52 protein-coding genes and 1 pseudogene (2 of these 53 only partly in view) are annotated in these 56,509 nt (G+C 68.7%); 18 read left to right on the forward strand and 35 right to left on the reverse strand.

The window, feature by feature from the left end; genetic code table 11:
* The 5 genes in view from M5J20_RS07045 to M5J20_RS07065 are tightly spaced (at most 19 nt apart) and all read right to left on the reverse strand, a layout consistent with a single transcriptional unit that may run on beyond the window.
* Positions 1 to 184 carry the beginning of an ATP-dependent helicase gene (locus M5J20_RS07045; RefSeq protein ID WP_253578041.1) on the reverse strand. It extends 3,134 nt beyond the left edge of the window, so 184 of the gene's 3,318 nt are visible here — the first part of the coding sequence; its start codon is at positions 182 to 184; its stop codon lies off the left edge, out of view.
* A 4-nt stretch (positions 185 to 188) separates the two neighbouring features.
* The gene (locus M5J20_RS07050) at positions 189 to 3,254 is read right to left on the reverse strand and encodes an ATP-dependent DNA helicase (RefSeq protein WP_253577930.1); all 3,066 of its coding nucleotides are present in this window, start codon (positions 3,252 to 3,254) and stop codon (positions 189 to 191) included.
* A 19-nt stretch (positions 3,255 to 3,273) separates the two neighbouring features.
* A complete protein-coding gene (locus M5J20_RS07055) occupies positions 3,274 to 3,990 on the reverse strand; it encodes a hypothetical protein (RefSeq protein ID WP_253577932.1) in 717 nt (238 codons plus the stop codon).
* Positions 3,991 to 4,965, reverse strand: a complete 975-nt coding sequence (locus M5J20_RS07060; RefSeq protein WP_253577934.1) for a DUF3152 domain-containing protein — start codon at positions 4,963 to 4,965, stop codon at positions 3,991 to 3,993. It abuts the gene before it with no gap.
* An 11-nt stretch (positions 4,966 to 4,976) separates the two neighbouring features.
* Positions 4,977 to 5,201, reverse strand: coding sequence for a DUF3107 domain-containing protein (locus tag M5J20_RS07065; protein WP_253577936.1), 225 nt, complete (start codon positions 5,199 to 5,201; stop codon positions 4,977 to 4,979).
* Between the two features lie 110 nt (positions 5,202 to 5,311).
* Here M5J20_RS07065 and M5J20_RS07070 point away from each other — a divergent pair, with 110 nt between their 5' ends.
* Both M5J20_RS07070 and M5J20_RS07075 read left to right on the forward strand, forming a co-directional pair.
* Positions 5,312 to 6,667 carry a DEAD/DEAH box helicase gene (locus tag M5J20_RS07070; RefSeq protein ID WP_253577938.1) on the forward strand — a complete coding sequence of 452 codons (1,356 nt, stop codon included), beginning with the start codon at positions 5,312 to 5,314 and terminating at the stop codon, positions 6,665 to 6,667.
* A complete protein-coding gene (locus tag M5J20_RS07075) occupies positions 6,664 to 7,869 on the forward strand; it encodes an Rv3212 family protein (protein ID WP_253577940.1) in 1,206 nt (401 codons plus the stop codon). The genes M5J20_RS07070 and M5J20_RS07075 overlap by 4 nt, the downstream gene beginning before the upstream one ends.
* Positions 7,870 to 7,873: 4 nt before the next feature.
* Here the strand turns inward: M5J20_RS07075 and M5J20_RS07080 are convergent, their stop codons facing one another.
* Positions 7,874 to 8,362: a hypothetical protein gene (locus M5J20_RS07080; RefSeq protein ID WP_253577941.1), complete on the reverse strand. Its 489-nt coding sequence runs from the start codon at positions 8,360 to 8,362 to the stop codon at positions 7,874 to 7,876.
* 460 nt (positions 8,363 to 8,822) lie between these two features.
* Here M5J20_RS07080 and M5J20_RS07085 point away from each other — a divergent pair, with 460 nt between their 5' ends.
* Positions 8,823 to 9,086, forward strand: a complete 264-nt coding sequence (locus M5J20_RS07085; RefSeq protein ID WP_253577943.1) for a WhiB family transcriptional regulator — start codon at positions 8,823 to 8,825, stop codon at positions 9,084 to 9,086.
* 109 nt (positions 9,087 to 9,195) lie between these two features.
* The gene (locus tag M5J20_RS11545) at positions 9,196 to 9,270 is read left to right on the forward strand and encodes a 50S ribosomal protein bL37 (protein ID WP_370513275.1); all 75 of its coding nucleotides are present in this window, start codon (positions 9,196 to 9,198) and stop codon (positions 9,268 to 9,270) included.
* 100 nt (positions 9,271 to 9,370) lie between these two features.
* On the opposite strand, the gene M5J20_RS07090 is transcribed toward M5J20_RS11545, so the two are convergent.
* A complete protein-coding gene (locus tag M5J20_RS07090) occupies positions 9,371 to 9,649 on the reverse strand; it encodes a mycothiol system anti-sigma-R factor (protein ID WP_253577945.1) in 279 nt (92 codons plus the stop codon).
* Entirely contained in the window at positions 9,649 to 10,233 is a 585-nt protein-coding gene (locus M5J20_RS07095) for a sigma-70 family RNA polymerase sigma factor (protein ID WP_253577947.1), read from the reverse strand. The genes M5J20_RS07090 and M5J20_RS07095 overlap by 1 nt, the downstream gene beginning before the upstream one ends.
* A 40-nt stretch (positions 10,234 to 10,273) precedes the next feature.
* Between M5J20_RS07095 and M5J20_RS07100 the strand changes: the two genes are divergently transcribed.
* Positions 10,274 to 10,747: an aminoacyl-tRNA deacylase gene (locus M5J20_RS07100; protein ID WP_253577949.1), complete on the forward strand. Its 474-nt coding sequence runs from the start codon at positions 10,274 to 10,276 to the stop codon at positions 10,745 to 10,747.
* Here the strand turns inward: M5J20_RS07100 and M5J20_RS07105 are convergent.
* Positions 10,720 to 11,382 carry an SOS response-associated peptidase gene (locus M5J20_RS07105; RefSeq protein ID WP_253577951.1) on the reverse strand — a complete coding sequence of 221 codons (663 nt, stop codon included), beginning with the start codon at positions 11,380 to 11,382 and terminating at the stop codon, positions 10,720 to 10,722. The genes M5J20_RS07100 and M5J20_RS07105 overlap by 28 nt on opposite strands.
* 21 nt (positions 11,383 to 11,403) lie before the next feature.
* Between M5J20_RS07105 and aroA the strand changes: the two genes are divergently transcribed.
* The gene (aroA, locus tag M5J20_RS07110) at positions 11,404 to 12,675 is read left to right on the forward strand and encodes a 3-phosphoshikimate 1-carboxyvinyltransferase (RefSeq protein WP_437177630.1); all 1,272 of its coding nucleotides are present in this window, start codon (positions 11,404 to 11,406) and stop codon (positions 12,673 to 12,675) included.
* Entirely contained in the window at positions 12,675 to 13,700 is a 1,026-nt protein-coding gene (gene rsgA / locus M5J20_RS07115) for a ribosome small subunit-dependent GTPase A (protein WP_253577955.1), read from the forward strand. The genes aroA and rsgA overlap by 1 nt, the downstream gene beginning before the upstream one ends.
* On the opposite strand, the gene M5J20_RS07120 is transcribed toward rsgA, so the two are convergent.
* Positions 13,674 to 14,168, reverse strand: coding sequence for a DUF6912 family protein (locus M5J20_RS07120; protein ID WP_253577957.1), 495 nt, complete (start codon positions 14,166 to 14,168; stop codon positions 13,674 to 13,676). The genes rsgA and M5J20_RS07120 overlap by 27 nt on opposite strands.
* Positions 14,168 to 14,581 carry an HAD-IA family hydrolase gene (locus M5J20_RS07125; protein WP_253578043.1) on the reverse strand — a complete coding sequence of 138 codons (414 nt, stop codon included), beginning with the start codon at positions 14,579 to 14,581 and terminating at the stop codon, positions 14,168 to 14,170. Before M5J20_RS07125 ends, M5J20_RS07120 begins: the two co-directional genes overlap by 1 nt.
* Before the next feature lie 162 nt (positions 14,582 to 14,743).
* Here M5J20_RS07125 and M5J20_RS07130 point away from each other — a divergent pair, with 162 nt between their 5' ends.
* Positions 14,744 to 15,118 carry a hypothetical protein gene (locus M5J20_RS07130; protein ID WP_253577958.1) on the forward strand — a complete coding sequence of 125 codons (375 nt, stop codon included), beginning with the start codon at positions 14,744 to 14,746 and terminating at the stop codon, positions 15,116 to 15,118.
* 6 nt (positions 15,119 to 15,124) lie between these two features.
* Here the strand turns inward: M5J20_RS07130 and secA are convergent, their stop codons facing one another.
* The 9 genes and pseudogenes from secA to M5J20_RS07175 all read right to left on the reverse strand — a co-directional run bounded on the left by secA (position 15,125) and on the right by M5J20_RS07175 (position 25,811).
* A complete protein-coding gene (secA, locus tag M5J20_RS07135; RefSeq protein ID WP_253577960.1) occupies positions 15,125 to 17,659 on the reverse strand; it encodes a preprotein translocase subunit SecA in 2,535 nt (844 codons plus the stop codon).
* A 161-nt stretch (positions 17,660 to 17,820) separates the two neighbouring features.
* Positions 17,821 to 18,525 carry a ribosome hibernation-promoting factor, HPF/YfiA family gene (gene hpf / locus M5J20_RS07140; RefSeq protein WP_253577962.1) on the reverse strand — a complete coding sequence of 235 codons (705 nt, stop codon included), beginning with the start codon at positions 18,523 to 18,525 and terminating at the stop codon, positions 17,821 to 17,823.
* Positions 18,526 to 18,622: 97 nt separating this feature from the next.
* The gene (locus M5J20_RS07145) at positions 18,623 to 19,102 is read right to left on the reverse strand and encodes a ComF family protein (protein ID WP_253577964.1); all 480 of its coding nucleotides are present in this window, start codon (positions 19,100 to 19,102) and stop codon (positions 18,623 to 18,625) included.
* Between the two features lie 142 nt (positions 19,103 to 19,244).
* A complete protein-coding gene (gene lpqB, locus M5J20_RS07150) occupies positions 19,245 to 20,960 on the reverse strand; it encodes an MtrAB system accessory lipoprotein LpqB (protein ID WP_253577966.1) in 1,716 nt (571 codons plus the stop codon).
* Positions 20,950 to 22,599, reverse strand: a complete 1,650-nt coding sequence (gene mtrB, locus M5J20_RS07155) for an MtrAB system histidine kinase MtrB (protein WP_437177631.1) — start codon at positions 22,597 to 22,599, stop codon at positions 20,950 to 20,952. Before mtrB ends, lpqB begins: the two co-directional genes overlap by 11 nt.
* 17 nt (positions 22,600 to 22,616) lie before the next feature.
* A pseudogene (gene mtrA, locus M5J20_RS07160) lies at positions 22,617 to 23,299 on the reverse strand (MtrAB system response regulator MtrA).
* Between the two features lie 9 nt (positions 23,300 to 23,308).
* A complete protein-coding gene (locus M5J20_RS07165) occupies positions 23,309 to 23,926 on the reverse strand; it encodes a dTMP kinase (protein ID WP_253577968.1) in 618 nt (205 codons plus the stop codon).
* A 10-nt stretch (positions 23,927 to 23,936) separates the two neighbouring features.
* Positions 23,937 to 25,367, reverse strand: a complete 1,431-nt coding sequence (gene ahcY, locus M5J20_RS07170) for an adenosylhomocysteinase (RefSeq protein ID WP_253577970.1) — start codon at positions 25,365 to 25,367, stop codon at positions 23,937 to 23,939.
* Positions 25,368 to 25,454: 87 nt separating this feature from the next.
* Positions 25,455 to 25,811: a DUF4259 domain-containing protein gene (locus M5J20_RS07175; RefSeq protein WP_253577973.1), complete on the reverse strand. Its 357-nt coding sequence runs from the start codon at positions 25,809 to 25,811 to the stop codon at positions 25,455 to 25,457.
* A gap of 202 nt (positions 25,812 to 26,013) precedes the next feature.
* Here M5J20_RS07175 and M5J20_RS07180 point away from each other — a divergent pair, with 202 nt between their 5' ends.
* Complete coding sequence (locus M5J20_RS07180) at positions 26,014 to 26,751, forward strand: hypothetical protein (protein ID WP_253577975.1); 738 nt, start codon at positions 26,014 to 26,016, stop codon at positions 26,749 to 26,751.
* Here M5J20_RS07180 and manA read toward each other — a convergent pair whose 3' ends face one another.
* The 4 genes from manA to M5J20_RS07200 are packed head-to-tail and all read right to left on the reverse strand — an operon-like array spanning position 26,752 to position 30,837.
* Entirely contained in the window at positions 26,752 to 27,933 is a 1,182-nt protein-coding gene (manA, locus tag M5J20_RS07185) for a mannose-6-phosphate isomerase, class I (protein WP_253577977.1), read from the reverse strand.
* Between the two features lie 29 nt (positions 27,934 to 27,962).
* On the reverse strand, positions 27,963 to 28,967 hold the full coding sequence (locus tag M5J20_RS07190; RefSeq protein ID WP_253577979.1) for a hypothetical protein: 1,005 nt from the start codon (positions 28,965 to 28,967) through the stop codon (positions 27,963 to 27,965).
* 9 nt (positions 28,968 to 28,976) lie between these two features.
* On the reverse strand, positions 28,977 to 30,341 hold the full coding sequence (locus tag M5J20_RS07195; RefSeq protein WP_253577981.1) for a phosphomannomutase/phosphoglucomutase: 1,365 nt from the start codon (positions 30,339 to 30,341) through the stop codon (positions 28,977 to 28,979).
* A 10-nt stretch (positions 30,342 to 30,351) separates the two neighbouring features.
* Positions 30,352 to 30,837 carry a DUF3499 domain-containing protein gene (locus M5J20_RS07200; protein ID WP_253577984.1) on the reverse strand — a complete coding sequence of 162 codons (486 nt, stop codon included), beginning with the start codon at positions 30,835 to 30,837 and terminating at the stop codon, positions 30,352 to 30,354.
* Positions 30,838 to 30,932: 95 nt separating this feature from the next.
* Here M5J20_RS07200 and M5J20_RS07205 point away from each other — a divergent pair, with 95 nt between their 5' ends.
* Positions 30,933 to 31,418, forward strand: a complete 486-nt coding sequence (locus M5J20_RS07205; protein ID WP_253577986.1) for a metallopeptidase family protein — start codon at positions 30,933 to 30,935, stop codon at positions 31,416 to 31,418.
* Between the two features lie 3 nt (positions 31,419 to 31,421).
* Here the strand turns inward: M5J20_RS07205 and M5J20_RS07210 are convergent, their stop codons facing one another.
* From M5J20_RS07210 to M5J20_RS07220, 3 genes are all read right to left on the reverse strand, one after another.
* Positions 31,422 to 31,712, reverse strand: a complete 291-nt coding sequence (locus M5J20_RS07210) for a WhiB family transcriptional regulator (RefSeq protein ID WP_437177632.1) — start codon at positions 31,710 to 31,712, stop codon at positions 31,422 to 31,424.
* 272 nt (positions 31,713 to 31,984) lie between these two features.
* A complete protein-coding gene (manB, locus tag M5J20_RS07215) occupies positions 31,985 to 33,091 on the reverse strand; it encodes a mannose-1-phosphate guanylyltransferase (RefSeq protein ID WP_253577988.1) in 1,107 nt (368 codons plus the stop codon).
* Positions 33,092 to 33,101: 10 nt separating this feature from the next.
* Complete coding sequence (locus M5J20_RS07220; RefSeq protein ID WP_253577990.1) at positions 33,102 to 33,998, reverse strand: glycosyltransferase; 897 nt, start codon at positions 33,996 to 33,998, stop codon at positions 33,102 to 33,104.
* Positions 33,999 to 34,096: 98 nt separating this feature from the next.
* Between M5J20_RS07220 and M5J20_RS07225 the strand changes: the two genes are divergently transcribed.
* The 5 genes from M5J20_RS07225 to M5J20_RS07245 all read left to right on the forward strand — a co-directional run bounded on the left by M5J20_RS07225 (position 34,097) and on the right by M5J20_RS07245 (position 39,740).
* Complete coding sequence (locus tag M5J20_RS07225; protein ID WP_253577992.1) at positions 34,097 to 35,689, forward strand: LCP family protein; 1,593 nt, start codon at positions 34,097 to 34,099, stop codon at positions 35,687 to 35,689.
* Positions 35,690 to 35,707: 18 nt separating this feature from the next.
* Positions 35,708 to 36,367: a TIGR03089 family protein gene (locus tag M5J20_RS07230; protein ID WP_253577994.1), complete on the forward strand. Its 660-nt coding sequence runs from the start codon at positions 35,708 to 35,710 to the stop codon at positions 36,365 to 36,367.
* A 126-nt stretch (positions 36,368 to 36,493) separates the two neighbouring features.
* Positions 36,494 to 37,783: an ABC transporter substrate-binding protein gene (locus M5J20_RS07235; protein WP_253577996.1), complete on the forward strand. Its 1,290-nt coding sequence runs from the start codon at positions 36,494 to 36,496 to the stop codon at positions 37,781 to 37,783.
* Positions 37,784 to 37,869: 86 nt separating this feature from the next.
* The gene (locus M5J20_RS07240) at positions 37,870 to 38,922 is read left to right on the forward strand and encodes a carbohydrate ABC transporter permease (protein ID WP_253577997.1); all 1,053 of its coding nucleotides are present in this window, start codon (positions 37,870 to 37,872) and stop codon (positions 38,920 to 38,922) included.
* Positions 38,919 to 39,740 (forward strand): carbohydrate ABC transporter permease, encoded by an 822-nt coding sequence (locus M5J20_RS07245; RefSeq protein ID WP_253577999.1) that lies wholly within the window; start codon positions 38,919 to 38,921, stop codon positions 39,738 to 39,740. The genes M5J20_RS07240 and M5J20_RS07245 overlap by 4 nt, the downstream gene beginning before the upstream one ends.
* Here the strand turns inward: M5J20_RS07245 and M5J20_RS07250 are convergent.
* From M5J20_RS07250 to M5J20_RS07265, 4 genes are all read right to left on the reverse strand, one after another.
* The gene (locus M5J20_RS07250; protein WP_253578001.1) at positions 39,737 to 40,825 is read right to left on the reverse strand and encodes an HNH endonuclease signature motif containing protein; all 1,089 of its coding nucleotides are present in this window, start codon (positions 40,823 to 40,825) and stop codon (positions 39,737 to 39,739) included. The genes M5J20_RS07245 and M5J20_RS07250 overlap by 4 nt on opposite strands.
* 82 nt (positions 40,826 to 40,907) lie before the next feature.
* The gene (locus M5J20_RS07255) at positions 40,908 to 41,396 is read right to left on the reverse strand and encodes a YdcF family protein (RefSeq protein WP_367614918.1); all 489 of its coding nucleotides are present in this window, start codon (positions 41,394 to 41,396) and stop codon (positions 40,908 to 40,910) included.
* Positions 41,389 to 41,889 carry a 5-(carboxyamino)imidazole ribonucleotide mutase gene (purE, locus tag M5J20_RS07260; protein ID WP_253578005.1) on the reverse strand — a complete coding sequence of 167 codons (501 nt, stop codon included), beginning with the start codon at positions 41,887 to 41,889 and terminating at the stop codon, positions 41,389 to 41,391. Before purE ends, M5J20_RS07255 begins: the two co-directional genes overlap by 8 nt.
* Positions 41,890 to 41,892: 3 nt before the next feature.
* Entirely contained in the window at positions 41,893 to 43,077 is a 1,185-nt protein-coding gene (locus tag M5J20_RS07265; RefSeq protein WP_367614919.1) for a 5-(carboxyamino)imidazole ribonucleotide synthase, read from the reverse strand.
* 31 nt (positions 43,078 to 43,108) lie between these two features.
* Here M5J20_RS07265 and budA point away from each other — a divergent pair, with 31 nt between their 5' ends.
* Positions 43,109 to 43,837, forward strand: a complete 729-nt coding sequence (budA, locus tag M5J20_RS07270) for an acetolactate decarboxylase (protein WP_253578007.1) — start codon at positions 43,109 to 43,111, stop codon at positions 43,835 to 43,837.
* On the opposite strand, the gene M5J20_RS07275 is transcribed toward budA, so the two are convergent.
* The 3 genes from M5J20_RS07275 to acpS all read right to left on the reverse strand — a co-directional run bounded on the left by M5J20_RS07275 (position 43,834) and on the right by acpS (position 45,590).
* Entirely contained in the window at positions 43,834 to 44,295 is a 462-nt protein-coding gene (locus M5J20_RS07275) for a hypothetical protein (protein WP_253578009.1), read from the reverse strand. The two genes, budA and M5J20_RS07275, sit on opposite strands and share 4 nt — an antisense overlap.
* Positions 44,296 to 44,299: 4 nt before the next feature.
* Positions 44,300 to 45,022 (reverse strand): biotin--[acetyl-CoA-carboxylase] ligase, encoded by a 723-nt coding sequence (locus tag M5J20_RS07280; protein ID WP_253578011.1) that lies wholly within the window; start codon positions 45,020 to 45,022, stop codon positions 44,300 to 44,302.
* A 190-nt stretch (positions 45,023 to 45,212) separates the two neighbouring features.
* Positions 45,213 to 45,590, reverse strand: coding sequence for a holo-ACP synthase AcpS (gene acpS / locus M5J20_RS07285; protein WP_253578013.1), 378 nt, complete (start codon positions 45,588 to 45,590; stop codon positions 45,213 to 45,215).
* A 137-nt stretch (positions 45,591 to 45,727) separates the two neighbouring features.
* On the opposite strand from acpS, the gene M5J20_RS07290 reads away from it, so the two are divergent.
* Together M5J20_RS07290 and M5J20_RS07295 are read left to right on the forward strand one after the other, a co-directional pair.
* Entirely contained in the window at positions 45,728 to 47,335 is a 1,608-nt protein-coding gene (locus M5J20_RS07290; RefSeq protein ID WP_253578015.1) for an acyl-CoA carboxylase subunit beta, read from the forward strand.
* A 19-nt stretch (positions 47,336 to 47,354) separates the two neighbouring features.
* A complete protein-coding gene (locus M5J20_RS07295) occupies positions 47,355 to 56,291 on the forward strand; it encodes a type I polyketide synthase (RefSeq protein WP_253578017.1) in 8,937 nt (2,978 codons plus the stop codon).
* 26 nt (positions 56,292 to 56,317) lie between these two features.
* On the opposite strand, the gene M5J20_RS07300 is transcribed toward M5J20_RS07295, so the two are convergent.
* A protein-coding gene (locus M5J20_RS07300; RefSeq protein WP_253578019.1) for a hypothetical protein crosses the window boundary here: on the reverse strand, positions 56,318 to 56,509 show its 3' end. It continues 756 nt past the right edge of the window; only the last 192 of its 948 coding nucleotides appear in the window; its start codon lies off the right edge, out of view; the stop codon is at positions 56,318 to 56,320.

The following is a 56,509-nucleotide window of genomic DNA, read 5'->3' on the forward strand; positions in this document are numbered from 1 at the left end:
CCTCCGGGCGGGCATAACCGTTGGCAACCAGCCACACCACGCGCGCCGCCATCGTCTCCGTCTTGCCGGCGCCGGCACCCGCGACGACGAGCAGCGGGCCGGGCTCGGCGCCGATGACGGCAGCCTGCTGATCCGTCGGCGGGAATTTCTGCCCCAGCGCGCTCGACAGCGCCTTCGGTCCCATCACGTTAACCACGGGTAACAACCTGCCCTTCCGGTTGTGCCGGGCACAGTGCGCGCACCCGGCAATAATCGCAATGCTTGCCCGTCTGGGCGATGAGTTCCGGCCCGGCCATCTGCTGCGGCAGCGGGCGCAACTGGTCCGCGAACTCGGCGAGCTCCTCCGCCGACTTCGGGTTCTGCTCGCGCGTTGTCACCTTCACGGTGGTCCCTTGCGGGTACACGAGCATCGCACCGCCGACGACGAGTGCGTCGTCCGGGGCCGCGGCGGTGGTAACTGCGCCGTCGGCAAGCGAGCCCCTGCTCAAGGCGAGCTGGTACGTCGCAAGCTGGGGGTTCGCCTCCGTCTCCGCCTTCGTCGGCACGTTGGTGCCGGTTTTGAGGTCCACGATCAACGCCTCGCCGGCCGGGTCGCGCTCGAGGCGGTCCAGGCGGCCGGCGATGCGCAGCGTCTCATCCACCGCCACATCGACGCGGGCCTCCACCGCGACCTGCTCGAACGCGGCGCGCGTAGCCAGCCACGTGTCGATGCGGCCCAGCATCACCTCAAAATCGGCGATGTCGCGCTCCGCCTTCCATGCCGGCCCGTGCTGCGCCGCCCGGCGCGCCTCCATCACGGCGGTGCGCGCGACCTCGGGGTCCACGCCGCGCCCCAGCGCCTCGAGGTACGCGTGCGCCATGGAGCCGAAAATCATCGACGTAGTCTCGTCGATCTGCACCATCTTCTCCAGCACCGCGCGCATCGGGCACTGCAGCAGCGCCTCGATTCGGCTCGGGGACAGCGTGCGGGGCAGGGGCAGGGCTTCGCTTGTCGACGCCTGCGTTACCGACCACCACGCTTCTGGCGCAGCGCCCGGGACCCCGGCCTCGGCAAGGCGCGCGAGCTGGCGCGCCGCCTGGGCGCGCGTGGCTTCGTTCGCGTCCGGGTCGGTGAGAGCGCGGCGCAGCTCAGCGATGACATCGTCCTTGGCCAGCACGCGTATGGGCAGGGCATCGGTGCCGCAGGTCAGCGCCGCCGAGGCGGTCCCAGCGACGGCGACCTGTGCCGGCTCGATGCTGTGCGCCGCGCAGAATTCCTCCACGAAGCGCGAGGGGCTGATGGTTTCCTCGCACTGGTCGTTGTCCACCGCGGTAACGATGAGCGAGTCGGTGGCCCTGCTGGTGGCGACGTGGAACAGGCGGCGCTCCTCCACCAGCCGCTCCGCGATGTGGGAGACGGGCACGGCGGGGTCCACGTCGTTGTCGATGAGATCCACTAGGTCTTCCTGGCGGAAGATGGTGCCGGTTTCCCCCAAGCTCGGCCAGCTGGATTCCTGCACCCCGGCGACGATGACGCGCTGGAACTCGCGCCCCGTCGCACCGTGCGCCGTGAGCAAGGAGACCGCGTCGGGCACGGCGGTGCGGCGATCGCGCACACCTGTGGGCAGCTCCTGCTGCGTGATGTAGTCGACGAACAGGTCGATGCTGGCGCTGGGGCGGCGCTCCGTGAAGTCGCCCGCGGCGTCGAAGAGCGCCATGGCGGCATCCAGGTCCCGGTCTGCCTGGGAACCGGTCGCGCCGCCGCGCAGTGCCGCCGCGAGCAGCCGGTCCGCGAGGCCCGTGGTTGACCACAGCGCCCACAGCACCTCCTCCACGCTGCCGCCGTCCGCGAGAGCCGTGCGGCCCGCCTCAAGCACATCGCGGACGCGGGTGAGAATGGCCAGCTCACGATCGGTGAGCACGGTGCCGAAGTCCGGCAACGGCGCATCCGCGACTAGGAGCTCCCGCAGGGTTTCCTCGGCCCGGGACTCGGGAGCGTACCGACGCAGTCCCCGCAGCAAGCGGCGCAGCGTCACCGGGTCCGCCCCGCCCACAGGGCCGAGCAGCAGGTCGCGCCATTCTGAGGCGCTGAGCTCATGATTCAGGGCGCGCAACCCCAGCATGAGCGCCACAACGATGCGCTGCTCCGCCAGCACCACATCCGTCGGGTCCAGCGTCACCGGCACACCTGCGTGGAGGAGCGCGCGGCGGTGCGGCTCAATCATCGGGGTTGAGCGCACCACCACCGCCATGTCCCGGAACGCGACGCCGTCTTCGAAGTGCGCGCGGCGGATCGCGTCCACCACGGCGGCGTGGTGCGTCTGCTCGTCCGGCGCGAGTAGCACTGCGCGTTGTGGGTTCCGGCGAGTGGCGCCGAGGTCGATGACCTCGTGCTCGAGCCCGCCGAGCGTGGTGAAGAACGCAGGCGTCGCCCCGCGGAAGCGGAATACGGACTGCTCGGCATCGCCGCCCACAACACCCAGACGGGCATGTTGCAGCAGGCGGCGCACCAACTCGCCGGATGCTGGTGCGAGATGTTGCGCATCGTCCACCAGCACCACGTCCCAGGTGTGCGGGAGCTCATCATCCAACACATTCGAGACCAACTCGGAGGCGGAGAGGCGCACGGCACCGGTCAGCGCCATGACCTGCTCGTACTCGTGGAGGAAATCGCCTGCCGCGGTCCAGATCGCAATGTTGTGGGCACTACCCAGCCTCCGCAGATCATCCGCACCCAGGCCGCGCTCAAGAGCGCGCAGCAGGAAGTCGCGCAACTGGCGGGCAAAACCCACCATGGTGAGCGCCGGGCGCAGCTCCTCCGGCCACGAGCCGCGCCCCTCCTCCGCATGCCCCATGAGCAGCTGGCGGATCACCGCGTCCTGCTCGGCACCGGAAATGAGCCGGATTTCTTCCTCCGTGCGCTGCCGCAGCAGCGCGAACGCCACGGAGTGCACGGAGCGCACTACCGGCGCATCGGCGACGAAACCGCTCGCGGCAAGCGCGTCCGAGAGCGCCGCGCGCAGCACCGCGCCCGATTCTTTCGACGAGGTGATGAGCAGCACCCCGCCGCGCGCGGCGCGCTCAGGGTCCGCCGCGATCGCTTGAGCGGCGGTGTCCACGAGGAAGCTGGACACGCCGGCGCCAGCCTCGCCGGTGATCTTCCACAAACCCTGCGCGGGTAGCTCAACGGGCCACTCGCGGTGCAGCACACGGCGCTTCCGGGGGACCAGGAAGGCCTTGGGTGTCACGGCGGGCGGCAGCGAAACGGAACTCATAGCTCCTTATCGTTGCACGCTAGGCCGGCAGAATCTCCGCCACCCGGCGAAAATCTGCACGCTTGTTCGAATCCGTGCGACTCCACCCCAGCTCACGCACCTTGAGGGCAAGGCGGCAAAGCTCCGGAAGACGGGGGATGTGCGCCCAGCGCTGCACCACTCGCGGGTCCACCGCATGCGCCAACAGCCCGTCCACAATCACCAGCGCCGCGGTATACCCGCGCGGGCGGAGCTCCAGCGACGGAGCGATGCCGATGAGGCTGGGCGGCGCAGACCCGTCGAACAGACAGGAGCTCAAGAAATCGAGGTGGGCCACCACGTGGTCGTCGGCGTGGCGCAACCCGCTGAAAATGTCCCGGTCGGCGTCCACCCACGGGGAAGCCGACTCCCCTTCCAGGTTGGGCGGTGCCTCGACGCCGTGCAAAGCGCCGTCGAAAAGCAGTGTTCCCGCGATAACCTCGTCGATGCGCGCGGCGGGTGAGCCCGGAACGAACTCAGTCGCGGTGAGCCCGCCGACCACGAGCCTGCCGTCAGTCGCGCGCACCGGCCGGGAGACGCGCAGCCCCGGGGTAAGGCCGGTGATGCGCTCGCGGACCTTGCCGGACCACGCGGCGTGCTCCGGCGCGGGAGCGATAACCATCCGGCCGAAACGCTGCGCCGGACCCCACGCGGCGGCGACAGGCTCGCCCGCGCCTTCAGCCTGGAAGGCGGCGAGGACGTGAGCGGGGATCTGCACCTACTGCACCGCCGGGCGCGGGTACGGCCAAGGGTTGGAACGGCACGTGGAGTTGTTGTCCGGGTAGACCTCGTTCGGGTCGAAGGAGTACAACTCAGCGTTGTTCAGGCTCAGCGTCTGCTGCATCATGATCGGTGCCAGCGCACCGTCTTCCTCGCAGGGGACGTGCTCCGAGAAGCCGACGGCGTGGCCCACCTCGTGGTTGATCACGTACTGGCGGTACCGGCCGAGATCGCCCTCGAAAGGTGCGGCGCCGCGCACCCAGCGCGACTCGTTGATCACCACGGTATCCTCGCCGGTAATGCGAGTGCGGCAGCTCGTTTCCAAACCGAGGTCGGCGCCGCACAGCTCGCGCGTCGTGCCGACGGAGGTCAACCGGATGCGCAACGACGGGTCGTCGGCTGCAGAAACATGCTCGAAGCGGAAGCGCGGATCATTGGTCCAGCTGCGGGGGTCGAGCAAGGTCGCATCCACCATTGCGGAGAACGCATCGCCCCCGCCGTACGCAGTGGTGTCCACGCCGTGCTCTACCTCGACGACGTAGCGGACAACAATCTCGTCGCCCACGCCGCCGTTCGCGCCCGGAACGCCCACTTCGTAGAACGTGCCCTCACCGTGTTCGGTGAACGGCCCGCCCGGAGGCAGCTCCGTCGACGCGGTGACCCCCTCCGGCAGCACCGCCGGCTCGAGCTGCTCGCCCTCGCCCTTGGCATCGTCGGACTGCTCTTCGGCCACGTTCGTTTCCAGCTCCGCGGCGCCGACCACCGGCTCATCCGGGTGCTGGAACATGTTGATCACCACAAACAGGGTCACCACAGCGAGCACTGGAATGGCGTAGGCGCGCCAGCCGTACTCGCGCGCGAACTCCACGAGGCGGCCATCCCCGTCGTGCCTATCATCCGGGACACCGAATTCCCGGTCCCACGAGTCCCCCGCCTGCTCGTGGGTGCGTTCGCGCTGGTTCCTGGTGGTCATGGGTAGGTAACTTAGCGCATGAAGCCGACGGAACGCGCCGTCGACGAGCTCTGCTCGACGTAGGCAATACGGTCAGTACGGATCAGGAACTCGCGGCCCTTCTCATCCGCCAGCTTCAGCGTCGGCGCGCCGCCCGCAATCGCTTCCTCGACCACGGAGAACACGTTCTCCTGCCCCTCCGGCAAGCGGATGGACAGCTCGCGCTGGGTGTCTGCCAGACCAATCTTGATTTCCATGTGGGTCTAATCACTCATCCTTCGCGGAAATTACATCGGTGTACGCCGACCATTGTAATGGCCTTCCCGCACAAGGACTGCAGCACGCAGCGGCGGGCTAAGATAACCGTGTGCCGACTACCGCCGATAGCAACCGCCAGCTCCCCACCTTCGCCGAGCTCGGGGTCGCCGCCGAGCTCATCGACGCACTCGCGGAGCGGGGCATCACCCACTCCTTCTCTATTCAGGAGCTGGCCATCCCCATCGCCCTCGACGGGCGCGATCTGATCGGCCAAGCCCGCACCGGCATGGGCAAGACCTACGCCTTCGGCATCCCGGTGCTGGACCGCGTCTTCGACGACGCGGCGCTGCGCGAACTCGACGGCACGCCGCGCGCGCTCATCGTGGTTCCCACGCGCGAGCTGGCGGTGCAGGTCGGCGAGGACTTGGAGCGCGCGGCGAAGCACACCCCGCTCTCCGTAGCGACGATTTACGGCGGCCGCCCGTACGAGGAACAGATCGACGCACTGCACGCCGGCGTGGACGTGGTGGTGGGCACCCCGGGCCGCTTGATCGACCTCTACGATCGCGGCGAGCTCATCCTCTCCGGCGTGGCCATCCTGGTGCTGGATGAGGCGGACGAGATGCTCGACATGGGCTTTCTGCCGGACATCGAGCGGATCTGGGAGGCGCTGCCGCAGGCACCGGAGCCGCTGCAGACGATGCTGTTCTCCGCCACCATGCCCGGGCCGATCCTCACCCTTGCGCGCTCGAAGATGCGCGCCCCGATTCACATCCGCGCCGAATCCCCGGATGCCCCGACCACGCACGCGACGACCAAGCAGATCGTGTTCACCTCCCACCGCATGGACAAGCCCGAGGTGCTCGCCCGCATTCTGCAGGCCGGCGGTCGCGGCCGCACCATCATCTTCACGCGCACGAAGCGCACGGCCGCCGACGTCGCTGAGGATTTGGCGCGCCGGGGTTTCGCCGTCGGCTCCGTGCACGGCGATCTCGGCCAGAATGCGCGCGAGGCATCCCTGGACGCGTTCCGCACCGGCACGGTGGACATCCTGGTGGCCACCGATGTGGCGGCCCGCGGCATCGACGTCGACGACGTGACCCACGTGATCAACTACCAAACCCCGGACGACCCGATGACGTACGTGCACCGCATCGGCCGCACGGGCCGCGCAGGCCACAGCGGCACCGCGGTGACCCTGGTTGGCTACGACGAGGCGCACAAGTGGGCGCTTATCAACACGGAGCTTGGTCTCGATCAACCGGACCCGCCGGCCTGGTTCTCCACCTCGCCGGAACTGTACGAGGCACTGGATATTCCGGACTCCGCTGAGGAGACTGTCGGCCCGGCGCGTAAAGTGCACGGGGCACAGTTGGGGTCGCGCGGTCCGCGCCCCCGCGGTCAGCGCGGCCCGCGCACGGGGCGCGACCGTTCGAACCGAAATCGTGGAGGATCACGCCGGTGAGCACACCCATCCGCAGGACCCGCGGCGACCTGATCGCTACCGGGGTGATCGCGGCGATCGCACTGATCTGCATCCTCACCGCGTTCTTCACCGCCCCCGTCCGCAACGCGCAGCTCACACCCGCCGCGGCTGAGCTGGAGAACGCCGGCCGTCTCGCGGTGGTGCCGACGTCGCTCACCGAGACCTTCCGCCTGGCCGATACGTCCCCCGGTGTCGCACCGGTTGTGGTGGACGGCGTGATTGTCACCTACAACGAGGGCACGATCACCGGCACCACCCCGCAGGGCGACACGGCCTGGACCTACCACCGCGCCAACGAATTGTGTGCGCTCAGCCAGGCGTGGGGCAAGGTTGTCGCTGCCTACCGCGACAACGCTGGCTGCGGCGACGTGGTAGCGATCAACGCGCGCACGGGCCAGTACGCCGGCACCCGGTCCTCCATCGCTCCGGACGAGGTCACCAGCGTCCACTCCAACGACCGCGTGGGCACCGTCGCTGCCGACCGCATCGAGCTGTGGCGCTCCGACATGGTGCGCACCGTCGAGTACGGCAAGGTGGAGGCTCCGCAGGAGCCGGACATGCAGCCGCACCAGTGCCAGATCACATCCGCGCTCACCCGCACGGAACTCCTCGCGAACACCGAGCTGTGCGACGACGGCGCCTACCTGCGCTTCCAGGACGTCACCCCGGAGGATTCCCGTAAGCCGGAAATGTACGGCAGCGTGGAGATTTCCCCCGATGCCTTCCTCGTCGCGATTTCCCAGGAGGCCGCCGCGATCTTCGACCCGGCGACCTCCCAGATCAGGGCGTACGACAAGGACGGCAACAACATCAGCACCTCCTCGGTGCCGGCGCTTGATGCCCCCGCCGCCCTGGATTCCGGCGTACACCCGCTCGACGTGGCTGATCTCCCCCACCACATGACGTACCACCAGGGCGATTACCTGGTGCTTATGGAGCCGGGCGCGCTCGCCGCCACCGGTGTCTTCCAGGGCGCGCTGGGCACCGGCTTCCCGGCCGGCGACCGCTTGCTCTACGCCTCCGAGGGCGGTATCGCCGTCGTCGATTGGGACGCGAACACGGTGGACCGGATCATTCCGGTGGATCGCGGCGGCTACCAGGGCCCGATCTCGATTGATTCGGCGGGAGCTACGATCGTCGAAAAGCGCGGCTCCGAAGTCGTGGTGCTCAGCGCAAACTAGGAGCTTATCGACGCTCGTTTTTCAGCGCGTAGCGCGCCTCCTCGAACCGGCGCGTGTCCGGGTGCAGAAGCGCGATGAGCCCGAAGATGGCGGTGATGAGCGTGGCTGTCGCGAGCATCGGCACGCCGCCGCGGAACATGTAGATGGCCACGCCGACGAGGATTGCCTCGATGAGCAGGATGCCGCCCTGGGCCATGGGCTTGCCGCGCAGCGTCGAGACCGCGGCATAGGCGATGAAGCCGAAGATGATGGCCAGGAAGACTGCGGTGCCCAGCGAGACGTAGCCCGCGGCCGCCGACTGGGATTCAATCACGCTCGTGGACTGCCCGCCGAACTGGGAGACGAGCAGCGAAATGATGTAGGCGAACATCGCCGCGCACTGCAGCAGGACCACCACCATGCCGTACTTCAACAGCGGCGGCATGACCGCGGCTTCGCGCTCGAGGGTGTCGCGGTCGGTGGGCGTTGCGTCGTTCTTCCTGGTTGCACTCACGCACCGTAGTGTATCGCCGCGGGACGGCTCGGCCGAGGCAGCCACCCGCGATTTGACCCGTGCCACACAGTATGCAGATAGGAATTTCGCGCATCCGCGCAGTACACAGGCGGTGAAAAGATCGGGTGTGCGGAGAAAACACCCCACGTTCGTGTTCGTGGGCGGCATGCGAACTTATGACTTCTGTCACATTTTCTTGCCTACCCCTAGCGCGGTTCGGCGTTACATGTCATTATTCTCGGGTAGCAAAAACAACGGGCTGGTTACACAGCCCTTAACCCTTAGCCACCACAGGGTTAACGCCAGGGAAACCGGAAGACGGGGCTTGGAACTCACCAAGATGCACCGCCTGGGGCCTGGAATCAAACTTCGTTTGCAACACCTCCAACATTGTTGGGGTTGACGTGGTGCGCACATGCAGTGATACGAGCACGATTTTTAGACGTTAAGGAGTTTTGACATGGATTGGCGCCACGAAGCAATTTGCCGCGACGAGGACCCGGAGCTGTTCTTCCCGGTCGGTAACTCCGGCCCGGCACTGTCCCAGATCGCACAGGCCAAGCTGGTCTGCAACCGCTGCCCGGTGACCTCCCAGTGCCTGAAGTGGGCACTCGAGACCGGCCAGGACGCCGGCGTGTGGGGCGGCATGTCCGAGGAGGAGCGCCGCGCCCTCAAGCGCCGCAACAAGGCGCGCGCCCGCAACCGCGCACGCCTCGCCGTCTAAGTTCCACTTCGTCGCGGGCCTAAACCGCACGCGATTTTCCGGCCCGGGGACGCGGGCGATACAGTGAAACGCTGAAGTCATTTTCCCGTAACCATTACAAGGAGGCCCCATGAGCAAGCGTGGTCGCAAGCGCAAGGACCGCCGCAAGAAGGGCGCTAACCACGGTAAGCGCCCCAACGCATAAGGCACCTGCTGTACCAAGCACGAACGCCGCCTCCCCTCACAGCGAGAGGGAGGCGGCGTTCGTCTTATCCGCGACTGCCCCACCGCAGTCGCGCAGGCGCCTAGCGGTAGCGGATCTCGGTGTAGGACACTGTGGTGATGGAGGTGATGATGCGCTGGCGCAGCGGCTCCGGCGCGTGCGCTTCGCCGCAGCAATCCCGCACCAGCCCGCGGACATCCTGCTCAGACTTGAGCTTGCTCATGCAGTGCGGGCAGGCGCCGAGCTCGGCGCGGATTTCCGCAGCGCGGGCCGGCGATGTGTCCGAGTCGAAGAGCTCACAGAGCAGCTGGTGCGTGCTGTGTTCCCCGCGGTTTCCGCACGTGCAATCTCCGGCGCCCATTACTTCTCCTCCGTGTCGCGGTCCAGACCGATACCTTGCTCGTTGGCTACGTCCTTCAACATCTCGCGCAACTGTTTTCTTCCACGGTGCAGCCGACTCATCACCGTGCCGAGCGGGATATCCATCACTTCGGCGATCTCCTTGTACGCCAAACCCTCCACGTCGGCGTAGTAGACCACCATGCGGTAGTCCTCGTTCAGCGCGTTGAGCGCCTCGGAAATCCGGGAGTTCGGCATCAACTTCAGCGCCTCCACCTCGGCGGATTCGAGGCCCGCCGAGTCGTGGGAGCTGGAGGTGTAGAGCTGCGAGTCGGTCACGTCCTCCGCGCTGGTCACCAGCGGGCGGCGCTGCTTCTTGCGGTAGGTGTTGATGTACGTGTTCGTCATAATCCGGTACAGCCACGCCTTCAGGTTGGTGCCCGGGGTGAAGCTGTCGAACGCGTTGTACGCCTTCAGGTAGGTCTCTTGGACCAGGTCCTCCGCGTCCTGCGGGTTGCGCGTCATGCGCAGTGCACCACCGTAGAGCTGATCCAACAGCGGCATCGCTTCCTCGGTGAAACGCGTTTTGAGGTCTGTTTCCGGCATAGTGTTCATTCTATAAGGCACCGAAAGGAGCACCTCACCCATGGCTGCACGCACCCGCGCCCTCGCCGCGGTCAAGGACACCCCGCACACCGTGCTCGAGTACACCCCGAGCCAGGATCACTTCGGCGAGCACGCCGCCGCCGAGCTGGGCATCGATCCGAGCGCCACCCTGAAAACGCTCGTCATTGCCCGCTCCGACGCCCCGCGCGAGATGGCGCTCTGTTGCGTCCCGGTCTCCGGGCACCTCGCGCTCAAGGCCGCGGCGAAGGCGCTGGGTTGGAAGCACGCGGAAATGGCGGACCCGGCGAAGGCGCAGCGCGCCACGGGCTACGTCGTCGGCGGCATCTCGCCGCTGGGCACGCTCACGGAGCTTCCCACGCTTCTCGACGCTTCCATCAAGGACCTCTCCGCCGTCACCGTCTCCGCTGGCCAGCGCGGCCTGTCGGTGGAGATCGCGCCGGAGGATCTCGCCCGCCTCACGGGGGCTCAGTTCGCCGACATCAGCTCCGCGTAGTCGTTGCGCACGCTGCCGACGGCTTTGTCGGCCTCCTGCCACCGCAGCTCCCCCGCCACGCGCGAAGGCGCAAGCAGCTCCGCCGCCTCCTCGGGGCTGCCGCCGACCCACTGCTCGATCTCGTCCGCGGCGAGGAAGAGCGGCAGGCGGTGGTGCAGCCAGGCGGTTTCTTCGGCTGCGGCGGTGGTGATCATCGTCGTCGATAAGCGGGAAAGCCCCGTCTCCCACAACGCCGCGGCAACCAGCATGCCTGTGTCGCGCCTGACGTAGTAGGGCTGCTTGCCGTCGTCGGTGGTGAGCCACTCGTAGTAGCCGTCGAGCAGCATGAGCCCGCGCTTGGCCTTGAACGCGGCGCGGAACGAGGGCTTCTCCGCAACCGTTTCGGCGCGCGCGTTGAACAAGGGCGGGCCGGTCTCGTCCTTCTTCCAGGTGGGCAGCAGGCCCCAGCGGGCGGCATCGAGGTGAGCGACTGAGCTGTCGTCGACACGCACGAGCGGCACCTGCTGCGTGGGAGCGATGTTATAGCGCGGCGGAGGAGTCCCGTCGGGGGCCTCGACCCCGCCGACGCCGGGCAGGGCCGCGACCTCATCGAGCAGGTCCTGGCCGGAAGTGAAAAGCACGAAGCGTCCGCACATGCCTCCATTATGATTGTCCGCATGACTGATGTGTGGCCAGCCCCGTACGCCTCGACCCCGATCACCCACACTGTGCAGGTGCCGGGGTCGAAGTCGATGACGAACCGGGCGTACGTGCTCGCCGCGCTCGCGGACGGCACCTCGACCATCACGGGCGCGCTGCGCTCCCGCGACACCGACCTCATGGAAGCGGCCCTGGCCGAGATGGGCGTCGGCTTTGCGCACGACGGCGCCACGATCCGCGTCACCCCCGGCGAGCTCACGGCGGCGAAGATCGACTGCGGCCTCGCCGGCACCGTGATGCGCTTCCTGCCGCCCGTTGCGGCGTTCGCGCAGGGGCCGGTGCTTTTCGACGGCGACCCTTACGCCCGCAACCGCCCCATGGCCACTATCTTGTCCGCGCTGCGCCAGCTCGGCGTGGCCGTGGCGGGCGATGCCCTGCCGTTCACCGTGCACGGCCGCGGCAGCGCCGAGGGCGGCGTGGTGGAGATCGACGCCTCCGGCTCCTCCCAGTTCGTATCCGGGCTTTTGCTCTCCGCCGCCCGCTTCGAGCGCGGCGTTACCGTGAAAAACACCGCCGGCATCCTGCCGTCAATGCCGCACATCGAGATGACGGTGCAGATGCTCGAGGACGCCGGCGTGACCGTGCGCGCCGAGGGGCAGACGTGGCGCGTCGAGCCGCAGACCATTCGCGCGGCGCACTTCGCCATCGAGCCGGACCTGTCCAACGCCACCCCGTTCCTCGCGGCCGCGGCCGTGACCGGCGGCGTGGTGCGCGTGCCGCACTGGCCGGTGGACACCACCCAGCCTGGCGACGTGATCCGCCACATCCTCGAGCGCATGGGCTGCGAGGTGGAGCTCTGCGCCGACGGCACCGGCCACACCCTGGAGGTCCGCGGGCCTTCGCGCGGCACTTTGCGCGGCCTGCGCCTGGACATGAGCGACATCGGCGAGCTCACCCCCACCGTCGCGGCGCTTGCCACCCAGGCCACCAGCGTCACCGAGCTCACCGGCATCGCGCACCTGCGCGGCCACGAGACGGACCGCCTCGCGGCGTTGACCACGGAGATCAACAACCTCGGCGGGCGCTGCGAGGAGCTCAGCGACGGCCTGCGCATCCACCCCGCGCCACTGCACGGCGGCACGTGGGCGACGTACGACGATCACCGCATGGCCACCGCCGGCGCCATCATCGGCCTGACCACCCGCGGCGTCGAGGTGGAAAACATCGGCACCACCGCGAAGACGCTGCCGGACTTCGAGCGGATGTGGGCCGAGATGGTGCGCGACTAATGGCGGGGCGTTCCTTTCGCGACTACGACGAATCCGACGTGCGCGTCCGCCCCGGCAAGGGGTCGCGGCCGCGTTCCAAAGACCGCCCGACGCACGAGGACGCGGAGCACGGCATGGTCGTGTCCAAGGACCGCGGCCGCTGGGGCGTTGTGCTTGACGACGAAACCCTGGTGACCTGCATGCGCGCCCGCGAGCTGAAGCGCGTCTCCGTCGAGGTCGGCGACCGGGTGGGCGTGGTCGGCGACACCTCGGGGAAGAAGGACACGCTGGCGCGCATTGTGAAGCGCGACGAGCGCTCGTCGGTACTGCGCCGCACTGCCGACGACACCGACCCCTACGAGCGCATCATCGTTGCAAACGCCGAGCTCATGCTCATCGTCGTCGCAGCCGCCGACCCGCCGCCGCGCACCGGCTTCGTTGAGCGCGCGCTGGTCGCGGCGTTCGACGGCGGGGTCACCCCGATCGTCTGCATGACCAAGTCGGATCTCGCCGATCCGGCCGAGTTCCAGCGCGAGATCACCGACCTCGATGTCGAGCTGTTCGAAGTGGGCATCGAGGAACCCATCGACGACCTCGTTGCGCGCATTGGCGGGCACGTCTCGGCGCTGATCGGCCACTCCGGCGTCGGCAAGTCGACGCTGGTGAACCGCCTTGTGCCCGACGCGGAGCGCGCCACCGGCGAAGTCTCCGGCGTGGGCAAGGGCCGCCACACCTCCACCCAGTCCGTCGCGCTGCCGCTGCCGGCCGGCGGCTGGGTCATCGACACCCCCGGCATCCGCTCCTTCGGCCTGGCCCACGTCTCCCCCGAGGCGATCATCGACGTATTCCCCGAGCTCGCCGACGCCGCCGAGCACTGCCCCCGCGGCTGCACTCACCTCGGCCCGCCGTCCGATCCCGAGTGCGCGTGGGACGACATCGCCGAGGATTCGCCCCTCGGCAGGCGCGTGCAAGCGGTGCGCCGCCTGCTCACGGCGCTGCACTCGAACGACGCGTGGGACTTAAAGCAGCTCGACGAGGAACGGTAGTTCCGATGGGTCGTAGAACGCCATGTAATTGTCCTGCGCGTCCCCGACCGCCAGCTCCGCGTCCTCGTCGCCGAGGTCGGCGGCGTCAATGTGCTCGATGGCACGCGCCGTAGCCTCCTCGGCCTCCTGCACGTCGACGTGGATCGCGGCCACGTCCTCGAGCGCGACGGGACCCGCAAGCTTGACCACGGACTCCCCCATCTCCGGCTCCCCCGACGCATCCACATCGGCCGATACCACAACGCGGCGGTGCGGGAAGCGCTCCTCGTCCCCGATCGCCAGCAAGCGAATCGAGGCGAGCGCGGCATCGTCGAACGCGATCGCCTCAATCTCCTCCTGGTCGCCCGAGGTGTACCACTCGGTCAGCTCAGGCGTGGCGGCAAACGCCCAGCCGTTGCGGGCGTGCAAGATGCCGTCGGCCTCAAGCCCCGCGAGCATGGAGAACGTCGCCGGGATGTAGACGCGCACTAGAACTCGCCCTCAATGTCGAACAGCGACTGGATCTCCACCGCTGTGCGGTCGAAGGCGGTGTGGAGGATGCCGATCATGCCGTACTCGACGGCGGCGCGGACGTTCATGATGTCGTCGTCGATCATCACGCAGTCATTCATCGCCACATCGATCGCATCAGCCGCGGCCTGGAACGCGGCGCGCTCCGGCTTGTCCGCGCCCACCTCGCCGGAGAGCACCACAGCGTCGACGTCGCCGCGGAACTCCCACTCGCGGATCGTGTCGGCCGTCTCCCCCTCGGCCTGCTCGTTGGAGAGGATGCCGGTGGCAACGCCCTTGTCTTTCACCGCCGCGATCAACGTCTGCCAACGCGCCTGATCCTCCGGATCGACGTCGAGGACGCCCGCGTAATCGATGAGCAGGCCCTGCATGCGGATAGCTGAATTCACTGTGCGCTCCTGTGTGTCAACGGTTCCCAGCCGAATGCGCATTGAAATGTATACGTGCAGGCTGGTGCACGCACTGCGCGAACGTGCACAATACTACCGATCCCCCGCGCAGCCCGCGCCACGCCGATTCGGGAGGTGACACCCATGTACTACCCGGCCCCAGGCCACCAACACATCAAAGTGCTCGTGCCCCGCGCGACGTTCCCCGACGTCGAGCGCCTGCCAGGCGTGCGCGCCGTGCCCGACAACCCCATGGCGCCGCTGGTGCGCCAGGCACTCGACGCGTCCTTCGGCGTGCGCGACCCGGAGTCCCTCACGGGCGCGCTGTTCGACATGGGCGTGCGCAGCCACATCCGCGCCAGGCTGCGCCAACCCCGCCCGGCGGGCGAGGTGCGCGTGCTGTCCTGCCACACCCGCGAGAACGGCGAGGCGTTCGGCAGCGTCGCCGTGGGCGAGCGCCGCTACGCCTGGGCGGCGAAAATGCGCAACGGCCGCCTCGTGTCCTTCAAGGTGCTCTAGGCGGGGCTAGGCGGAGGCGCCTTCCGGCTGCTCGAACTGCTTGCGCATCATGAACAGCTGGCGGACGGTCTCCTCCTGGACGGCCTCGTTCATCGCCTGGAACATGTCGCCGCCCTCCTTCTGGTACTCCACCAGCGGGTCACGCTGCGCCATGGCGCGCAGGCCGATGCCCTCCTTGAGGTAGTCCATCTCATAGAGGTGCTCGCGCCACTTCGTGTCGATCACCGGGAGGATCACCATGCGCTCGATGTTGCGCATCTGCTCCTCGCCGCCGATCGCGGCGACGTTCTCCTCGAGCTTGTCGTACTGCGCCTGGGCGTCGTCGACAAGCGCCTGGCGCAGCTGCGGGGCGGTGATTTCGCCGGGGCGGCCGTACTCGCTGCCGTCGATAAGCTCCTGCGCAGAAACGGTGGGCCCGTAGAGGGAATCGAGCGCGTTCCACAGCTCGTCGAGGTCCCAGTCCTCCACGTAGCCCTCGCGCGTCGCGCCGTCGACGTAGGCGCCGACGGTCTCTTCGATCATGCGGCGGACCTGGCCGGCGATGTCCTTCGAGCCGAGGATCTCCTGGCGCTCGCGGTAGACCACCTTGCGCTGCTCGTTGAGCACCTCGTCGTACTTCAGGACGTTTTTGCGCATCTCGAAGTTCTGGTTCTCCACGCGGGACTGCGCGCTCTTGATCGCGTTGGACACCATCTTGGCCTCGATCGGCACATCGTCCGGCACGTTGAGGCGGTTCATCATGTTCTCCATGGATGTGCCCATGAAGCGCACCATCAGCTCATCGCGCATGGAGAGGTAGAAGCGGGTCTCGCCCGGGTCGCCCTGGCGGCCGGAGCGGCCGCGCAGCTGGTTGTCGATGCGGCGCGACTCGTGGCGCTCGGTGCCGATCACGTACAGGCCGCCGGCGGCGCGGACCTCGTCGCCGAGCTGCTCCGAACGGGCCTTCGCCTTCGGCAGCTGCTCGTCCCACGCCTGCTGGTAGCGCTCCTCGTCCTCGAAGGGGTCGAGGCCCTGCTCCTGCAGCTTCGCGTCCAGGAGCACTTCCGGGTTGCCGCCGAGCACGATATCGGTGCCGCGGCCGGCCATGTTGGTGGACACCGTCACCTTGCCGGGCAGGCCCGCCTCGGCGATGATGCGGCCCTCTTCCTCGTGGTGCTTCGCGTTGAGCACGTTGTGCTTGATGCCCTTGCGGGTGAGCAGCTGGGAGAGGTACTCGGAGCGCTCGACGGAGGTGGTACCCACCAGCACCGGCTGGCCGTTCTCCACGTGCTCGGCGATATCGTCCGCCACGGCGGAGAACTTCGCCTCCTGCGTCTTGTAAATCAGGTCGTCGCGGTCCTTGCGCTGGTTCGGCTTGTTCGGCGGGATCGGCACCACGTCGAGCTTGTAAATCTGGTGCAGCTCGCTCGCCTCGGTTTCGGCGGTACCGGTCATGCCGGCCAGCTTGTTGTACAGGCGGAAGTAGTTCTGCAGGGTGACGGTCGCCAGCGTCTGGTTCTCGTTCTTGATCTCGACGTTTTCCTTCGCCTCGATCGCCTGGTGCATGCCCTCGTTGTAGCGGCGGCCCGGTAGGACGCGGCCGGTGAAGCCGTCGACGATGAGCACCTCGCCCTGGCGGATGATGTAATCCTTGTCGCGCTCGAACAGCTCCTTCGCCTTCAGCGCGTTGTTCAGGTAGCTCACCAGCTGGGAGTGCTCCGGCGCGTAGAGGTTGTCGATGCCCAGCTGGTCCTCGACGTACTCCACACCCTCCTCAGACACGCCGATAGTGCGCTTGCGGCGGTCCACCTCGTAATGGATGCCCTCGCGCATGCGCGGCGCGAGCTGAGCAAAGACGGTGTAGAACTGGCTCGAGCCGTCGGCCGGGCCGGAAATGATGAGCGGGGTGCGGGCCTCGTCGATGAGGATCGAGTCGACCTCATCCACGATCGCGTAGTTGTGGCCGCGCTGCACCATCTCGGAGACGGAGCGGGTCATGTTGTCGCGCAGGTAGTCGAAGCCCAGCTCGTTGTTGGTGCCGTAAGTGATGTCGGCGTCGTACGCCTTCTTGCGCTCCGGTGGGCGCAGCTCGGAGAGGATCACGCCCACCTCGAGGCCCAGGAAGTGGTGCACGCGGCCCATCATCTCCGCGTCGCGCTTGGCTAGGTAGTCGTTCACCGTCACGATGTGCACGCCCTTGCCCTCGAGGCCGTTGAGGTACGCCGGCAGCACGGAGGTCAGGGTCTTGCCCTCACCGGTCTTCATCTCGGCGACGGAGCCGAAGTGCAGCGCCGCGCCGCCCATGATCTGCACCTTGTAGTGCTTCTGGCCCAGCACGCGCCACGATGCCTCGCGGGCGGTGGCGAAGGCGTCGAGCAAAATGTCGTCCAACGAAGCGCCGTCGGCTAGCTGCTGGCGGAACTGGTCCGTCTTCGCCTTCAGTTCGGCGTCGGTGAGGGCGGAGTACTCTCCATCCATCGCCATGACCTGATCCGCAATCTTGGCAAGGCGCTTGACGGTGCGCCCTTCACCGGCGCGGAGCAGCTTCGACAGACCAAACACGCTTCAACGTCCTTCTACATTCGAGTATCAGTCAACGGGCTATTGTACCCACACGGACTCTAGAACCTGCAGCTGGGAAGCTGGGAACTTACTGGCACGCAGCGAAACGCCCGCCCTCCGGCCGGGTGGCGGGAAAGCGGGCGTCGGCAAGCGGGAAAGCCCTACTCGGCGTCGGCCTCACCCTCGGGTGCGAGCGCGATCAAGCCGTAGTCGAAGGCGTGGCGGCGGTACACCACGCTCGGGCGCTGGGTCTCCTCATCGATGAAGAGGTAGAAATCGTGGCCCACTAGCTCCATCTCGCTGAGCGCGTCGTCCACGCTCATCGGGGTGTTCGGGTGCACCTTGCGGCGCACGATCTGGCCCGGCTCGAAATCCGCGAACTGGTCCGCGTACGGGTCAACGTCGTACTTGCCCGGGGCCGGCTCCTGCGCCTGCACATCCGCGGCGGCCTGGTTTGCCAGCTCCGCAGCCATCACGCCGACGGACTTCGGGGCACGGTGGCCGGAGCGGGAAATCTCGCGGCGCACCTTCACCTTGCGCAGGGAGCGCTCAAGCTTGCCGACGGCGGACTCCAGCGCAGCGTAGAAGCTGTCCTCCTTCGCCTCGGCGCGGGCGAGGTGGCCCTTGCCGGTAGCGGTGATCTGGATGCGCTGCGCCTGGGCTTCGCGTCGCGGGTTCGGCTCGTGCTTGAGCTCGACGTGGAACGAGGTGAGCGACGGATCGAGCTTCTCGATCTTCGCCAGCTTGGCGTTCACACGTTCCTGAAAGTGTTCCGGTACCTCGACGTTTCGGCCGGTGATGGTGACCTGGGCGGACGGGCTCAGGCCTGCCTCGGGGGCGACGTTGTCGTGCTCTGCAGAGGTCATCTGCTTCCTCCTTGGGTAGTAGGAACGGGTTCACCCCAATTGTACAACTGGATATAACCAATTTTTGCGGGGTTGCTGGGAAGGTGCTGCCAATTCTTCAGGCCGCGCATATCGCCAGGCAGGCGGCAACGTCCGCGCCGTGGGCAAGCAGCGTCTCCACGCTCGCCTGCAGCGTCGCGCCGGTAGTCACCACGTCGTCGACGATGATGCAGGTGTCGCCCGGCACGCCGGTGAGGCGGACGGCGCCGGCGAGATTCGCGCGGCGGGCGGCGGCGTCGAGCTCACTCTGGTCCGCCGTCCGGGCGTCGAGCGAGAGCACCGCGGCCACGGGCCGGCCGGTGGCGCGGCAGCACGCTTCCACGGGATCGCCGCCGCGCGCGCGTGCCGACGCCTTCCTCGTCGGCGCCGGGACCAGCACCGCGCCGTGCGGAATCTCGCCGCGCGCCTCGAGGTGCGCGAGTGCGGCATCGAGCACCGCGCCGGTGTGGCGGCGGATAACCAGGTTGTTCTTCTCCTTCATCGCCAGCACCACGTCGCGGTGCGGCGCCGCGTAGGGGCCGAGCGCGAACACAGGCACGTGCGGGGAGGTGTTCGGGAACACGCGATGCGGCGGGGTCGCGAGTCCCACCCGACAGCGCTGGCACAGCACGTGGCCGGGTGCGCCGCAGCCCGCGCAGCGGCGCGGCAGCAGCAACTCCCCCAGCGCCACTTGAAGCCGCCTACTTGGCCACGATCGGCATCGCGCGCACGCCCTCGAGCCCCGGCACTTCGCGCCACAGCGGGTTGTCGGAGCCGGTGCTCGGCAGCTGCAGCAGCGCGTTCGCGTCGGTGACGTAGAGCATGTTGGGCGAAGCCGCGACCGCCACCACCGGTGCGGAGATGTTGCCCACGCTCAGCGTCGTGACGCTGGAGCCGTCCTGCTCCACGCGCAGCACCGGGGAGACGGAGCTGGACGTGCCGACGATCAGTGAGCCGTCCGGCTGCCAATCCGCCGCCACCACCGAGCCGCCCAGCTCTGTCGCGTACTCGACGACGTTGACCACCGCGCGCTCGCCCGGCGCGCGGCGCTCCACAATGCCGGTGTAGAGGTGGCCGTCAACCACCATGACCACACGCGCGCCGGAGCGCGACAGGCGCAGCACCGAGATGTTGCCGCGCACGCCGTCCGGCATCTCGGCGACGATCTCCTCCGTGGTCACCTCGCCGGTCGCTGCGGAGCGTACGCTGCGCAGGATGCGGGTGCCGTCCGCCACCGTCCACACGGCCGCGGACCGCGATTCGAACGACGGGCGGGTGAACGTGATCGCGGTGATCAGGTCGCGGCCCTCGCCGCCCAAGGTGCCTGCCCTCAGCACCGTCGGCGCGTTCACGTCTGCGTTGTCGAGCACGGCCACCCAGTTGCCGTTGGCGGTGATCTCCGCAGTGATCACGTTGCCCGCGGTGCCGAGTTCGTCGGCGAGTGGTTGCTTCTCGCCACCGTCGATAAGCGAAATGCTCCCGTCAGTGAGGGTGTAGAGCTTGGACGCGCCCGCGGCCTGGATCAGCGGGCTGAGCTCGACGAAGTCGTCGGTGGTGAGGGTTTCGGCGTCAGCAAGCAGCGGCGCGCCATCCGCCTCGAGCGCGAAGGGGCCGGAGATGCCTGCCGACGCCAGTGTCCACACCACCTGCGCCGCGAATTGCGCGCGCTCGTCCTCGCGCACGCCGCCGAAGCCCGTGAACTTGTACGTGCCGTTCTCGTAGCCGATGTATGAGACCTCGGCGGGCAGCGTGTTCGGCACCGCCGGCAGGAGGCGCTCGGTGGGGCCCTCCATGATCAGCGAGATCAGCGCACTCGGCAGGGTTTCGCGGCGCGTGAAGAGCCAGCGGCGGTCCGTCACCAGCTCTTGGCCCTGCGCGTCGAAGAAGTAGATGTTGAACGGCTGGTACTGGTTTCGCAGCTCCGTGCGCTCCAGCACCACGCCCGCCGGCAGCGAGGAGATGCGCCACTCGCCGCCGACCATTTCCATCTCGATCGTCGCTTCGTAGGAGCCGCGCTCCGGGCGGAACGCGCCGCCTGGGCCCAGCACGCCGACGACGTTGCCGTGCACGGAGAAGCTGCGGCGGCTCGGCGTGCCGCCGGGCAGCGTGTTCACGCCGATGCGGTCCACCACGAGCGTCTCCTCCGTGGGGTCCCACGCGGCGGAGGCCTGGGTGGTCATGAACGCGCGCGCCGCCTCGTAATCGGAGGACGGGATCGCCGACGCTGTGTAGAAGTCGCGCAGCAAGAGGTCGGCCTCGCGGCCCGCCTCCGGGGTGATCACCGGCGCGGCCGAGGCCTGCGGGCTGTAGGGGCGCAGCACGTGCGGGTCCGACGTCGACGGCAAGCTCGCGCACCCCGCCGCGAGCGTGCCGACGGCTGCGAGCGCCACCAGCGCCGTTGTTCTTTTACGCCTCACGGGCGGCCTCCTTGGTGAGGGCGCCGGGCGCGTCGCAGTCAACGTCAGCCGCGATCTCGTCGGCGCCTTCCGCCTGGGCGCGGGCCTCGGCGACGTCGTCCGGCTCGCCCGGTGCCTGCAGCTCGACGGGGGCGTGCGCGTAGCCGGCTTCCGGGTCGCGCGGCAGCACGAGGCGGAACTGCGAGCCCACGCCAGGCACGCCTGCCGCGTCGAGGATGCCGCGGTGCAGCTGCGCGTCCTCGCGGGCAATCGCGAGGCCCAGGCCCGTGCCCCCGGAGTGGCGCTTGCGGGACTTGTCGGCGCGCCAGAAACGGTTGAACACCAGCTCCTCCTGGCCGGGTTTGAGGCCCACGCCGCAGTCGGTGACGGTGACGGCCACGGCCTCGTCGTTCTCGAACAGCGCGACGTGCACCGGCTTGCCCTCCGAGTGGTCGATAGCGTTAGCGATCAGGTTGCGCACGATGCGCTCGATGCGGCGCGGGTCGCCCTCGATCTCCACCTGCTCCTCCGGCATCTCGAACTGCACCTCCACGTCGAGCTCTTCGGCGAGGTGGCGGGTTTGCGCCCACGCGGATTCGATCGGCCCGCGCGCGTCCATGCGGGTGCTGGCCAGGTCGGCGACGCCGGCGTCGTGGCGCGAGATTTCCAGCAAGTCGTTGAGCAGCGCCTCGAAGCGGTCCAGCTCGCGGGTCATGAGCTCGGACGCGCGGCGTGCCGACGGATCCAGCGAATCCTGGTCCGCCGCGATCAGGTCCGCCGCCATGCGGACGGTGGTGAGCGGGGTGCGCAGCTCGTGGGAGACATCGGACGTGAACTGGCGCTGCAGGTCGCCGTACTCCTCGAGCTGGTTGATCTGGCGCGAGAGCTTGTCCGCCATGTTGTTGAAGGACAGCGCGAGCACCGCCATCTCGTCCTCGCCTTCGACCGGCATGCGTTCGCGCAGGTGGCCGGCGGCGAATCGCTCCGCGGTGCGCGAGGCGGAGCGCACCGGGGCGACGATCTGCTGCGACGCCAGCCACGCGATGCCCACCAGAAGCACGATGACGATGAGCGCCGCGGACGCCAGGATGCCGCGCATGAGCGCGAGCGTCGAGGCCTCGTTGTCCATGTTGGTGACCAGGTACACCTGCAGGTTGGGCACATCCGAATCCGTCGGGGTGCCGATGATCAGCGCGTTGTACGGCGAGCCGTCCGGCCGCTCCACCACGGCGAACTGGTAGGCCACGTTGCCTTGGGTGACGTACTCCACCAGGCGCTCCGGCACCCGGTAGGACTCCGGGGAGGACGTGACCACGCCGAGCGAGCTCTGCACAAGCAGGACCGGCTCGTACACGTTGGCGACGTCGGAGCCCTGCTGGGTACGCTGCGTCAGGCTCGCGCGGGCGGAGCTGAGGCGCGCCTGCAGCGAGGAGGTGGATCCGGTGGTGTCGATTTGCTCTTCCACCACGACGCGGGCGCGGTCAATTTCTACGCTGGCGGCGTCGATCTTGGCCTGCGCGATGCGCTGGGACACCACCGTGGCCAGCGCGAAGCCGAGCACGAGCATCACCACCGCGGAGACGATGAGCACCGTGCCCACGAAGCGCACCTGCAGCGAGGTGCGCCACGATTCGGAGGCGCGCTCGCCGGCGCGTTTCAACCGGTTCGCCGCCAGGGCTACGCCTCCGTCCGGCCGGTCTTGTACCCCACGCCGCGCACGGTGAGGATGATCTCCGGGTTCTCCGGGTCGTGCTCAATCTTGGAGCGCAGGCGCTGCACGTGCACGTTGACCAGGCGGGTGTCCGAGGCGTTGCGGTAGCCCCAGACGTTCTCCAGCAGCTCCTCGCGGGTGTGCACCTGGTTCGGGCGGCGCGCCATCTCCACCAGCAAGTCGAACTCGAGCGGGGTTAGGCCGATCTCCTGGCCGTCGCGGGTGACCATGTGCTGCGGCACGTCGACGGTCAGGTCGCCGATGTGCAGAATCTCCGACGGCTCCTCGTCGGTGCGGCGCAGGCGGGCGCGGATGCGGGCCACCACTCTTTCGGTTTGAAGGGCTTCGTGATGTAGTCGTCCGCGCCGGATTCCAGCCCGAGCACCACGTCGACGGTGTCGGTCTTCGCGGTGAGCATGACGATTGGCACGCCGGATTCCTTGCGGATCTCCCGGCAGATGTCGATGCCGTTCATGCCCGGCAGCATGAGGTCCAGCAGGATCAGGTCGGGGTTCGTCGAGCGGAACGCGGGTACTGCGGCGGCGCCGTCGGTCACGGATTCCGTCGCAAAGCCTTCTGCCTCGAGCACGATGGTGAGCATCTCGTTGATGGCGGGGTCATCGTCGACAACCAGAATCTTCGGCGGCATGCGGGCTCCTTAGCGCAGATCGGTGATGCTTCGCATGATAACGGCCGCATCCGCCGAGACCACCCAGGGACCCGCCCAGCTGCGCTCCGCGAGCCGGCGGTAGGCATCGAACGTCGCCACCTGGAGCCCCGCGTCGCGCTCGTAGCGGTCGCGGGCGCGCTGCGGGTCCTCCTCGGCGCGGTGCACCGCGCGTGCCGACGCCACCTCAGGCGACGTATCCACCAGCACCTGCAGGTCAGGCCGCGGCAGACCCAGCCTCTCAAACTCCAGCTCCGCAACCCAGCGCACCGCCGTCTCGTCGCCGGAGCGCGCCCACGTGTAGGCGGCGTTGGAGGCGGCGTAGCGGTCGAGGATCAGCAGCTCGTCCTGTGCCTCCGCAGCGTGCGTCAGCGTGTCCAGGGCGCCGTGGCGGTCGAGGGCGAACATCGCCGCCATGGCGTAGGGCGAATCCGTCATGTCGCCCATCTGGCCGTGCAGGGCTGCCTGGGCCAACTGGGCCGCAGCAGAATCGTCGTATCGCGGAAAGGCGAGCGTGGAGGCGGTGATGCCGGAGGGGAGGCGCTGCAACAAAGCGTCGACAAGCGTGCGCTTGCCCGCGCCGTCGATGCCCTCAACCGCGATGATCATGGTCGCCCTCCTAGTAGCGGTAGTGCTCGGGCTTGTACGGGCCGGCGACGTCGACGCCGATGTACTCCGCCTGCTCCTTGGACAGCTCCGTGAGCGTGCCGCCGAGGGCCTCGACGTGGATGCGTGCGACCTTCTCGTCGAGGATCTTCGGCAGGCGGTAGACCTCGTTGTCGTAGTTGTCGCCGTTGGTGTAGAGCTCGATCTGCGCGATGGTCTGGTCCGCGAAAGAGTTGGACATGACGAAGGAGGGGTGGCCGGTCGCATTGCCCAGGTTGAGCAGGCGGCCCTCGGAAAGCACGATGATCGCGTTGCCGCTCGGCAGCTCGAACAGGTCCACCTGCGGCTTGATGGTGGTGCGGGCGACATCCTCGCGGTGGATGAGCGAGTGCATGTCGATCTCGTTGTCGAAGTGGCCGATGTTGCCCAAAATGGCGTGGTCCTTCATCTGCAGCATGTGCTCGAAGGTGATGATGCCCAGGTTGCCCGTCGCCGTGATCACGATATCCGCGTCCGCGATCGCATCCTCCACCGTGACCACCTGGTAGCCGTCCATGAGCGCCTGCAGCGCGTTGATCGGGTCGACCTCGGTGACGGACACAATGGCGCCCTGGCCGTCGAGCGCCTCCGCGACGCCCTTGCCCACGTCGCCGTAGCCGCACACCAGCGCGCGCTTGCCGCCGATGAGCACGTCGGTGGCGCGGTTGATGCCGTCGATGACGCTGTGGCGGGTGCCGTAGCGGTTGTCGAACTTCGACTTGGTCACCGCGTCGTTCACGTTCATCGCCGGGAACGGCAAGAGGCCCTCGCGTGCGAAGTGGTAGAGGCGGTGCACGCCGGTCGTGGTCTCCTCGGTGACACCCTTGACGTGCTCTGCGGTGGCGGTCCAGCGGCCCTTGTCGGTCTCGAGCACCTCGCGCAGCATTGCGTAGAACGCGATCTGCTCGTCCGAGTCGCCATCCTGCGGCTGCGGCACTGCGCCGGCGTTTTCAAACTCGGTGCCCTTGATCACGGCCATGGTCGCGTCGCCGCCGTCGTCCAGGATCATGTTCGGGTACACACCCTCACCCCAGGAAAACACCTGGTTGAGGCACCACCAGTACTCGTCGAGGGTCTCGCCCTTCCAGGCGAACACGGGCACGCCCTGCGGATCCTCCGCGCTGCCGTGCTTGCCGACGACCACCGCAGCCGCCGCCGCGTCCTCCGTCGAGAAAATGTTGCAGGACGCCCAGCGCACCTGAGCGCCGAGGGCCGTGAGCGTCTCGATGAGCACCGCCGTCTGCGTCGTCATGTGGATGGAACCCGCGATGCGCGCGCCGGCGAGCGGCTGCTCGTCCGCGTACTCCTCGCGCAGCGCCATCAGGCCCGGCATCTCGTACTCCGCGAGCTCGATCTGCTTGCGGCCGGCCTCGTGCAGCGAGATGTCCGCGATCTTGTAATCCATGTGTCAGCGCTCCTCGTGGGGGATTATCGTTCAACTACCCACGACTCTACCGCCCGCCGCCGCGGGGCTTTTCAGCGCTTGACGACGCTAGGACAGCGCCTCAATGAACTGGTCCACGTCCGTATCCCCCTCCGGGTCCGCGGACTCCAAGACACCGGAGGCGGCCTCGGCGAGCTTCTCGCTGATCTCGCCCGAGTTGGAGCGGATGAACGGGTAGTTCTCGGCGATCTCGCCCGCGGAGAACGGAGCGCCCGACCAAATGGCGGCGATGGTGGCGGCGGCGAGGCCGTTCAGGCGCTCCTCCTCGCTGGGGTTGCCGTCGGAGGCGAGGAGCACCGCGTCGCGGACTGCCTCGAGGATCTCGTCGGACTCGAGTTGTGCGAGGTCATCCAGGAAGTCGGTGTTGGCCTCGGCGGAAAAGATCTCGCTCTCCCAGGTGCTCATGCTGTGCATCCTTTCGTTGCTCGGTGTGGGCGCATACTTTAGCCCTATATACGTCAGGCGATCCCGGCACGTGAGCGGTTTACCTGAAATTCACCCGAAGAGTCCCTGTGTTTCGGCTCACAGGAAACTGGAATGGCCGATCTGCGTGCTATAAACAGTGCACGTACAGGGCGTTACCGTTCCGTGATCTAAGGAGGCGAGTATGGAGCAGAACCGACGCGGCGTCGGCGTGTTCATGCTCGCCGGCCTTGCCCTCGCCATCGTTGTCGGCGTGGTGGTGTGGAACGCCTCCGCCCCGGGACGCACCGTCACGGCCGGCTATACCTCCAGCACCCTCCCGGCGACGCAGACCGGTGCCGAGCTCTCCCCCGCTTCCCGCACGACGCTGTCGCCGAGCGCCGCTTCGGTTGCGTCGGAAAGCAGCGTGCACGCGGAGTCGACGGCAGCGGCGCCGGGCAAGCGGACGTCGGCAAGCAAGCGCCCGAACCGCGCGCCGCAAGCCGGGATCGGGCCGTCGCAGGTGAGCAATTTCGGTTCCGGCGGTACCGAGCTGCCGGCGGCGCCGGTGTCGAACCCGAATTACCGCATGGAGGCGGACCCGTTCGCCCCGCCGCACGCCGTGACGTCCGAGCCGAGCTCCGCCGCGCCGACGGTGGCGTACCGGCCGACGAATGTGCGCCCCATGTCGCAAGAGTCCGAGGCGAGCTCGGAGTTCACGAGCGCGGCGCACACGCCGGTGCCTTCCGTGACGTCGCCGGCGGAGAGCAGGCCGTCGGAGCCGAAGCAGACGCCGGCGCCGCAGCCGGCAGTCGAGAAGTCGAGCCCGGAGGTCACGGTGGAAGACCGCACGACCGTGGAGCCGACGGCCACGAGCCACACCCCGACCGTGGTGGATGATGGCGCAGCCGCGAGCGAAGCACCCGCCACGCCGACTGAGTAGCTAGGCGCGCACGAAGAACAGCTCGGCGGTCTCCCCCGGTGCCGCGGTGAACTCCGCGGCCGGGTCGGTCGCCGGGATCCACGCAGCCTGGCCCGGCGCGAGCGCAAACTCGCCGCTTCGCGCACAGCCGGCGGTGCAGAGCACGACGGCGGGACCGTCCACGTCGACGGTGAGCGCGGTGCCGTCCGTGAGGCGGTGGCGGGTGACGTGGAACGCGTCAATCGGCAGGTCAAAGGCAACTTCGCTTGCCGACGGCACCGACACCGGCGCGTGCGGATCAGCCAACTCCGCGAAGTCGAGCACCCGCACGAGCTCAGGCACGTCCACGTGCTTTGAAGTGAGGCCGCCGCGCAGCACGTTGTCCGAGTTCGCCATCACCTCAACGCCGAGGCCCGACAGGTAGGCGTGGAGCTGGCCCGCGTCGAGGTAGAGCGCGTCGCCCGGCGCGAGCGAGACATGGTTGAGCAGCAGCGCCGCGAGCGCGCCCACATCGCCCGGGTAGCGCTCGGTGAGCTGCAGGAACGTCTGCGCGACCTCCACCATCCAGGCGTCCGCGTCGGAGGCGACGAGCTCGCGTGCCGACGCCGCGGCATCGGCGATGAGGCGGGCGCGCAGCGTCGTCGGCAGGGAAATCAGCGTGGTGAACAGCGCGCGAAGGCTTTCCTCCGGCTGCGCCGGGTCCAGCATGCAGGTGTAGCGCTCCAGACCGCCGAGGGCCGCGAAGAGCTCGAGCGTTTCGGCCACCGGGCGGAAACCGGCGAGCGCCTTGAACTCCGTCAGTGCGACGATGAGCTCCGGCTTCGGGTTCGGGTCCTTGTAGTTGCGGCGCGGATCCCCCAGCGCGATGCCCTCAGCGTTCTCGCGGGCGAAGCCCTCGCGCGCCTGGGCCGCGGAGGGATGGGCCTGGATGGACAGCGGCTCGCCGGCTGCGAGGAGCTTCACCAAAAACGGCAGCTGGTTGTCGAAAGCCGCGGCCGCGCGGGCGCCGAGCGCAGCCTCCGGATCAGCGGCGATGATTGCGTCGAGCGGCTGCTCTCCGATGCGCGACGGCGCCGCCGGGTGCGCGCCGAACCACAGCTCCGCCTCCGGCCGCTGGGCAGGTGCGGGCGTGCCGCGCAGCTCCGCCAGGAGCGTGCGGGAACCCCACGGATAGGCGCGCAGCGCACCCTCGAGGTACTGCATCCACAAACTCCTCTACGACCAAAAGCGACTCACACGGAGGCATCATCGAGGATGGTGGCGGCGTAGGCTCGGGTGATTAACCTAAGCGCCTGGGCGGTGTCGCCCAGCCCCGCCGCCTCGACTGTTTCGGCGCGCGAGTTGGGCACAGCGACACCGGGAGCCCCGGCAGGCTGTGCCCAAAGAACGGTCTTCAATGGTACCAGTTCCAGCGGGCCGTCGAGGTACGGGTCGTAGAAGATATCGTCGGCACGCGCGGCGCCCGACGGCGAGCCGAACTCCACCGCAAGCGCCAGCTCCTCGGCGTCGACGAAGCCGGACGCGAGCCCGCGCGCCGACCAGATCTCCGCCACGAGCTGCGCAATCGCGCGGCCGCAGCGGGTGGTGCCGGAATGCAGCACACGCGCATCGGCGGCGAAGGCACGCAGCTGGCGCGCCGGGTTCACGGACGCGTCGCGCTCCGGGGAGAGCGAGGTGAGCTCCGCGTCGACCTCCTCGGCGAGCACCTCGAGCTGGCCGGCGATCACGTCCGGGTCGCCCGTGAGCGCGTCGAGTACCGCCGCGACGGCCGCGATGGTGCGGGCCGGCGAGGCCCCGGCGGCGGTGGGCAGGGCGGGGAGGATCGTGGTGGAGGAAGGGGCGTCGTCAAGCAGCGGCCCCCGGGCAGGGCCCGCGAGCACCGTCTCCGCGCCGCGCCCCGCAGCCGCGGCCAAGCCCCGCGCGTCCTGCTCGCGCGCGGCGGCGTCGCCGACGACGAGCACCACATCGAGCGGGCCGACGTACGACGGCAACGCGTCCGTGACCAGCACCGGCAGCTCAAGCGGCGTGCGCACCGCCACCAGCGCGCGTGCGGCGGCGAGCGCGATCTGGTCCGTGCCCAGAACCACCACCGAGCGCGGCTGCATCCCGCGCAGGTGGCTTAAGCGCTGCGCAGCCTGCGCGATCGCGCGCAGCTGGGCGCCCTCGTGCGCGACGTCGAAGAAGCGCACCGTCTCGCGGTCGTAGTGGCCGGCACCGGTGTAATAGGAATCCTCCATGCCGCCAGCCTAGGCGCGGATGACGGCGAGGATCTCCGAGACCAGCTCTTCAACCTCCGCGCGCGTCGGCGCCTCGACGTTGAGGCGCAGCAGCGGCTCCGTGTTCGAGGCGCGCACGTTGAACCACGCCTTGGAATCGGTAAGCGTCACGGTGACGCCGTCGAGGCGGTCCACATCCGCGGTGCGCTCGGCGAAAGCGTCGAGCACGCGCTGCGTCGCCGCCGCCTGGTCGGCGACCTCGGAGTTGGTCTCGCCCGACGCCTCGTAGCGCTCGTAGCGCGCCATGAGCTCGCTGAGCGGGCCGTCGAATTCCGCCAGCGCGGCGAGCACGTGCAACGCGGCGAGCAGGCCGGAATCCGCGTTGAAGAACTCGGTGAAGTAATAGTGCGCGGAGTGCTCGCCGCCGAACAGCGCGCCGCGCGCCGCCATCTCCGCCTTGATGTAGGAGTGGCCGACGCGGGTGCGCACCGCCGTGCCGCCCGCCTCCTCCACAATCTCCGGCACCGCGCGCGACGTGATCAGGTTGTGGATGATCGTCGCGCCGGGGTGCTCAGCGAGCGTCCGCGACGCGATCAGCGCCGTAATCGCCGACGGGGACACCGGGCGGCCGCGCTCATCGACCACGAAGCAGCGGTCCGCGTCGCCGTCGAAGGCGAGCCCGATGTCCGCGCCCTGCTCCGGCGTGAATTTCTGCAGGTCGACGAGGTTCTTCGGGTCCAGCGGGTTCGCCTCGTGGTTCGGGAACGTGCCGTCGAGCTCGAAGTACAGCTCGCGCACATCCATGTCACCCAGCACTGCCGGCACCGTCAGCCCCGCCATGCCGTTCGCTGCGTCGACAGCGACCGTGAGCTTCCGCTTCACCGGCACCAGCTCGCGCAGGAACATCGCGTACGCCTCGAGCACATCACGCTTTTCGACGCTTCCTTCCTCCCCCGCGTAGCTCGGAATACCGTCGAGAAGCATGGCCCTGATCTGCGCGAGCCCGGTGTCCGTCGAGACCGGCGTGGCGCCCGCGCGGCAGAGCTTGATGCCGTTGTACTGCGCCGGGTTGTGCGAGGCGGTGAACATCGCGCCCGCGCAGCCGAGGGTGCCGGCGGCGAAGTAGAGCTCGTCGGTGGAGGTCAGGCCGAGCTCGATCACGTCGAGGCCCTGGGACGCCGCGCCCTGAGCGAACGCCGCGGCGAGCGACGGCGACGACGGGCGCATGTCGTAGCCCACCGCGATCGTGCGTTCGCCCTCGCCGCGGAGAATGTGCGCGAACGCGGCGCCGACGCCGCGAGCCACGTCCTCGTCTAAGGTCTCCCCCACGACACCGCGGATGTCGTACGCCTTGATGAGCTTGTCCAGGGAATCCCCCGTGTGCGTGATAGCCATGCGGGCTATCTTATTGCTCGCCCTCTTCCGCCTGCGCGCCCGGCTCCGGCACCACGCGCAGGTGCGAGCGGCGCTTCGCGCGTTCCGCCGCCGCCTGCTCCTCCACCCGCTTCGTGCGGTGCACCGGGTGGTTTGAGGTGGCCGGGTCGTTGAAGTCGTGGGACGCGCCGTACTCGATCGGGTCGCCCGAGGTGTCCACCAGGCCGGTGGTCACGCGGCCCGCCTCGCGCACCGCCTCGGCAAGCGCGGTGAGCTCGTGCTCGTCCATCTCCTCGAGCTCGTCGTCGGTGATGTCGATCTGCTCCACGCGCACCATCTCCCAGCCCACCGGGGCCGTGATGTGCGCCGAGTGGCGCTCGCACAAATCCCACGCGTGCGGGTCCGCGACGGGCGCCAGCGGGCCGATCACCGCCGTCGACTCCGCGTAGGCGTACACCAGCGTGGCCACGGCGGGCCGCCCGCAGCCCGGCCGGCAACAACGACGGAAAGTATTCACGGCAGCCAAGTCTAAACCCCAGCTTGAGTTTTCGGTAGCGCCGCCGCGGCGCGCCAGGGCGGGCGGCGGCGGGCGCGGGCCTAGACTGTGCAGCCATGACGACATCTGGCGCGGCGGGCGGCCCACTCCACCTGCGACCGGGGCGCGACCGCCACGGCCGCGGCGCCCGGGGCCCGCTGCTGCCGGTCGGTGTCCCGCGCTACCGCACGCGCTCGATGGCCTTCGACCAGCTCGTGCTGGAAACGTACGCGCCGCTGCACAACGCGTACTTCGACCAGCTTTCCGGCGTCGACCTGGCCGTGGACACCATCCCGCGCATGCGGCTGCGCGCAGATTCCGCTGTGCTTCCCGACGAAATCGTCGCCGACGGCCCAATCCCCCTCGGCCGCGTGCTGGAAGCCGGCGTGGACCGCTCCGGCAACCCGACGCGGGCGCGTTTTGTGGTGTTCCGGCGCCCCGTCGAACAGCGGGCGCACACTGTGGAAGAGCGCTCGGAGCTGATCACGTGGATCCTCACCGCGCTCGTGGCGTACTACCTGAACCTGGATCCGCGCGACGTGGACCCCGATTTCCCCTGGTAGGCGCTAGCCGATCTGCTTCTTCAGGCGGCGGCGCTCACGGTCGGACAGGCCGCCCCAGATGCCGAAGCGCTCGTCGTGTTCGAGGGCGTACTCGAGGCACTCATCGCGCACGGCGCAGGCCTTGCAGATGCGCTTCGCCTCGCGCGTGGAGCCACCCTTCTCCGGGAAGAAGGCTTCCGGATCGGTCTGCGCGCAGAGCGCCTGGTCTTGCCACTCCTGCTCGACGGTGCCGAACAGTTCGTCGAGGGTCATGCCTCCCGCGGCCGCCCCTCGGAGAATGGTGTCATCGGCCATAGCCCCACGCCTCCTTCCTCCGTTGTCCTGTGGAACCTCTGATTTCGGTGTGTAACTTACACCAATGCGATTAGACACCGAACCACTAAATAGCCGCAACCTCCTCGCCCCGTTCCAGCACCATTCTTATGGTTATCCCCGCCAAACAGCCACACGAGTCACAGAAGTAACATTGCGTTTCACCCCACCGGGTTCGGGGGTGAATCGAGGGGGTACTAGATGTGGTATGGCCCTGTTGCGCGCATAACAAGTTGGCCGATCCGGCGTGTCGCTTACGCGTCCGGCGAAAAACGCACTCCCGAATCCGGGATTTCCACGCCCGGCCACACGCGCATGCCGCCCTGCAGCTCGCAGCGCGCGCCGATGCGCGCACCCTCGCCGATCACGCAGTCCTGGATGCGCACGTTAGCGCCGATCGTCGCGCCGGAGGCGATGATGGAATTTCGCACGACGGCTCCGGGCTCGACGGTGACACCGTCGAAAAGCACGGAATCGTCGATGCGCGAGCCTGCGCCGATCACCGACCCGCGACCCACCGCGGTGCCGCCCATGAGGATCACGCCGCCCGCGACGCCTGCCGACGGATCGACGAGCGACTCGCCCGTCCGCCCCTCGAGCAACGGCGAGTACGCGATGCCGCGCACGAGATCCGACGAGCCCTGCACGAAATCGCTCGGGCGGCCCATGTCGCGCCAGTAGGAGGAATCGACGTGGCCGAGTACAAGGGCGCCGTCGGAAAGCAAGCCCGGGAACACTTCGCGCTCGACGGACACGACGCGCCCTGCGGGGATGCGCTCGATCACCTCGCGCTTGAACACGTAGCAGCCGGCGTTGATCTGGTCGGTCGGCGGATCCTCGGTCTTCTCCAGAAACGCCAGCACGCGGCCGTCTGCGTCGGTGGGCACCGAGCCGAACGCGCGCGGATCCGGCACGCGCACCAGGTGCAGCGTCACATCCGCGCCGCCCGCGTGGTGCGTGTCGAGGATGGCGCCGAGGTCCGCGCCGGAGAGCACGTCGCCGTTGAACACCATCGCCGTGTCGTAGCGCAGCTTGTCGTACACGTTGCGGATGCCGCCGCCGGTGCCCAGCGCTTCTTCCTCCACGACGTACTCGATCTCCAGGCCGAACTCCGCGCCGTCGCCGAAGTAGCGCTCGAACACCTCCGCCTTGTACGACGTGCCCAGCACCACGTGCCGCATGCCGGCCGCCGCGATGCGCGCGAGCAGGTGGCTCAAGAACGGGTAGCCGGCGGTGGGCAGCATCGGCTTGGGCGTCGACACCGTCAGCGGGCGCAGCCGCGTGCCCTGCCCGCCGACGAGAATGACGGCGTCCGTCTCCGCCGCCAGCGCGGCGCCGGTGGATTCAGGTTGCTCAGCCATGTGGTGTCCTTTACTTACGTCGAGAAGCACGGCGCACCGCGAGCGCGCCGCGAGCCTGCAATCCAACCCAGAGTACGAGCCGCACCGGGGCCTGCCACCACCGCGGGTGCCGGTCGCGCTGGAAGCGGTACGCCGACGCGTGGTGCGCCGGCACCGTCACGCGCGAGAACTTGCCCGCGACATGGCCCTGGTCGTGGCGGATCCCGGCGTGCGGGCAATACAGGTTGTCCCAGCCTGCGCGCGTGAGGCGGTCGCCGAAATCGATGTCCTCGAGGTACATGAAGTAACGCTCGTCGAAGCCGCCGATTGCGTCGAACGCGTCCCAGCGCACGAGCAGGCACGACCCCGACAGCCAGCCGGCGGTGCGCTGCGTATCCATGTCCTCGCCCTTGCGGTACGCCGCGCTAAACGGGTTTTTCGGCCACACCTGCGCGAGCAGCGCGTGGCCGATGCCGGTGGTCAAGGTCGGCACCTCGCGCGCGCTGGGGTACACGGAACCGTCCGCCTCCTCGATGCGCGGACCGGCCGCACCTGCGCGGGGCGCGGCGTCCAGGCATTGCACAAGCGTATCGACGCTCGCAGGAGCAAAACGCACATCCGGATTCACCACCAGCAGGTAATCCGGGTCGATCTCCCCGCGTTCGCGGCGCGGCGCCAGCGCGCGGGCGGCGGCGTTAATCGCGGCGCCGTAGCCGATGTTGCCGCCGGTGGGCAGGAACTCGACGTGCTCGTGCGCCTCCGCCGCCGCCTGGGGGACGCCGTCAGTGGAGCCGTTATCGGCGCACAGTAATACAGTGCGGCGCGCCGTCGCGTCGGCGAGGCTGTCGATCAACGCGCCGAGGTGCTTGCCCGGCGAGTACGTCACCGTGATGACGGCGAGCGGAAGGGAGGTTGCAGCGTGCTTCACAATGCGCCGAAGCTTACCCGGCGCTTAGCGCCGCCCGGGGCAGCCACACCGCGCTCGCGCCCGGGTCGCTGCGGGTGCGTGCCGTATACTTTCCGCCTGTGACGGACAACTACAGGCGCGCCCGGGACATCCAGCCGGCACCCTCCCGCGCGAGGGATGTCAGCCAAGCCGGGCACCCGGTTGTCAAAGGCGCGCTGGCGTTCCTGTCCGCCGTGGTGCTGCTGGTTTCCGGCGCGGGGTACGCGGCGGTGGGGCGCATCGGCAATCAGTTGAGTGCGTCGGAGCTGGAGATTAAACCGCCGTCGAAAAGCAAGGAAAAGAAGAAGCCCGAGGCGCTCGACGGAGCCGTGGACATCCTGCTGGTCGGCTCGGACTCGCGTACCGACGCCCAGGGCAACCCGCTCAGCGAGGAGGAGCTCGCGCGGCTGAACGCGGGCATTGCCGACGGCGAGATCAACACCGACACCATCATGGTCGTGCGCATCCCGGCCGACGGCTCGCGCGCGACTGCGGTATCGATTCCGCGCGACACGTACGTGCACACCGACGACTACGGCAACCTGAAGATCAACGGCGTCTACGCCGCGCACGCCGCCGAGAAGCGCGAGGAGCTGGTCGAGCGCGGCGTGGAGCCGGGGCCGCAGCTGGAGCAGCAGGTCGCACGCGCGGGGCAGCTCGGGCTTATCGACGCCGTGGCCGACCTCACCGGCGTCGAAGTCGACCACTTCGCCCAAGTGGGCCTTTTAGGATTCGTGCTGCTCACCGACGCTGTCGGTGGTGTCGAGGTATGCCTGAACGAGGCCGTCGACGAGCCGCTGTCCGGCGCGCGCTTCCCCGCCGGTGTCCAGACGCTCAACGGCACCGAGGCACTGTCGTTCGTGCGCCAGCGCCACGACTTGCCGCGCGGCGACCTCGACCGCATCGTGCGCCAGCAGGCGTTCATGGCGTCGCTGGTGCGCGAGGTGCTCTCCGCCGGCACGCTGGCGAACCCGGTGCGCATGCGCGAGCTGGCCAACGCCGCCGAGCGCTCCGTGACCATCGACCAGGGCTGGGACGTGATGGGGCTGGCGCAGCAGATGTCCGGGCTGGCGGGCGGCAACGTGACGTTTACGACGATTCCGGTGACCTCGGTCAACGGCGTGGGCGACTACGGCGAGTCCATCGTCACTGTCGACGTCGCGGAGGTGCACCGCTTCATGGAGGAGCAGGTGACGCCGCCTGAGGCGGCCGACGCGGAAGGCGACGGCGGCGAGGAGACCGAGTCCGCGCCGGCGCCGAGCACCGAGCTCGCCGCGGCCGAGGTGTACGTGCTCAACGCGGGCGCGCCGCCGCGCCAGGCGACGGTGGTCGCGGACTTCCTGCGGGAGTCGACGCTGCAGGTCGCCAACGTGTCTAACGCGCTCGAGGGCGTATACTCGCGCTCCCAGATCGTCGCCGCCGACCCGGAGGATGCCAAGGCGCACGAGCTCGCCGAGCGCCTCGGCGGCCTGCCGGTCACCTCCAACGACGGCCTTGAGCCGGGCAGCCTCATCGTGGTCGTCGCCGCCGACTACGCCGGCCCCGCCGCGTTCGAGGAGGGCGAGACTGGCGAGGAGCACGAAACCGTCGGCACGCCGGGCGCCGATTTCGGCGCCACCGAGGCCTCGCCGGAGCTCAACGCCGGCGGCACGGGCCCGCGCTGCGTGAACTAATTCTCTAGTCTGGCGGGCATGAACATGCTTTCGCCGCTGCTCGCCACCGACCCGGCCAGCCCGCGCCTCACCGTCTACGACGACGCGCGCGGCACCCGCATGGAATTCTCCGGCGTGACGCTGGAGAACTGGGCGTGCAAGGTCGCGAACATGCTGCTCGAGGAGTTCGAGCTCGACGAGGACGGCGCCGTACGCATCGATCTCCCCGCGTCGTGGCAGGCGGCGGTGGTTGCGCTCGGCGCGTACACCGCGTCGCTCACCCCGCTTTTCGACGATTCTTTGCAGCCCGACGTCGTGTTCACCTCCGTCGATAAGGCTCCGGCGTGGAGCGATGTGCCGGACTGCGTCGTGGTGTCGGACGACCCGTTCGGGCGCGGCGTTGTCGAGGCGGGCGGCGAGCTGCCGCTGGGTACCGTCGATTTCGGTCCCACCGTGCGCTTTTACGGCGACCAGTACGTGGGCCCGAGTCCGGAGCTTGCGCGGTGGGAGCGGGCGGACGTCGGCAAGCACCGGTACTTAGTGCCGGCGTGGAGCACGGCGGAGGAGTTCGAGGAGTACGTGCTCGCGCCGCTCGCCGCGGGCGGGTCGGTGGTGCTGGCCGCGGGGCTGGTGTCGGCGGAGCGTCAGCAGCAGATTGTGGAGACGGAGAAGGTTACGCGCGTCTTAACTCCGCGTTAACTGCCCGTTTCGGGGGTGGACGTTCCCCCAGCTCTACCCCCGTTAACGGGGAAACGGCCAAAATCGGGGTTTTTCACCGGATTGTTCTTCTAGATTAAAGGAACCTCCGATTTGAAAGGCCTGTGTATGAACCTGCACGCAACCCGTAGGACCGGCGCAGCACTCTGCGCCATTGCCCTTTCCTCCACCGCGCTCGTGGCTTGCTCCAACGACAACACCGCGGACACCACCGCCACCAGCGCAGCCACCTCCGCCGCCTCCGAGGCCCCCGCCGCGGACAAGGCTGCCGGCGAGGACCGCGGCCCGATCACCTTCGCGATGGGCCGCAACGACACCGACAAGATCATCCCGATCATTGAGAAGTGGAACGCCGAGCACCCGGACGAGCAGGTCACCCTGAGCGAACTCGCCGGCGAGGCCGACGACCAGCGCGACACCCTCGTGCAGTCCCTCCAGGCCAAGAACGCCGACTACGACGTCATGGCGCTCGACGTTGTGTGGACCGCAGACTTCGCCGCGAACCAGTGGCTCGAGCCGCTCGAGGGCGATTACGCCGTCGACACCTCCAAGCTGCTGCAGTCCACCGTCGACTCCGCGACCTACAACGGCAAGCTCTACGCCCTGCCGCAGAACACCAACGGCCAGCTGCTGTTCCGCAACACCGACATCATCGCTGAGGCACCGGACACCTTCGCCGATATCAAGTCCGCGTGCGAGGCCATCGAGACCGACTGCCTGACCACGCAGCTCAAGCAGTACGAGGGCCTGACCGTGAACACCCTCGGCTTCATCCACGGCTGGGGCGGCGAGGTCATCGACGCCAACGGCGAGCCGACCGTCGAGTCCGACGCTGCCAAGGCCGGCCTGCAGGCGCTGGTCGACGCGTACGCCGACGGCACCATCGCCAAGGGCTCCACCGCGGCGACCGAGGAGGAGACCAACCTGGCCTTCACCGAGGGCAAGACCGCGTTCGCGATCAACTGGCCGTACATGTACTCCAACGCTGAGGAGGCCGGCCTGAACTTCGAGGTCCAGCCGCTCGTCGGCGAGAACGGTGTCGGCGCGTCCACCCTGGGCGGCTACAACAACGGCATCAACATCTACTCGAAGCACAAGGCAACCGCCCGCGACTTCATCGAGTTCATCGTCTCCGAGGAGAATCAGCTCTCCTTCGCCGAGGCCTCCTTCCCGCCGGTGCTCGCGTCCATCTACGACGACGCCGACCTGATCAAGGAGCACCCGTACCTGCCGGCGCTCAAGGAGTCCCTCGAGAACGCGAAGCCGCGTCCGGTTTCCCCGTTCTACCCGGCGATCTCCAAGGCCATCCAGGACAACTCCTACGCTGCCCTGACCTCCGGCAAGAGCGTCGACGACGCTGCGAAGGACATGGCCGCAGCTATCCAGCAGGCCAAGTAACACCCCTTTGCGCTAACGCCCGCCACGGAATACGTTCCGGTGCGGGCGTTCGCCCGTTATCCCTCCGTACAGAAAGCTAGGGAACGATGAGTACCGCCGTATCCGACCGCGCCGCGCGCCGCGCGGGCAAACGTTCCGCACCCTCGCGTGCCGACGCAGGGAAAGCGTACGCCCTCGTCACCCCCGCCCTGATCGTGCTGGCGGTGGTGATCGGCTACCCGATCCTCCGCGCGATCTGGCTGTCCTTCCAATCCAACCGGCACCTCGACCCGAAAACCGGCGTGTTCGTCGACGGCGGGTTCGCAGGCCTCGACAATTACCTGTACTGGATCACGAACCGGTGCATGAGCCCGTCGGGTGTCGTGGGTGCGTGCCCGCCAGGCGTGCTCGCCACCGACTTTTGGCCGGCGGTGCGCATCACGCTGTTCTTCACCGTGGTCACCGTGTTGCTCGAGATTGTGCTCGGGATGGCGATGGCGCTGATTATGAACCATCCGTCGAAAGGCAGGGCGCTGATCCGCGCCGCAGTGCTCATCCCGTGGGCGATCCCGACGGCGGTGACCGCGAAGCTGTGGCAGTTCATGTTCGCGCCGAACGGCATCGTGAACTCGCTGCTGGGGCAGAACATCGCGTGGACGACGGACCCGTGGGCCGCGCGCTTCGCCGTCATCATCGCCGACGTGTGGAAGACCACGCCCTTCATGGCGCTGCTCATCCTCGCCGGCCTGCAGATGATCCCCAACGACGTCTACGAGGCAGCGCGTGTCGACGGCGCCTCCACCTGGCAAACTTTCACGCGCATCACCCTGCCGCTCGTGCGCCCGGCGCTGATGGTGGCGGTGCTGTTCCGCACCCTCGACGCGCTTCGCATGTACGACCTGCCGGTGATCATGATCTCCGGGTCCGCCAACTCCCCCACCGCCACGATCTCGCAGCTGGTGGTCGAAGACATGCGCCAGGGCAACTTCAACTCGGCGTCCGCGCTCTCGACGCTGATCTTCCTGCTCATCTTCACCGTCGCGTTCGTAATGATCCGCTTCCTCGGCGCCGACGTCGGCGGAGCGGCGCGGGAGCCGCGGAAGGCGAAGGGGCGGAGAAATAGGCGTCGGAAAGCGGAAGCTCAGGAGGCAGCGCGATGAAAAAGTTCGGTCACTACCTCGGTGTCATCTTCATCATGTTTTGGGGGCTCGCGCCGTTTTATTGGATGCTGGTCACCGCGCTGCGCGACAAGCGCTACACGTTCGACACCACGCCCTGGCCCACGCACGTCACGCTCGATAACTTCCGCGACGCGCTGGCGACCGACAAGGGCAACGATTTCCTCGGTGCGATCGGCAACTCGCTGATCATTTCGCTGGCGACGACGGCGCTCGCCGTCCTCGTCGGCGTGTTCACTGCGTACGCGCTCGCGCGGCTGAATTTCCCGGGCAAGGGCATTATCACGGGCATCATTCTCGCGGCGTCGATGTTCCCCGGCATCGCGCTGGTGACGCCGCTGTTCCAGCTGTTCGGCGACCTCGACTGGATCGGCACGTACCGCGCCATGATCATCCCGAACATCTCGTTCGCTCTGCCGCTGACGGTGTACACGCTGATCTCGTTCTTCCAGCAACTGCCGTGGGAGCTCGAGGAAGCAGCGCGTGTCGACGGCGCGACCCGCGGCCAGGCGTTCCGCCTCGTGCTGCTGCCGCTCGCGGCACCGGCGATCTTCACGACGGCGATCATCGCATTCATCACCACGTGGAACGAATTCATGCTGGCGCGCCAACTCTCCACGACCGCGACCGAGCCCGTCACCGTCGCGATCGCGCGCTTCAGCGGCCCGAGTGCGTTCGAGTACCCGTACGCCGCGATTATGGCGGCGGGCTCCTTGGTGACCATCCCGCTGATCATCATGGTGCTGGTGTTCCAGCGCCGCATCGTTTCCGGCCTCACCGCCGGCGGCGTGAAGGGCTAGCTGCCGAAGAGGGTGTGCATGGCGCCGTAGGGGTGGGTGGTGTTGTGCGCGGGGTGGCCGTTGGGTGAGTGCCAGATTGGTGCGCCGTTTTGGCGGGTGATGCGGCCTCGGCGGTTGGTGTCGGGGTCGTCGTCGTTGGTGCCGTTGTGGTAGCTGCACACGGGTGCGAGGTTGTCGAGGTTGGTTTCCCCGCCGTGCTTCCACGCTTGGATGTGGTGGATTTCGCAGTTGTCGGCGGCGTGGCGGCAATCCGGCACCGGGCACGCGGTGGTGGTGGCGCGCACCAGGTCGCGTTGTTTCTGGTTGGCGAAGCGCTGGGTGCGGTACAGGTTCACCGGGCCTTCCTGCGGGTGGAACAGGGCGGCTTCGAGGTGGTTGTCGGCGGTGGCGACACATTGGGTGAGGTAGTCGGCGCCGGTGATGGTGGTGCCGTCGGTAAGCCCGAGTGTGACCTCGTCGCCGTCGCCGCGGTGGATCTGCACCCACGCGTCCAGGGGGATCAAGAGCAGTGGTCTGGGTGCGGCGTGGGGCACGCCGCCTGCTGCGCCGTCGCCTCTGATGAGGGCTTTGAGGCGGGCGAGCATGTGCGCGGCCATGGTGACCGCGCCTTTGGTGTGGTGTTGGCGCAGGTAGTGCTCGAGGTCGGCGAGGAAGCGTTCGTCGGTGGTGACGGTCATGCGGCGTTTCCCGCCGCGCGACGGGCTGAAGGTGACTTGGTCCTTCGGCGCGTCTTTCGGCGGGGTGGGGATAAGGGTCTTCAAAACGCGCTGGAGGCGTTTGTAGCCGCCGCGAATCTTCAGCGCGGCGAGGCGGAGCTTGTTTCTGGTGCGCTGGCTCTTGATCGGTTTGAGGCGTCGCTCGATGAGGGCGAGCTTGTCGAGGGTGAACTCGCCCGCGCGTGCTGCCTCAAGCGCGAGGCGTTGCTTCTGAGGTGATGTAGTGGTGCCGTAGTAGACCTTGTCGAGCAGCTCCCACGCGCGCACCCGGTTCGGGTCGAACCCGGCATCGAGCGCGCGTTGTTTATCGAAGCCCACCAGAGCATCAATCCCGTACGGACGGGCAATCAAATCGTCAAAACCTGTCATGCCACGCACGCTAAGCGCCACGGCAAGCGTTGCCAACGGAGCAGCCCTCCAGCCTGTGGATAGTGGTTTTTCTCTCCACAGGTTATTGAAAACGCGCAGGTGAAAGGCGGTGCAGCAGGCGTCGCCAGGCGACGCGCGCCACAGAGTGCGGCACGGCGACAAGCTCGCGCGCGTAATGCTTCAAGTTCTTCAGCGGCCGGCCGGGCGGCATCGGCGCGGCAACCACGTCGATGGGAATACCCAAGTGCCACGCCCAGATCCGGGTGCGGGCGGCGTGGTAGCGGTTGGTGACAACGGTGAGGCGGGCGGCGTCGGGAAGCAAAGCCCGGGAGCGCTCCAGGTTCTCGTTCGTCGAGGTCGCGTGCGGCTCGACGATGATCTCCCCCGCCGCCACCCCCCGCTCGCGCAGCCAGGCGGCCATGACATCGGCCTCGCCGCGCCCCGTCACGACGATCGGTGCGGGGTGCAGCTGGTGGTGGGAAAGCGCCGTCGATAAGCGGGAAGCGAGCATGCGCGACGGGCGGCCCTCGACGACGCGCGCGCCGAGGACGACGATCGGCTGGTTACTCACCAAGCAGGCGCTGGCGCAGCGCGTCGTCCTTGCGCTCCACCTCGGCGGCAAGATCCGCCTGGTAAGACGCCATTTTCTCCACCAGCGCCGCGTCGCCCGCGCCGAGGATGCGCACCGCGAGCAGGCCCGCGTTCTTCGCGCCGCCGATGGACACGGTGGCCACCGGCACGCCGCCGGGCATCTGCACGATGGACAGCAGCGAATCCAGCCCGTCGAGGTCCGCGAGCGCGCGCGGCACGCCGATGACCGGCAGCGGCGTCGCGGCCGCCACCATGCCCGGCAGGTGCGCGGCGCCGCCGGCGCAGGCGATGATCACCTTCAGGCCGCGCGTGTGCGCCTGCTTCGCGTACGCCAGCATCTTCTCCGGCGTGCGGTGCGCGGACACGACGCCGACCTCGAAGGGCACCTCGAAATCGCGCAGCACCTCGGCGGCGGGGGCGACGGTGTCCCAGTCAGAATCGGAACCCATGATGAGGCCGACGAGCGGTTGCATTGCTTACTCTCCTTCGGCGCGGCGTTCGAGCCACGCGGCGTTGACGATGAAGTGCGCCGCGTCCTCGGCGACGGCGAGCGCCTCCTCGAGCGTATCCGCGGCGACGTTGACGTGCCCCATCTTGCGCCCGGCGCGGTATGTCTTGCCGTAAAGGTGCACCTTGACCTGCGGGTAGCGGCGCATCACCTCGGCGACGCGCTCGGCCACGGGCATCTCGGGCTGCTGCTCGCCGCCGAGGGTGTTCACCATGACGGTCACCGGCGCGGTGGGTGCGGTGGAGCCGAGCGGCCAATCGAGCACGGCGCGCAGGTGCTGCTCGAATTGGCTGGTCACGCAGCCGTCCTGGGTCCAGTGGCCGGTGTTGTGCGGGCGCATGGCCAGCTCGTTGACCTGGATCTTCCCGCCAGCTTCGAACAGCTCGACGGCGAGCACGCCGGTCACGTCGAGTTCCTCGGCGATGCGGCAGGCCAGGTCGCGGCACTCGCGTGCGATCTCGTCGTCGAGCTCGGGCGCGGGCGAAATCGCGACGCGGCAAATGCCGTCGTCCTGCTGCGACTCCACGACCGGCCACGCCGCGACCTCGCCGGAGCGGTTGCGCGCCACCATCGCGGACAGTTCGCGGTCGAAGGCAATTTTGCGCTCCGCCATCAGCGGCACGTCGCGGTCGAGCAGGTCGGCGACCAGCTCGGAGCATTCGCTTTCCGACGACGGGAACCAGACCCCATGGCCGTCATACCCGCCGCGGGTAGCTTTGAGGCACACGGCACCGTCGACCTGGTGCCAAAAAGCTTGTGCGTCGGCGGGCGAAGTAATCGGCGCGAACTCCGGCACCGGGGCGCCGAGGTCCGCGAGGCGGCGACGCTGCTCCAGCTTGTCCTGGGCGAAGATGAGGGCTTCGGGGCGCGGCTCGACGGCAACGCCTGCGTCGATGAGCGTTTGCGCGAACTCGTTGGGCACGTGCTCGTGGTCGAAGGTGACGGCGTCGGCACCCTCGGCGATGGCCTTGAGGTCCGCAAGATCGGTGTAGTCGCCGATGCGGACATCGCCGAAAACCTGCGCCGCCGACTCGTCCGGGGCGCCGGCGAGCACGCGCGTCTCAATGCCCAGCTCGATCGCTTCCGTCTGCATCATCCGTGCCAGCTGGCCGTCGCCGACCACGGCGACCACCGGCATCCCATAGGTATTCACCCTGCACACTTTAGTAGTTAGGATTGCCGGCATGGCTGAGAGCATCCAGCGGCACACGATCTTCCAGAACTCCCTCATGACGGCGCTGCTCGACGGCATCTACGACGGCGAGATGACCATCGGCGAAATCCTGGCGAAGGGCAACTTCGGGCTGGGCACCTTCGACGGGCTCGACGGGGAGATGATCATCCTCGACGGGGTGTGCCACCAGCTGACCAGCGACGGCAAAGCGCGCGTGGCGGACCTGGAGCAGCGCACGCCGTTCACGGTGGTGACCAACTTCGTGCCCCGCATCCGCGTCGACGCTCCGCGCGGGATGCGCCGCAGCGACCTGTCCGCGTTCATCGACAGCCTCGAGCCGAGCGCGAACTTCTTCTACGCCGTGCGCATCACCGGCCGCTTCAGCGAGGTAGTCACCCGCACGGTGTCGAAGCAGGAGAAGCCGTACCCGCCGATGTCCGAGGCCGTGGGCGACGACGAGGAGCACCGCTTCACCGACACGCGCGGCGTGATCGGGGGCTTCCGCACCCCGGGCTACGCGAAGGGCATCGGCGTGCCGGGCTGCCACGTGCACTTCATCACCGCGGACCACTCCAGCGGCGGCCACGTGCTGGACTACACGGTGGACGAAGCGGTGATCGAGCTCTGCCCGGGCACCGACATGGAGCTGCACCTGCCGATTACGGCGGAGTTCCAGGACGGGGACTTGGCGCCCGAGGACCTCGACGCGCAGATTCACGCGACGGAGGTGAAAAACTAGCGTCGATACGCGAGCTGCTCCCCGATCACGCGCTCGATCGCGCGGGACTTGCCCACCTGCTCGAAGTGGATCGGGCGCTCGTAGCCGTAGATGGCGACGGTGATGCCGCCGCGTTCGCGGCGGGCGGAGTGGATCTGGCGGTGCGGGATCGAATCGACGCCGCCCGCGCGCCCGCGGGCGAGAATGCGGTGGTCCGTGACCACGAAGCGGCGGCGGCGCGAGCGCACGACCGGCACGCCGAAGCGCCACGCGGCGATGACAGCCCACGCCGCGACGACCGCGTTGCGCACCACCGCGTCGACGCCGGGCGTGACATCCATCCACCCGACGGCGATCCACGCCACGCCGGTGATCACGATCAGCTCCAGCAGCGGGAAGATCAAGGTGCTCAGCGGCGCGGCGACGTCGGCGAGGACGACTTCGCCCTCGCCGAGCGCGAAAGCCGGCTTGCGTGCCATGCGGCTAGCTGGTGGGCCGCAGGTGGAAGACGTCGCCGACTGCGTAGGCGGTGCCGTCGATGATCACTTCGCCCGCGTCGTTGACGTCGTCGACGACGCCTGTGACTGCGCCGTCGTGAAGCTCAATGCGCACCGGCTGGCCGATGGTGGAGCACACGGTGCGGTAGTCGGCGAGCAGCTGCGGGTCGCCGGTCTGCCACTGGGTGAGGCGGCGGCCCATGGCGGTGAGGATGTCGATGGTGAAGTCGTCGAAATCCACGTCGATGCCCTCGAGGTTGAGCGCGGTCGAGGTGTCGGTGGGCAGCTCCTCCGGGCGCATGGCCACGTTGATGCCGATTCCCACGACCACCTTCGGCATGTCCAAGCCCGAGAGGATGCCGGCGATTTTCTTTCCGCGGATCTGCACGTCGTTCGGCCACTTCAGCTTCGCCTCTGGCACGACGTCGGTGACTGCCACGCCCGGCGCGACGGACAACAGGCCGAAGTCGCCGGGGTGCTTGGAGGCGTCGAGCACCATGCTCATGGCCAGCTGGGCGCCCTTCGGCGAGACCCACTGGCGGCCGAGGCGGCCCTTCGCGTCTGTCTGCTCGTCGGCGATGAGCACCATGCCGGGCTCGCCGTGCGCGAGCATGTCCGCGTTCGTGGAGCCGGTGGATTCGACCCAGCGCACGTCGGGCCAGTACTCGGCGACGGCGTCCTGGATGCGTTGGATGTCGGAGACGGTCATGGTGTCAAAGCCTAGCCCGCCGCCGGCCGTGCGCCACTACGCTGGGCAGCATGAGCACCCGGAGAGACATCACCCCTGCGACGCTCATGGTTGGCGCATTGGAGAAGGCGTTGACCGCCCAACAGCCGGTGGCGAAAGGGAATGTTGCGCGGTTGCGGAGGCCCGCGGCGGATGTTTGGCCTGACCAGCACTAGCCCGCGGCGACCTCGCAGACGGCGACGGCATAGTCACCGTCGTGGCTGAGGGACAGCGACGCAGCGGGCGGGGCGACGCGGGCCAGCGCGCCGCGCAACGCGATAGCGACGCGGCCGAACGCGTCGGCGACGACCTCGATCTGGGCGAAATCCACAGCGTCGACCTCGGGCGCGAGGCCGTAGCGGGCGGTGCCCCACGCCTTCACGTACGCCTCTTTGGCGGCCCAGCGGGCGGCGAGAGAGGCGTCCCGGTCGGGCTTCCCCGCACAGTCGCGCAGCTCGCGCTCGGTGAACACCCTTCGAAAGCGCGAGCCCGGTACGGCAAGCTGGGCAGCGAACGCGGGGACGTGCACGATGTCGACGCCCACTGCCATACCCCACCTCACCTCGCTAGTGACAGAAATCACAGAGTACCATATCAGCACCATAATGGCCCTACTTACCGGACCGTAAGTTACGTTTCCGTAGGTTCGGCAACTACTTTTGACCTCGAAAGCTTAAAGTGACGCCCATGACGCTCGCGAACCACACGAGTACGCCGCACACGACGGCGGAGAAGATCGAGGACCTGCGGCGCCGCCGCGCCGAGGCCCACGCCCCGATGGGTGAGGCCGCCTACGAGAAAGTCCGCGACGCCGGGCGCATGACGGCGCGCGAACGGCTGGACTACATCCTGGACGAGGGCTCCTTCGTGGAGACGGACATGCTCGCCCGCCACCGCACCCACGACTTCGGCATGTACGCCAAGCGCCCGGTCACGGACGGGATCGTGACGGGGTGGGGCACCATCGACGGCCGCGAGGTGTGCATCTTCTCCCAGGACGGCACCGTGTTCGGCGGCGCGCTCGGCGAAGTGTACGGCGAGAAGATGGTGAAGATCCAGGAGCTGGCTGTGACCACCGGCCGCCCGCTCATCGGCCTCTACGAGGGCGCGGGCGCGCGCATTCAGGACGGCGCGGTGTCGCTGGACTGGATCGCGCAGACTTTCTACCAGAACGTCCGCGCCTCCGGGGTCGTGCCGCAGATCTCCGTCATCCTCGGCGCGTGCGCGGGCGGCAACGCCTACTCCCCCGCGCTGACGGACTTCGTGGTCATGGTGGACAAAACGTCGAAAATGTTCGTCACCGGCCCGGACGTGATCAAGACGGTCACCGGCGAGGAAATCACCCAGGAGGAGCTCGGCGGCGCGTGGACCCACATGATCTCCGCAGGCAACTGCCACTATGTGGCGGAAACCGACGAGGAGGCGCTGAATTGGGTGATGGATTTGGTGGGGTACCTGCCGTCGAATAGCAAGGAAGCTCCGCCCGTGGTCGAGAGCTCCTTCGAGGATGCGGTGACCAGTGCCGACCTGGAGCTGGACACGCTGATGCCGGATTCGGCGAACCAGCCGTACGACGTGCGCGACGTGATCGCGCTGGTGGCGGACGGCGGCGAGTACCTGGAAATCATGCAGCAGCGCGCGGAGAACGTCGTGGTCGCGCTCGGCCACATCGACGGCCAGGCGGTGGGGTTCGTGGCCAATCAGCCGATGGTCAACGCCGGCTGCCTGGACATCGATTCCTCCGAGAAGGCGGCGCGGTTCGTGCGCACCTGCGACGCGTTCAACATCCCGATCGTGATGCTCGTCGACGTGCCCGGCTTCCTGCCCGGCGCGAGCCAGGAAGCCGACGGCATTCTGCGCCGCGGCGCGAAGCTGCTCTACGCCTACGGCGAGGCGACGGTGCCGAAGATCACCGTGACCATGCGCAAGGCGTACGGCGGCGCGTACTGCGTGATGGGGTCGAAAGGCCTCGGCGCGGACGTGAACTTGGCGTGGCCGACCGCGCAGATCGCGGTGATGGGCGCGGCTGGCGCCGTCGGTTTCATCAACCGCAAGGAGATCAAGGCAGCGCGCGAATCGGGCATGGACGCCGAGGACCTCGCCGAGCTGATCGCCAGCTTCGAGCGCGAGTACGAAGACACGATCCTGAACCCGTACAACGCCGCCGAGCGCGGGCTCATCGACGCCGTGATCCTGCCCAGCGAAACCCGCACCGCCATCGCCGCCAACCTGCGCCTCTACCGCAACAAGACGGTCGCCCGCCCGGCGCGCAAGCACGGCAATATCCCCCTCTAACCTGCAGAAAGACAACGCGATGCACCTCACTCCGATGCTTTCCATGACGCGCCCCGCCCTGATCTTCCCCGGCCAGGCCAGCGCGTGGCAGGCCGCGCTCTCCGACGCCGCCGCGTCCCCCGCCACCGCCGCGCGCCTGGGGCAATTACTTGACGACGCTCTGTTGCTCACCGGCCCCGTCGCCCGCCCCCTCGCCTCCGTGGTGCCGGGCGTGGCGGAGCGCCTGCGCGAGCTCATCGACCCGGACAGCGGCCCGGAACGCGCCGACATCGACGCGCTGCCGGCCGTGAGCGTGCCGGGCATCCTGCTCGCGCAGATTGCGATGGTGGAGCACCTGCGCGATCTCGGCCTCGACGTCGACGGTGCGATCAAGGACGGCCACTCGCAGGGCGTGCTGGCCGTGGCCGCCGTCGAGGAGCCGGTGCAGGCGCTGGCCTTCGCGTTCCTCTTAGGCGCCGCCGCGTCGCAGGTGCACGGCGCGACCGACGCCGCCCCGCGCATGCTGTCCGTGCGCGGCCTGCCGGCGCGCGAGCTCACCGAGCGCTTCGACGTTGCCGTAGTCAACGGCCCGCGCCACGCCATCCTCGCAGGTACGCCGGAGGAGCTCGCCGACTCCCGCTCCGCCATCGAGGCGGAGGCGGAGGCGTACAACGCGAAGCTCGAGGCGGCGGAGTTCGGCGGTTCGGCGCTGGAGCCGGTCTTCGACATGCTCGACGTCGCCTACCCCTTCCACAGCGCGGAGAACCAGCCGGCAGTGGAGCTGGCCGCCGAGTGGGCTGAGTCTTGCGGCATTTCGCTTGCCACCCCGGGCAGCCCGCGCGAGCTGGCGCAGACGATTCTGGTGGACCGCTTCGATTTCCCGCAGCGCATCGCGAGCGCGCTTGAGCAGGGAGCGACGCACGTCGTCACGTTTGAGCGCGGCATCGCGTCGATCATCCGCACGCTGGTCGCGGGCGCGGGCGTGCCGGTGATCACGGCGGATTCGGCGAAGGCGCGCGACCAGCTGGCCACCCCGGGTACCGAAATCCCGGCCGCGGCGGACTACGCCGATTTCGCGCCGCGCCTGGTACGGCTGCCGGACGGCCGCGTGCTCACCCAGACGCGCTTCTCCGCGGTCACGGGCCTGTCCCCCATCATCCTGGGCGGCATGACGCCGACGACCGCCGACGGCGAGATCGTCGCCGCCGCAGCCAACGCCGGGTACTGGACGGAGCTCGCCGGCGGCGGCATGTACTCCGAAGACGTGTTCAACGAGCACGTCGCCACGCTTGAGGCGCACCTCGAACCGGGCCGCACCGCCCAGTTCAACACCATGTTCTTCGACCGCTTCCTGTGGAACCTGCAGTTCGGCCAGACGCGCATGGTGCCCAAGGCCCGCGCGGCCGGCGCCCCGTTCAACGGCGTGTGCATCTCCGCCGGCATCCCGGAGGTGGAGGAGGCAACCGAGATCATCGCGGGCTTGCGTGCCGACGGCTTCCCTTACGTCGCCTTCAAGCCGGGCACCGAGCAGCAGATCCGCGACGCGCTGAAGATCGCCGCCGCGAACCCGGAAATCCCGGTGATCCTCATGATCGAGGACGGTCACGCCGGCGGCCACCACTCCTGGGTGGACCTGGACGATATGCTGCTAGCCACCTACGCCGAGGTGCGCGCCCACCCGAACGCGCTGCTCACCGTCGGCGGCGGCGTGGCCACCCCCGAGCGCGCCGCAGAACTCATCACCGGCGAGTGGGCGACGCGCCACGGGCTGGTCGCCATGCCGGTGGACGGTGTCTTCCTCGGCACCGTCGCCATGGCAGCGAAGGAGGCGAAGGCCACCGACAGCGTGAAAGACCTGCTGGTGACCACCCCGGGCATCGACCCGGCGGACAACGGCGGCTGGGTCGCCCGCGGCACCGGCCGCGGCGGGGTCGCCTCGAGCCAGTCCCACCTGCTCGCGGACATCCACGACCTGGACAACGCATTCGCCAGGGCCGCGCGCCTGATCACCGGGCTTTCGAGCGACCAGTACGCCGCCCACCGCGAGGAAATCATCGAGGTCCTCGCCCCCACTTCGAAGCCGTTCTTCGGCGATGTCGAGGCGATGACGTACGCGGAGTGGCTCGAGCGCTTCGTGGCACTCGCCCACCCCTTCGTCGACAAGAGCTGGGATGCCCGCTTCCTGGCCGTGCTGCACCGCATCGAGGCGCGCCTGAACGACCGCGACCACGGGGAGATCGAAACTCTCTTCCCGTCGGATCAGGCGATTGATCCGAAGACTGCCGTCGAAAAGCTGCTGTGCGCGTACCCGCAGGCGCGCGAGCTGCACGTCTCCCCGCGCGACGCGGCCTGGTGGATCCAGCTGCACTACGCGTACCCGAAGCCGATGCCGTGGGTGCCGGCGATCGACGCGGATTTGAAGATGTGGTTTGGCAAGGACACGCTGTGGCAGGCACAGGACGAGCGCTACACGGCGGACCAGGTGCGCATCATTCCGGGGCCGGTGGCGGTTGCGGGCATCACGCAGAAGAACGAGCCGGTGGCGGAGCTGCTCGCCCGCTTCGAGGACGCCGCGACGCAGCAGCTGCTCGCTGCAGGCGCGGAGCCGACGGATGTCTTTGCCCGCCTGGAGGGCGCGGCGAGCGCGGAGGCGTTCATCACCGCCGCGCCGACGCTTATGTGGCACGGCCACCTCACGGCCAACCCGGCGCACACGATGGACCCGTCAGCGTACGAGATCCTGCGCGACGACGACGGCTGGGCGATCCGTATCATCACCGATTCCTACTGGGACCACCTGCCGGAGGAGCAACGCCCGTTCTACGTGCGCGACGTGGTCATCCCGGTCGACCTGCCGGAAGGCACAGCCACGGGGGGCTCCCCGGTGGTCAGCGACGCGCGCCTGCCGAAGGCCGTGTTCGACCTGCTCGCAGGCCTTGCCGGCGTGGGCTCCGTGTCCGAGGCGGGCGACGAGATCACGGCGCTACCCACGCTTGTCGACGGCGTCGCCCACGCCACCTTCACCCTCCCCGCCTCCCTGCTCGCGGCGCACACCGCGGTGACGGGCGCGGCGCTGCCGACGGGCGAGAAATCGGTCGTCGGCACGCCTGATGTCCTCGTCGGACCGTGCTGGCCCGCGATTTACACCGCGCTGGGCTCGGGAGAGCTCGCCGACGGCTTCCCCGTCATCGAGGGCCTGCTCAACGCCGTGCACCTCGACCACGTCATCGACCTGCGCACGGAGCTCACTTCGCTTGCCGACGGCCGGACCATCCACGTCACCTCGTGGTGCTCGTCCATCGCGGAGAGCGCCTCCGGGCGCATCGTGACGGTGGAGCTGGAGCTTCGCGACGGCGACGGCGGCGACGTGGTGGCGACCCAGCTGCACCGCTTCGCCATTCGCGGCCGCGCCACCGTGAACACCCCGCCGGCCCAGGCGCCGGCGTACGGCGGCAGCCCGGACGCGGACAAGGTTGAGGCAACCCCGCGCAGCTTCGTCGACCGTGCGGTCGTGCGCGCCCCGCACGACATGACTCCGTTCGCCCTGGTGTCGGGCGATTACAACCCGATTCATACGTCGGCAAACGCGGCCGCCCTGGTGGGCCTGGACGCGCCGCTGGTGCACGGCATGTGGCTCTCCGCCACCGCCCAGCACCTCGCCGCGCGCCACGGCGCGGTGACCGGCTGGACGTACTCGATGTACGGCATGGTGCAGCTCGACGACGAGGTGGAGATCACCGTCGAGCGCGTCGGGCGCGTGGGCATCCGGCCGGCGCTGGAGGTGACGTGCCGCATCGGCGGCGACGTGGTCTCCCGCGGCCAGGCGCTGCTCGCCCAGCCGCGCACTGCCTACATCTACCCAGGACAAGGCATTCAGGCCGTGGGCATGGGCAAGGGCGACCGCGACGCGTGCCCGGCCGCGCGCGACGCGTGGCGCCGCGCCGACCGCCACACCCGCACCAAGCTCGGTTTTTCCATCCAGCGCATCGTGGACGAGAACCCCACCGAGGTCACCGTCAAGGGCGAGGTGCACCGCCACCCGGACGGCGTGCTGCACCTCACCCAGTTCACCCAGGTCGCGCTGGCCGTGGTGGCCTACGCGCAGACCGAGCGCCTGCGAGTCGCCGACGCGCTGGGCGCCGACGCGATGTACGCCGGCCACTCCCTCGGCGAGTACACCGCGCTTGCCAGCCTGGGCAACATCTTCGATCTCGAGGCCGTGATCGACATCGTCTACTCCCGCGGCTCCTCGATGGGCACGCTTGTGCCGCGCGACGCCGACGGCAACTCCGAGTACGCCATGGGCGCGCTGCGCCCGAACATGATCGGGGTGGCGGACGCTGACGTCGCCGCCTATGTTGCGCAGATCGCGGAGGAGACCGGCGAGTTCCTCGAGATCGTGAACTACAACATCAAGGGCATGCAGTACTCCGTCGCCGGTACGAAGCGCGGCCTCGCGGAGCTGGCCCGGCGCGCCAACGGGGTGCGCGAGCGCGCTTACGTGCCTATCCCGGGCATCGACGTGCCCTTCCACTCCCGCGTGCTGCGCTCCGGCGTGCCGGAGTTCGCTGAGAAGCTCGACGAGCTGCTGCCGGCGCGCATCGACGTCGATGCACTCGTGGGCCGCTACGTGCCCAACCTGGTGGCGCGCCCCTTCGAACTCACCCAGGACTTCATCGACGCGATCAAGGCGGAGGTGCCTACCGACGCTCTCGACAGCGCCTCCCCGGACACCATGGACCCCTCCGACCTGGCCCGCCTGCTGCTCATTGAGCTGTTGGCCTGGCAGTTCGCTTCCCCGGTGCGCTGGATTGAGACGCAGGACCTCCTCTTCACCCGCGTCGACCAGGTAATCGAGATGGGGCTCGCGTCCTCGCCTACGCTGACCAATCTGGCGAAGCGCGAGATGGACGTCATCGGCCACCACATCCCGGTGCTCAACGCCGAGGCGAATCAGGACAAGGTCATGCTTGCCGACGTCACCGCCGCACCCGAACCCGAGGAGGCCGACGAGGTTGAGGCGACGGCTCCGGAAGTGCCCGAAGCGGCTCCGACCGAACCCGCACCTGCTGCGCCCGCCGCTGCCCCCGCCGCAGCGCCGGCCTCCGCCGCGACGGACATCCCCTTCACCGCCGCGGACGCCGTCATGGTGCTCTTCGCCTTCCAGAACAAGCTGCGCATCGAGCAGATCACGGACGCGGACACGATCGAGGAGCTCACGGGCGGCGTGTCCAGCCGTCGCAACCAGCTGCTCATGGACATGTCGGCGGAGCTGGGCGTGCCGGCGATCGACGGCGCGGCGGAAGCGGGCGTCGCGACGCTGCGCGAGCGTGTGATCTCAGCCGCGCCGGGCTACACCCCCTTCGGCCCCGTGCTCGGCGAGGCGGTGTCGACGCGCCTGCGCCAGGTGCTCGGTGCAGCGGGACTGAAGCCCGCAGCCGTCGGCGAGCACGTCACCGGCGCGTGGGGGCTGCCCGCCTCGTGGGCGCCGCACGTCGAGACGGCGATCCTCCTGGGCACCCGCGAGGACGAATCGGTGCGCGGCGGCACCCTGGCCACACTCCCGGCGGTCGCGTCCAAGGCGGACGCGCACGCGCTCATCGACGCCGCCATCGAGCAGGTGGCTGCGGCGAACGGTCAGGTGGTGAGCCGAGCGTCGGCAAGCACGGGCTCCGCCTCCGTGGTGGATTCGGCGGCGCTCGACGCGTACCGCGCGGAAGTCACCGACGCCCTCGCCGCCACGGCGCGCACGCTGTTGGCGAAGCTCGGCATCGAGGACGAGCGCCCCGCGGTCGAGGCGAGCGACACCACCGTGCTCGACACCGTTGAGGCGGAGCTCGGCGCCGGCTGGGTTGCCCAGGTCACGCCCGCGTTCGACGCGCGCAGGGCAGTGCTTTTCGACGATCGTTGGGCGCAAGCCCGCGAGGATCTCGCCCGCGTGGCGCTGGGGCAGGCGAATGTCGCGGTCAAGCGCTTCGCCGGCACGGGCCAGACCATCGCTGAGCAGGCGGCCTGGTATGCGGAGCACGGTTTCGCCGGCCCGCTGGAAGAGATTGCGTGCGCGGCGGTGCAGGCGCCGGAGCTCGCGTACGCGGACGATGTCGCGCTGGTGACGGGTGCCGCGCCGGGTTCGATCGCCACCGCCCTGGTGGAGCGCCTGCTGGGAGGCGGCGCGACGGTGATCATGACCGCTTCCCGAGTGGACCAAAAGCGCAAGGAATTCGCGCGCAAGCTCTACCGCGACCACGCCGCCGCCGGCGCTGCGCTGTGGCTCGTGCCCGCGAACTTGAGCAGCTACCGCGATGTCGACGCGCTTATCGAGTGGATCGGCGCCGAGCAGAAGGAGACGGTGGGCAACACCGTCAGGGTGCGCAAACCCGCACTCGTGCCGACGCTCGCCTTCCCCTTCGCCGCCCCGGGCGTCTCCGGCTCGCTGGCGGAGGTCGGCGGCAACGCCGAGACGCAGGCCCGCCTGCTGCTGTGGAGCGTGGAGCGCACCATCGCGGGGCTGTCGCGACTCGCGCAGAACGCGGACGTGCCGGTGCGCACCCACGTCGTGCTGCCGGGCAGCCCGAACCGCGGCACCTTCGGCGGCGACGGCGCGTACGGCGAGGTCAAGGCCGCCATGGATGCGATTGTGAACAAGTGGGCAGCTGAAACCGGCTGGCCTAACGGCGTGACGCTGGCGCAGGCGCGCATCGGCTGGGTTTCAGGCACGCACCTCATGGGCGTCAACGACATACTCATCCCCGCCGCGCGCGAGGCCGGCATCCACGTGTGGGACCCGGAAGAGATCTCCGGCGAGCTCATGGCGCTGGCCTCTGCCGACGCCCGTGAGCGCGCTGCGGAGGCCCCGATCGACCACGACCTCACCGGCGGGCTCGCCGACGCGGAGGTTTCCATCGCCGAGCTCGCCCGCCGCGCCCGCGCCGACGAGACCGGCGGCGATTTTGCCGCGCAGACTGCCAGCACCGCGCCCGAAACCATCAAGGCGCTTCCGAACGCCGCGAACCCGGCGCAGCCAAACGCGATCGAGGTCGGCGAGATTACGTGCCCGCTCGAAGACATGATTGTCATCTGCGGCGTAGGCGAGGTGTCCTCGTGGGGGTCAGGCAGGACGCGTCGGGAAGCGGAGTACGGCATCCGCCGCACCGGCGACGTCGAGCTCACCGCGGCCGGCGTGCTGGAGCTCGCCTGGATGACGGGCCTGGTGCGCTGGGCGGAGGACCCGACGCCGGGCTGGTACGACCGGGACGGCGCGGAGGTCGCCGAGGAAGACATCTACGAGCGTTTTCGCGACGAAGTCGTCGCTCGCGCCGGCGTGCGCGAGCTCACGGACAAGTACTTCCTCACGGACCAGGGCTCGATCGACCTCACCGAGGTGTTCCTGGACAAGGACGTGACGTTCACGGTGGCGTCGGAAAGCGAGGCGCGCGATTTCGCGGCGGCGGATCCGGAAAAGACCGTCGTCATGCAAGCCGACGGCGAGTGGACCGTGACGCGCCTGGCCGGGGCGAAGGCCGCGCTGCCTCGCAAGGCGACGCTGAGTCGCACCGTCGCGGGCCAGATGCCCGACGATTTCGACCCGGCGAACTGGGGTATCCCCGCGCAGATGATCGACAACATGGACCGCATCGCCGTGTGGAACCTGGTCACGGCCGTCGACGCGTTCATCTCGGCCGGCTTCACCCCGGCCGAGCTGCTGCGCGCCGTGCACCCGGCGGACGTCGCGTCGACGCAGGGCACCGGCGTGGGCGGCATGGAAAGCCTGCACAAGGTGTTCGTCTCCCGCTTTATCGGCGAGGACCGCCAGAGCGACATCCTGCAGGAATCCCTGCCGAACGTGATCGCGGCGCACGTTATGCAGTCCCTCGTCGGCGGCTACGGCTCGATGGTCCACCCGGTCGGCGCCTGCGCCACCGCGGCTGTCTCCGTCGAGGAGGCCGTGGACAAGATCGCGCTCGGCAAGGCCGATTTCGTGGTCGCCGGCGGCATCGACGACGTCCAGGTCGAATCCCTGCAGGGCTTCGGCGAGATGAACGCCACCGCCGAAACCGCCGCCATGCGCGCCCAGGGCATCGACGACCGCTTCATCTCCCGCGCCAACGACCGCCGCCGCGGCGGCTTCCTCGAGGCAGAAGGCGGCGGCACCGTGCTCGTCGCGCGCGCCTCCCTCGCGCTCGAGCTGGGGCTGCCGGTCCACGCCGTGCTCGCGTACGCCTCCTCCTTCGGCGACGGCGCGCACACCTCCATCCCCGCGCCGGGCCTGGGCGTGCTCGCGGCCGCCCGCGGCGGCGAGGCGTCGCGCTTGGCTCGCTCGCTGCGCTCGCTGGGCCTTTCGCCTGACGACGTCCGCCTCTTGAGCAAGCACGACACCTCCACCAACGCGAACGATCCGAACGAGTCCGAGCTGCACTCCATCCTGTGGCCGGCGATCGGCCGCGATCCGCGCGCGCCGATGTACGTGATCTCGCAGAAAACGCTGACCGGCCACGCGAAGGCGGGCGCGGCGCTGCTGCAGATCGGCGGGCTCATCGATGCGCTGGCCGGCGGCACGCTGCCGGCGAACGCGTCGCTGGACTGTGTCGATCCGCTCATCGAGCCGAAGGCGCGCAACCTCGTGTGGCTGCGCGAGCCGCTCGACCTCGGCGCGGGCGGGGTGAAGGCGGCGGCGCTGACGTCGCTCGGCTTCGGCCACGTCGGCGCGCTGGTGGTCCTCGCCCACCCCGGCGTGTTCGAGGCCGCTGTGCGTGCCGACGCCGGTTCCCAAGCCGCCGACACCTGGCGCGAGCGCGCCAACGCCCGCCTGCGCGCGGGTGCAGAGCATCTCGAGGCCGGCATGGTGGGCCGCCGCGCCCTGTTCACCCAGGTGGAGAACCGCCGCTTCCACGAAGGCAACGCCCACGACGGCGAGATCGCGCTACTGCTCGACCCGGACGCGCGCCTCGGCGAGGACGGTGTGTACCCGCGGGGTTAGTGCGGCGCGCGCCTAGTGCGGCGCGCCTAGATCGCGGTCCGGTACAGCTGCGTCCCCGGGCGCAGCTTCGTGAGGGCCTCGGCGGTGATCGTGGCTCCGAGGTCCTTCGGCGTTTCGGCAGTGCCGGTGCGGTCGGCGGCGACTACCGCGACGAAGTGCCGGCCCGGCAACGCGTTCAACCCGTCGACGGCGACCTCTTGCCACGTCTCGCCCAGCTC

The organism is Corynebacterium stercoris (assembly GCF_024160105.1).
Classification (GTDB): domain Bacteria; phylum Actinomycetota; class Actinomycetes; order Mycobacteriales; family Mycobacteriaceae; genus Corynebacterium; species Corynebacterium stercoris.

Bases quoted from the DNA above. Each gene is read 5' to 3' on its own strand.
- M5J20_RS07050 (WP_253577930.1), bottom strand. From the start codon at position 3,254: ATGAGTTCCGTTTCGCTGCCGCCCGCCGTGACACCCAAGGCCTTCCTG.
- M5J20_RS07060 (WP_253577934.1), bottom strand. From the start codon at position 4,965: ATGACCACCAGGAACCAGCGCGAACGCACCCACGAGCAGGCGGGGGAC.
- M5J20_RS07065 (WP_253577936.1), bottom strand. From the start codon at position 5,201: ATGGAAATCAAGATTGGTCTGGCAGACACCCAGCGCGAGCTGTCCATC.
- M5J20_RS07085 (WP_253577943.1), top strand. From the start codon at position 8,823: ATGGATTGGCGCCACGAAGCAATTTGCCGCGACGAGGACCCGGAGCTG.
- M5J20_RS07090 (WP_253577945.1), bottom strand. From the start codon at position 9,649: ATGGGCGCCGGAGATTGCACGTGCGGAAACCGCGGGGAACACAGCACG.
- M5J20_RS07095 (WP_253577947.1), bottom strand. From the start codon at position 10,233: ATGCCGGAAACAGACCTCAAAACGCGTTTCACCGAGGAAGCGATGCCG.
- M5J20_RS07100 (WP_253577949.1), top strand. From the start codon at position 10,274: ATGGCTGCACGCACCCGCGCCCTCGCCGCGGTCAAGGACACCCCGCAC.
- M5J20_RS07105 (WP_253577951.1), bottom strand. From the start codon at position 11,382: ATGTGCGGACGCTTCGTGCTTTTCACTTCCGGCCAGGACCTGCTCGAT.
- aroA (WP_437177630.1), top strand. From the start codon at position 11,404: ATGACTGATGTGTGGCCAGCCCCGTACGCCTCGACCCCGATCACCCAC.
- rsgA (WP_253577955.1), top strand. From the start codon at position 12,675: ATGGCGGGGCGTTCCTTTCGCGACTACGACGAATCCGACGTGCGCGTC.
- M5J20_RS07125 (WP_253578043.1), bottom strand. From the start codon at position 14,581: ATGCAGGGCCTGCTCATCGATTACGCGGGCGTCCTCGACGTCGATCCG.
- M5J20_RS07130 (WP_253577958.1), top strand. From the start codon at position 14,744: ATGTACTACCCGGCCCCAGGCCACCAACACATCAAAGTGCTCGTGCCC.
- hpf (WP_253577962.1), bottom strand. From the start codon at position 18,525: ATGACCTCTGCAGAGCACGACAACGTCGCCCCCGAGGCAGGCCTGAGC.
- M5J20_RS07165 (WP_253577968.1), bottom strand. From the start codon at position 23,926: ATGATCATCGCGGTTGAGGGCATCGACGGCGCGGGCAAGCGCACGCTT.
- ahcY (WP_253577970.1), bottom strand. From the start codon at position 25,367: ATGGATTACAAGATCGCGGACATCTCGCTGCACGAGGCCGGCCGCAAG.
- M5J20_RS07175 (WP_253577973.1), bottom strand. From the start codon at position 25,811: ATGAGCACCTGGGAGAGCGAGATCTTTTCCGCCGAGGCCAACACCGAC.
- M5J20_RS07180 (WP_253577975.1), top strand. From the start codon at position 26,014: ATGGAGCAGAACCGACGCGGCGTCGGCGTGTTCATGCTCGCCGGCCTT.
- manA (WP_253577977.1), bottom strand. From the start codon at position 27,933: ATGCAGTACCTCGAGGGTGCGCTGCGCGCCTATCCGTGGGGTTCCCGC.
- M5J20_RS07190 (WP_253577979.1), bottom strand. From the start codon at position 28,967: ATGGAGGATTCCTATTACACCGGTGCCGGCCACTACGACCGCGAGACG.
- M5J20_RS07195 (WP_253577981.1), bottom strand. From the start codon at position 30,341: ATGGCTATCACGCACACGGGGGATTCCCTGGACAAGCTCATCAAGGCG.
- M5J20_RS07205 (WP_253577986.1), top strand. From the start codon at position 30,933: ATGACGACATCTGGCGCGGCGGGCGGCCCACTCCACCTGCGACCGGGG.
- M5J20_RS07210 (WP_437177632.1), bottom strand. From the start codon at position 31,712: ATGGCCGATGACACCATTCTCCGAGGGGCGGCCGCGGGAGGCATGACC.
- manB (WP_253577988.1), bottom strand. From the start codon at position 33,091: ATGGCTGAGCAACCTGAATCCACCGGCGCCGCGCTGGCGGCGGAGACG.
- M5J20_RS07230 (WP_253577994.1), top strand. From the start codon at position 35,708: ATGAACATGCTTTCGCCGCTGCTCGCCACCGACCCGGCCAGCCCGCGC.
- M5J20_RS07235 (WP_253577996.1), top strand. From the start codon at position 36,494: ATGAACCTGCACGCAACCCGTAGGACCGGCGCAGCACTCTGCGCCATT.
- M5J20_RS07240 (WP_253577997.1), top strand. From the start codon at position 37,870: ATGAGTACCGCCGTATCCGACCGCGCCGCGCGCCGCGCGGGCAAACGT.
- M5J20_RS07245 (WP_253577999.1), top strand. From the start codon at position 38,919: ATGAAAAAGTTCGGTCACTACCTCGGTGTCATCTTCATCATGTTTTGG.
- M5J20_RS07250 (WP_253578001.1), bottom strand. From the start codon at position 40,825: ATGACAGGTTTTGACGATTTGATTGCCCGTCCGTACGGGATTGATGCT.
- purE (WP_253578005.1), bottom strand. From the start codon at position 41,889: ATGCAACCGCTCGTCGGCCTCATCATGGGTTCCGATTCTGACTGGGAC.
- budA (WP_253578007.1), top strand. From the start codon at position 43,109: ATGGCTGAGAGCATCCAGCGGCACACGATCTTCCAGAACTCCCTCATG.
- M5J20_RS07275 (WP_253578009.1), bottom strand. From the start codon at position 44,295: ATGGCACGCAAGCCGGCTTTCGCGCTCGGCGAGGGCGAAGTCGTCCTC.
- M5J20_RS07280 (WP_253578011.1), bottom strand. From the start codon at position 45,022: ATGACCGTCTCCGACATCCAACGCATCCAGGACGCCGTCGCCGAGTAC.
- acpS (WP_253578013.1), bottom strand. From the start codon at position 45,590: ATGGCAGTGGGCGTCGACATCGTGCACGTCCCCGCGTTCGCTGCCCAG.
- M5J20_RS07290 (WP_253578015.1), top strand. From the start codon at position 45,728: ATGACGCTCGCGAACCACACGAGTACGCCGCACACGACGGCGGAGAAG.
- M5J20_RS07295 (WP_253578017.1), top strand. From the start codon at position 47,355: ATGCACCTCACTCCGATGCTTTCCATGACGCGCCCCGCCCTGATCTTC.